A 57,671-nucleotide genomic window follows, 5' to 3' on the forward strand; every position below is an offset into this window, starting at 1 on the left:
AAAAGAATTTTATTTGGTTGATGATTATGGTAATGAAACTCAATTTAAAATTCCATTATTTACAGAAATTCTTTCTTGGTGCAAAAATAATAATGTGATTTTAACAATTGATATTAAAAGAAGTGTAAAGCAAGAAAATGTTATTAAAACTATTCGTAACGAAAATGCTCAAGACAATAGTATTATAATTACTTATGATGTGGAGCAAGCAAAAACAGCATATCAGTTAGCACCAGAATTACTGTTATCTGTTTCAGCAAGAAATAATGAAGAATTTAATAGACTTTTAGAAGCAAAAATACCTACAGAAAATATGTTAGCTTTTACCGGAACGCGTTTATCTCACGAATCACTTTTTAAACGTTTGCATGATAATAATATCGTTTGTATGCTTGGTACTTTAGGGAATTTAGATAAAAGTGCACAAACCAAAGGAGACGATTTATATATTAAATGGAAGATAACAGGAGCTGATATTATGGCAACAGATAGGCCTTTTGCCGCTTTTAAAGCCATTAATAATTAAATTCTGAAACAATTTTAAAATAACAATCATCTAATAATCTTAACCAGATGAAATATTCAAGATTAACAAAAGAACAATTTGAAGAATTACACCTAGAATTCATCAATTTTTTAGCTACTCAATCCATTACAGGTGATGAGTGGGAAGATATTAAGAAGAATAAACCCGAAACTGCCGAACAAGAATTAGATGTGTTCAGTGATTTAGTTTGGTTAGGTGTACTACAAAAAGTGGAGTTTTTAGAGCATATTTCTCCAAATCAAATTCATTTATTTCAATGTAATGAAAAAAGCATGCGTTTAATTGCTTTAAGAATTGACAATAAACGAGTAGATTTTACAACCAAAGAAGGTTTTAATTGGTTGCGCGATAATCTATTGTCAGATTCTGTTGAGTTTTTCAATGCTAAAAAAGACTACTCTGACGATAAGTATTTAGATATTTTTAAAATGATTCAGTCTGGTGCTAATATCACAAAAGGTGAGTTGTTTAATTACTTTGCTAATTTGGTGAAAGGATAAATTCCTGTGTAGGCAGGAATCTCGTGTTAAATGTGAATTTATTTGTTTTTTAGAACGCTCTATCTATATTGGTTCTTTTCTCCAACGATTTTGAATTATTAAAGTCTAGTAAATTGGAGTATTTTAAGATTCCTGCCTTCGCAGGAATTTTACTCATAACGCAAACTCTCAATAGGGTCTAGTCTTGCCGCTTTAGTTGCAGGATATAAACCAGAAACAATAGCGACTATAAAAGCAATACTAGTAGCCCAAATCATGGCAACCCAAGGTGTGGAGAATTCTAAATCAAAAGCATGAGCTACAGCCAAGCCTATTAAAACACCGAGTATAATTCCTAAAATACCACCAAGTTGACCAATGATTATGGTTTCCATAAAAAATTGAAATGCAATTGTTTTACTTTTTGCTCCAAGTGCTTTTCTAACACCAATTTCTCTAGTACGTTCACTAACAGAAACGAGCATTATATTCATTAATGCTATGGTAGATCCAAAAATGGTAATGATGCTAATAATCCAGGCAGCAAAATAAAGTGCAGCAGTATTTTCTGCAACTCGGTTTAATAAATCATCGCTACGTTCAATGCCAAAATCATTTTCTTCAACTGGGTTAAGACCTCTAATATTTCTGAAAGTTAAAATAGCATCTTCTTGTGCAGCATCTAGCATATCAGTCTTTTCAACTTTTACACTTAAGCTATAATTAATATTAGCATTGGTAAATATAGAACGTGCTTTTTGAATAGGCATTATCACTCTTAAATCTTGATTATTGCCAAACGTAGAACCTTTTTCTTTTAAAACGCCTATAACTTTAAACTTAGATCCTCTAATGCTTATGGTTTTATTAATTGGGTTTGTTTCAGGAAATAAGGCTTTTTGTAAATCACTTCCAATAACACAAACCGCATTACTATTTTCTACATCAAAAACATTGAGTGAACGACCATTTTCTATTTCTAATCCCGAATTTTCAATGTAAAATTCGTTAGCACCTAAAACAGCCACTTCAGGATCTGTTTTTTCGTTATCATATTTAACCTCTGCGGTATTTGTACCAAAAAAAGAAACACCAACTTTAGTGAATGGAAAGTTGTAATTATCTTCAAAATCCTTTACGTTTCTATAATTGATAACCGGATTTATTTTTTGTCGTTCTCTACTACTTTGGCGTTGGTTAGTGAATTCGTAACGCTGAAAATTAAACGTATTAGAACCCATTGAAGTAAAATTACTTGTAATTGTATTTTCTAATGCAGATACTCCACTTAAAATTCCAACTAAAGCCATAATACCAATTGCGATAATTAAAACCGTTAAAATAGTACGTAATAACTGCCCTTTAATAGAGTCGAAGGCAATTCTAATATTCTCTCTAGCTAATGAAAACATAGTTTTTTGTCGCGTTAGTTGGGTTGTTTTAAGTATAAGACTACTTAATCCGTATAAAGTTACTATAAAATCCAATTATCTTAGTCAGACCTCTGAAAAATATAATATTTTTGTGACGAATCTAGAGTTTAAAATAAGTTTCACTAAAAGAGATTCCTGTTTTTGCAGGACAGATTATGGCACAAAAACCAAGCATCCCAAAAGGTACAAGAGATTTTAATGCAGCAGAAGTTGCAAAACGTTCTTATATAATGGAAACTATAAAAGAACAGTTTCAAATTTTTGGATTTCAACCTATTGAAACCCCAAGTTTTGAAAACTCAGAAACCTTAATGGGAAAATATGGAGATGAAGGTGATCGCTTGATTTTTAAGATTTTAAATAGTGGTGAATATTTGAAGAAGATTTCTGACGAAGATTATAATGCTAAGTCTGAGAGTACAATAACGCCTAAGATTTCAGAAAAAGCACTACGTTACGATCTTACAGTCCCTTTTGCACGTTACGTAGTACAACATCAAAACGAAATAGAATTTCCTTTCAAAAGATATCAAATTCAACCAGTTTGGCGTGCAGACCGTCCACAAAAAGGACGTTTTAGAGAATTCTATCAATGTGATGCAGATGTGGTAGGTTCTAAATCTTTGTTTCAAGAAGTAGAATTTGTGCAGCTATATGATGCGGTTTTTTCAGCTTTAAAATTAGAAGGTGTTACCATAAAAATAAATAACCGAAAAATCTTATCTGGTATTGCAGAAGTGATTGGTGCACAAGATAAACTCATCGATTTTACAGTGGCTTTAGATAAGTTAGATAAAATAGGAGAGGAGAAAGTAAAAGAAGAAATGCGAGGTAAAGGTATTTCTGAAGATGGTATTACTAAGCTTCAGCCGTTATTTACATTAAAAGGTGATTTTGGCAATCAAATAGAAAGTTTAAAGTCAATTTTAAGTACTTCGGAAATTGGATTAAAAGGGATTGAAGAATTAGAGTTTATAAACACGGCAATTTCAAACTTAAAACTAAAAACAGCTCAACTTCAATTGGATGTTACTTTAGCGAGAGGACTAAATTATTATACAGGTGCTATTTTTGAAGTGTCCGCACCAGAAGGTGTAAAAATGGGATCCATTGGTGGTGGAGGTCGTTACGATGACCTTACGGGAATTTTTGGGCTTAAGGATATGAGTGGTGTTGGTATAAGCTTTGGTTTAGACCGTATTTATTTAGTGTTGGAAGAATTAAACTTATTTCCAGATACCATTACAGATGCCACTAAAGTATTATTTATCAATTTTGGTGATAAAGAAGCGATGTACAGTTTAGGTGCTGTAACCAAGTTAAGAGCAGAAGGTATAAAAGCAGAGTTGTTTCCAGATGCTGCAATATCGGGCAAGCAAAAGAAAAAGCAAATGAACTATGCTAATCGTCGTAATATTCCTTATGTAGTTTTAGTTGGTGATCAAGAATTAAATTCTGAGGTGTTTACATTTAAAAATATGACTACTGGTGAGCAACATGAAGTAAGTTTTGAAGCCTTATTAAAGTTATTAAAATAAAAAAAGCCTCAATCGTATTAAGATTGAGACTTTCTTATTACTAACTAAAAACAATTAACTATTTATTAATATTTTTTTGGTTACCACGACTCCTGTTTCTGTTTGGAGCTTAATAATATAGGTACCTAAACTTAAATTCTTTATTTCATATTCTGAGTATGCATGTTGTGTAATTTTATCAGTACTATAAACCGATTGTCCTAACATATTGTACAAAGTTATTGACTTTATAGATGTGTTATTAGGGTTTACAATGACGATTTTTTCTAAAGTATTAGAATATAATACATCTAGATGAGTGGCAATTTGGTCATCAACACCTAAGGCATCTGTTGTGGTACCAAAGGTGATTTCAAAGCGGTTTAAATATTCGCCAGCATTTATAAAGATTTCGTAAGCACTAGTTCTTAAGTCATGGTAAATATCTAAATCAATATCATGTAAATACACATTAAAACTGTCAGCTACATGTTCTAAAGCGTCAATACTTATAGTGTTTATGCCATCGGTACTGGTTTTAATACCTAAAGGATATGTAGTAGAAATTGCTGCTTCATTACTTCCTTGTATAATGTAAGCTTGATTATTAATTATCCAATACATATCATCTATTTGGTCTTCGTTGAGTAGACCATCATAAGCCCAATCAGCACCAATTGTTGCATTATCATCAATGGTTAATAATAACTGACGTTTTATAGTGTTTACAGAATTAAAACCTATTCTTATTTTCATTCTAAGGTCTTCTTCTTCAATTTCACCATCTGTTTCGTTAGTACTTGTTGAAGTATTAGAAAATGTACTTCTCATAAATACGGAAGCATCACTTTCCTTTTTAAATACACGTTGGCTATTTTTAAATTGTATAGTTCCTGAATTTTCACCGAGTACAAAAAAGCCTTGACCTATTGGAATATAGCGTCCTGGTTTTTTAGTAGGCGATTCATCTAAAGTTAAATCTGGATGATTACTTTGTTTGTAAGCCGCTTTAACACCTCCTGAATAGTTATACGTCGCATAACCACCTTGGTATTCTTGAAAAATATGTGAGCCTCCTCCCCAATGTTCCCAGAAATATAGTGTACCATTAATTAATGGTGTAGCATTTGTTGCTAATGGATCGTCATTTTGAACTATTGGGCCATTATCTTTAATAAATTTATTAGCATCTATTGCAGAAGGATATGGGTTACCAACTAGATAATCATTGTCTACGGCTAAAGTAAGGTTAATGTCTCCGTTATTTGGTAAACCTGAAAAAACGTAATTTTGAGGTGTTGAGATAGAACCCGTTCCTGGACCTTTCATGGTGAAACCTTCTCCAGGATAAATTTTACCTGTACGTCTTATGTGTTGCCAAGATGAGTTAGAATTGTTTGTATGGTTGGCGTATTTCCAAATCCAATAATCCGCAATGCTAATAGGGCTTGTAGCTGCACCATCATAGCCTGAGGATAGGAAATTTATAGTTGAAGGATTATTAATATCTGTGCCATCTTGCATAACATCTATAATTCTAAAATTAAGTGATTCTGAATTTTGACGTTTAACAGGTGATGACCAATAATTATAAGTATAAGTGTCTGCAGTCCCTTGTTGGTCGCGTTCAATTTTACCAATACTTTCAGAATCAATTATACTTCCTTCGCCTTGCACAAGTTGAGATTCGCCTTCTAAATCAATAAAACCATCTAATTTTAAATACCATGAAATATTTAATTCTGAATCTTCTGTTACAACATATTTTATGGGATTATTATCAGTATCTGTTTCATTAATAAATAAACCTAAATGTTGTTGTTTATTATTAAAAGTTACATTATTATGAATAACCTTAACTATAGACCAATCGTACAATACAGCATCTTCGCCATTAATACCTTCTGAGGTTTTGTTAAGAGCTGTAACTAGATGCCCACTTTGTTGTGTAATAAATGGCATTGGTGCAGATTGTTGCTTAAATTGTTTAAAGTTGAATAATTCTGCTCCAGAATCAGTATCTATAATAGGTGTTGTTAAATTATCGGTTATACTACCATTGAAATGGTCTAAACGATAATATTTTATGAGATTAGACCAAGAAAGGTCGTCAATATCTAATGGGATTTCTGTACCTCGAATATTGCCGTTGTTCTCAATTTCTTGGTATACCATTTTTTGAATTTCTTTATTAGAAAGTGCTTTGTCAAAAAGTCTTACTTCATCCATTTCACCTTTATAAAACCATTTGTCGGTGCCATCATGTCTTCGTCCAAAATAAAATGGTGTGTCGTCATTTTGCAGTACTCCGTTTACAGTTGTGCTATTTACTTCTTTTCCATTAATAAAAAGTTTTAGACTGTTTTCAGTACTACTGTAGGTGGCTGAGACATGAACCCATTGATTTGTAGGTAAAGAATTTTCTGAAGTTAAGCTGTAATTATTAGCGTTTACATAAAGGTTGTTGCCAGAAAGAACTTTTAAGTAAAATACATTTTGGCCAAAAATAAATCTATTACCAATGCCAGATGAATCAAGTTTAATCCAGCCCATTAAAGTGATATCTGACCATTGATTAATTATAGATTCATCTTGTATATAGTCATTTCTACCATCAAAGTAAAGTTGAAGTTTTCCTTCTAATTTTCTAGGTGAGCCAAATGTAGTATTATCTGTATCAAAATTATCTAAAATACCGTCGCCATCAGAATCATAATCACCATCAATAATTCCGTTATTATCCAAGTCTAAGTGCTTGTATAAAGTGGTATCAATGTTAAAAACTCCTGTAAGATTATTGTAAATATCTATATAATCAGGAATATTGTCATTGTCCAAATCTATTACTAAATTAGTATGGTTTAGTCCTTGATTACTATTCCCATATCCAGACAATATATTTTCGCCATTATAAAAATCATACACATCTAAAATTCCGTCAGCAAAGTATTCTATTATGCCATCAAAATTAGTGTCTTTTTCTCTAGTAGTATCGGAATCTAGTCCGTCGCCAACACCATCACCATCACTATCTCCATCTCCATTTTGAAAATTTGAGTCATTAGAGTTTTGTGCTCCAGATTCATCAACATCAAAGATGCCATCATTATCACTATCTAAATCTATGTAGTTTGGAATACCATCGTTATCAGAATCTAAAGGTATTTGTGTTTCGGTTGCATCTTGCATACCGTTATTATTAGAGTCTATTAGGTTGCTTATAAAACCTTTACCATTAGTATAGGCACCAAAACCAGCTTCAACCGCATCCGGAATGCCATCATTATCACTATCCAAGTCAAAAATATTTGCGACACCATCATTATCTGTGTCGCATAAGGTTTGGATAATTTCTATATCATCTATAGCTAAATCGTTTCCTGTCCCTCCCAATTGATTGTTGTAAAAGAAGACATTAAATTCAGTAACAGAAAAAGTAAGGTTGGCCGTGAAATTGTGCCAGCTAGCAATGGGATTTCCATTAATTGAAGGTGGTATGTCTCCAGTGCTTATTGCTGCCAGTAAGTTATTATTTATATCTCTAAATTCAACTTTAATTTTTGGCCTCAGGCGATTTTCAATGCCAGGCGCAGTGTTTGTGTCTAAATTAAGGGCCCAAAAACTATAGGTTATTGGTATATTTGGTAGTGCACCTTTAATATTTGCAGAATAAAAAATACCAGGTTCTATTGAGGCATTAAACATAGCCATTCTGCCATTAGTGTCATTTGGTGTGTGGTCTTCACCAGTATACCAATAGTCATCAGCCCAAGCAGCTACTTCTTCATGAGGTGTATTGTTAGTGCCATCGCCATTTGCCGCTTTATCATATACGGTATATTTGCCATCTCCAAGGTTAATATTTCCATCACAATTTCCTAATCCATCTTCATAGCAATACGTTGTAATAGCGTTATAAGTTGTGTTAATTTCGGTACGATTGCCTTGTCCAAAGGTTTCGTTTAAATATTTATAATTAGTGGAAACAGAAATATTAGAATTTTTACACAATTGCTCTTCAATAGAATCTTCAATACCATCATTATCATCATCGCTATCAATATGGTCTAAAATGCCATCACCATCGCTATCAAAAAATCCAGATGCTGAAACGTTGTTAGTATCAGAGTTTATAGAGAAAGAGCTCAATTCTGATTGTAAATAGTGAAGTTGAGAATCAATATTTATAGTAGCACGAGTCTCTGTCGTTTGTGCAGAAACGAAAAAACTATAAAATAAAAGCATGCCAATAGAGCTACGCTTCAATATATTGATCACAGTGATCATAAGTTGGTTAAATTTAGTTTGGGACTAATTTCTCGACAAACGTACTATTATTATCTGTGAAATGCAAATAAATTGGATGAAATGTAAGTTATTGTAAATATTTACACGATAATTTTAACATGATGTTCTTTAAATTTGAAATCAATTAAAACAGATAATATTTTACTTTGAATAAAATTTTATTGCGAAATGTGGTTAATAGACTTTTTAGAATGTATTTGGTAGATGATTCATTACACTCGTCGAAGTTTATACTTAATTAATATTGATTTTTAACTTTTTAACTATATTCAATTCTTATTAAGTAATTAGCTATCATATATTTATGGGGAAAATAAAATATAGCTTATTATTGATCACAAGTCTTGTTTTTGGTCTAATAAGCGCAATTAATTTTGCAAAGGAGCTAGATAAAAGCGCTAATCCTTATCATTCAAATCTTACTAATAATTCATTGGTGCCGCCAAATGCCACTATTTCTGGAGGTGGTGTTACAGTTTGCCAAAATGAAGAACCAGTTCCGCAAATTATATTTACAGGTTCATCTGGCGTACAGCCATATACTTTTAGTTATAGAATAAATACAGGGCCAATACAGACTATTACAACAGAAGGGACAGATAATTCAGTAACGATTAATGCAGATATTAGTACAGTAGGTACACTAAATTATACATTGTTAAGTGTTGAGGATGATAGCGAAGATATAACGCCTATCAATGAAAGCGTTCAAATTATTGTTATTCAATCTCCAGATGCTACCTTAGGTGGTACAGGATCTGGTACAACATTTAATGGCTTACCAGTTTTTAGACAATGTATTAATTCTGGTTCTCAGTTTACATTTACAAATCTTTCAACTACATCAGCCCTTAATACAAGTTATACTATTAATTGGGGAGACGGTTCGCCCGATTTTAATGCAACGACTTGGTCAAGTATTACACATAGTTTTAATGTAGGTATTTATAGCTTAACTTATACAATTACAGGAAGTAATGGTTGCGATACGGTTGCCGAATATACTGTTTTTGTTGGCTCTAATCCTGCCGTTTCTCTTGGTAATCCAGGGAATACAGATATTTGTAATGTTAATCCATTAACTTTTCCCATAACTGGTACCGAGAATAATCCTCCTGGCACTATTTATACGGTTACGTTTAATGACGGATCTCCTCCAGAGGTTTTTAATCATCCACCTCCTGCAAGCGTATCGCATACGTTTAGTATGTCGTCTTGTAATACTACGAGTTCAGATGGTACTAATACATACGAAAACTCATTTTCTGCAATTATAGTGGCTTCCAACCCTTGCAGTACATCGTCCGTAGGTGTTGTTCCAATTTATGTGTCAATAGCGCCGGAAGCAAGTTTTAGTAGTGAAGATAACACTTGTGTTAATACGCCAATTTGTTTTCAAAATACATCCATAGGTGATGAAAATAATGGCTTAGGAAATTCTTGTGATACTAGTCCTAATATTATTTGGGAGGTTACACCTGCAACTGGGTTTACAGTTTCTTCTGGTTCATTAGGAAATGATTTTGGTAGTAATGATCCAAGTGTATGGCTAGCAGGTTCTGATAATATATGTCTTAATTTTACTCAAGTTGGATCATTTCAAGTTAGACTAAGAACAGGAAATCGTTGTGGTATGGACGATGTGGTAAGAACTATTTGTGTTGAAGACGATTTAGTTCCTGTATTTGCAACTAATTTGGTGGAAGGCTGTGAAGTATTGCAAATATCCACCTCAAATACAACAGATGAATCCAACAGTTGTGAGACGCCTACGTATTTATGGGAAGTAAATTATACGGCAGAGTTTTGTGGCACAAATTCCGAATGGAGTTTTATTAATGGAACTGATGAAAATTCTGCAAGTCCTTCATTTCAATTTGATACAGCAGGCACTTATGAACTTGTAATGACGGCAACTAACTCTTGTGGTGACTTTGAAACATCTCAATTAATAGAGGTAAAACAGCCGCCAGAGGTAACAATTAGCACTGTTATGGATGCTTGTGGTACAGCATCTATTAGTCCTGTTGCAACAGTCGAGACGTGCACCGATTCTTCTGATAATATTACGTATAGTTGGTCATTTCCTGGTGGTTCACCTTCAACATCAAATCAATTAAATCCAGGAGTCATTGATTATAATGCTACAGGTGATTATACAATTGAATTAAGTGTTATTAATTCTTGTGGAACAACAACAGTAACGGAAGATTTTTCAGTAAATGATTCACCAACAATAACAAACACTGATGTTTCTCAAAGTATTTGTTCTGGAGCCTCAACTACGGAAATTACGCTAACTTCAGATAATACATCAACAACTTATAATTGGGTGTCTAATAATCCTGCTGGATTAACAGGTTTTATTTCCAATGGAAATTCAAATACAATTCCACAACAATTCATTGTTAATTCTACAACAGCACCTGTCGTTTTAGAATATACTGTTACTCCAGAAATTAATGGTTGTACAGGTGAAGCCGTAGTATTTCAAATTACGGTAATTCCTGCACCATTAATTACGCTGCAACCGCAGTCAGACGCTGTCTGTCAAAACGGAATAGTGAATGATTTATCAGTTGCTTTTGAGGGTTCCGGAACTCCAGTTTATCAATGGTATCAAAATACATCTAATAACACAGCAACAGGAACAGCTATAGCTGGAGCAACCTCAGATACATATACACCTTCATCGACAACTGTTGGGACTTTATATTACTATGTTATCATTTCGTTTTCTACTGGTGGTTGTAGTGAGGTGGTTTCAGACATAGCTGAAATTGAAGTTACAAACCTTACTCAAATAGATACACAACCACAGAACACTCAATCTATTTGTGTAGGTGGTATTTCAGAAACACTCCAAATTGTTGTTTCAGGTGGTTCGCAAGCACCAACATTTCAATGGTTTTCTAATACAACAAATAGTAATACAGGAGGAACACCAATTCCTGGCGAGACAAGTGCAACATATACACCTCCTGTTTTTAATACAACAGGCACATTTTATTTTTATGTGGAAGCAAATTACAGCGAAAACGGTTGTGCTAATCTAACGAGTACAGTTTCAGAAATTGTTGTTGTTGATGACCCAGAAATAACATCGCAACCTTTGTCAACACAAAATCTTTGTCAGAATACTATAGCTCAAGATTTAGAGGTAATGGTATCTGATGGATTAGGTACTAGTTCTTATCAATGGTATGTGAATTCAATAAATAATACAACATCTGGTTCGCCAATATCTGGTGCGACTGCAAATGTGTTTACACCACTTACAAATACAGTTGGTACATTCTATTATTACTGTATAGTTACACAAGATGTTTCTGGTTGTGAAGTAACTAGTGCTAGTGCTACAGTAGAGGTAAGCGAAGGTGCTCAATTTACGCTACAGCCGGTTTTAGATGAATTGTGTTTAGGTGAAACTACTGCAGATTTAACAGTGTCATATACAAATGGCGCAGGTATTGCAACTTATCAATGGTACCAAAACGGAGAGGATAATCCTTTAACTGGCACTGCAATTGCAGGAGCAACATCATCAACGTATAGTCCTGATGTCAGCAGTATTGGCTCAACGTACTACTATGTGATTATTAATTTTAGTTCTGGTGGATGTTCAGAAATTGTTTCAGAAACGGCTGAAATTATTGTTAATGAAACACCTTTTATTAATGATTCTACTGCATTAATTTGTAGTGGAAATTCTTTTGAGTTTACTCCAAACACAACAAATACAGGTGATATAATTCCTTTAAATACCTTATATACGTGGACAATGCCTACAGTTAGTCCAGCTGGCAGTATTATTGGCGCTACAGAACAGTCAACTGGGATTTCAACTATTTCTCAAACTTTAGAAAATACAACCACAAATCCATCTACAGTGACTTATACAGTTACACCAGTTTCTGGTAATTGTATAGGCGAAACTTTTGATGTTGTAGTAACCGTGAATCCTTCAATTTCAATTTCTTCAACTGTGATTCAAAACTTATGTTACCAAGCTAATACGGCTTCCATTGAAATAGATATTGCTGGTGGTATTCCTTTTGCAACGGGAAATCCATATTCTATTTCATGGACAGGTCCAGGTGGTTTTGTAAGCTCAAACGAAGATATTTATAATTTAGCCATAGGAACTTATTCATTAAACATTGAAGATGATGGTGGATGTCCGTTTACAGAAACTTTTCAAATTACAGAACCAGACCAATTGGTTTTTAGTGGTGTGAATTTTGATCCAGAAACAATATCTTGTTATAATGCTAATGATGGTGAAATATCTATTGATGTTTCAGGTGGTGTTTTACCTTATGCTTATGCTTGGACATTAAATACAGCGCCTTTTTCGTCCGAAGAAGATTTAATTAATCTTGGGCCTGGTGATTATGTTATTACGGTTACAGATGCTAACAATTGTAGTCCTATTATCTTAAATTTTATAATTGAAGAGCCAGACGAATTAGAGGTTATATTAAATACTAAGACAGATGTACTATGTTTTGGTGATGCTACTGGCAATATTTCTGTTGACGTTATTGGTGGCAGAGTAGATTATACATTTGCTTGGACAGGCCCAAATGGTTTTACAAGCGCTAATGAAGATATTGATAATTTAGCAGCAGGTATTTATAATTTAACGGTGACTGATAATTCGGGTTGTACAGATACCTTAGAGGTTGAAATTCTTCAGAATACAGAAATACAAATAGACCTAACCGTTTCACAAATGCTGTGTTATGGTGATAATGACGCGTCCATAGTAATTAATTCAATTTCTGGAGGAATTTCACCATATGAGGTGGCTTGGAGTAATTTAGGATTAGGAATGAGCCAATATAATTTATCAGGAGGCACATATACAATTACCATTACTGATGCCGAAAATTGTGAGAAAGAATTTCCTGTAATTATCGATCAACCTCCTGTATTCGATATAAATCCTGTGGTAACGCAAATGACATGTGCTGGTGAGAATGATGCTAGTATTGTATTAAATTTTGTTGGAGGTATTGATCCTGTATCACTGGTTTGGGATGATGATCCTGTAGCTGGTACAGAACGAAATAATTTAGCGCCTGGTATTTATACGGTTACTATCATTGATGGTACACCTTGCGAGATACAAGAGAGTTTTACCGTTTTTAATATTGAACCATTAAGTCTTAGTGCTAACGTCACTCATGCTTTAGATTGTAATGACACCAATAGTGGAGGTATTAATTTGCTAATAGAAGGCGGAACACCTCCTTTTGATGTTTTATGGTCTAATAATGAAACTACGGAAGATTTAAATAATGTGCCACCAAACACATATGTTGCCACTGTAACCGATGCTAATGGTTGTAGTATTGAAGGCAGTTGGGATGTTAATAGATTTGAGCCATTAATAGTGGAGGTTATCGACCAAGTTGATGTAGATTGCGAAACAGCAAGTGTTGACCAAACCTTTTTAGCTATAGCCAGTGGAGGCGTTCCTCCGTTTCAATTTAATTGGTCCGATGGAACAGTGAGTGGACCTAATAATGAATTTATGTCTACAACCACTAATGGTTTAGTAGTTTTAGAGGTTATAGATAGTTTAGGCTGTTCTGCAAATTATACTTTTAATGTAGAAATTGCCATTTTGGGACAACCTGGATTCACAACATCTTCTTTTGGTTATTTAAACTATGGCGTTTATGCGATTCAGGATCCTATAGATTTTACAAATACGGCAACAGGAAATTATGAAACTGTTTTGTGGGACTTTGGTGATGGTAGTTTTTCTTCCGAAGAAAATCCAGTGCATACCTACTATACACCAGGTAGTTATGTGGTAACACAAACAGTAACCTATGCTTTTGGTTGTGTGTTTGAGAACGTTTTGACCTTAATTATTGAAGAAGGCTATAAATTGGTTATGCCAGATGCCTTTACTCCAAATGAAGATGGTATTAATGATTTTTTTGCACCTGTATTTATAGGGTTAAGTAATTTAGACCTTAGTGTATATGATACTTGGGGAAGTTTAATTTATAATGAAACGGGTGATTCTATTAGAGGTTGGGACGGAAAAGTAAAAGAAGAAGCGGCAGAAAATGGCAATTATTATTACACTTTTTCTGCTAAGACTTTTTACGGGAATGAAGTTAAAAAACAAGGCGCTTTTGTATTTATCAAATAAAACCGAATGACAATTAAAACAAAAATTACAATTTTATTAGCGGTTTTATGTGGCAGTTTTGGAAACGCCCAAGATCCTATATTCTCACAATCTAATTATATCCAAGAAACATTAAATCCTGGGTTTTCTGGCTTTGAAGATAATGATAGAATAAGTGCAGGTGTGTTAAGCAGAACGCAATGGCCAAATTTAAATCTTAAAGTGAGTACACAATATTTCTTTATCAATAAGTCGTATGAAAGTCGTTATAGTTCCGGACATGCACTTGGTTTTAATGCACTTTGGCAAAATGAATCGGCAACAAATTATAATTTCTACCAAGCCAACGTTAATTATATGCATCGTGTAAATTTAAATGGTGGTTGGTTTTTTAGACCAGCTATTGAGGTCGGTTTTGGATTAAAAGATTTACGTTTTAATAGTTTAACGCTTGCCGATCAAATTAATATTAATAACGGAACTATAAATCCGGTTTCGGTAGATCCATTTAGTGGTAATACCGAGAATGTAGCATTTTTTGATGTCTCTTCAGGATTTGTATTTGAGAAAGCAGGATTAAATAATAATACCTACTGGTTTGGTATTTCTGCCAAGCACTTAAACCGTCCTAATATTTCATTTTTAAGAGATCAAAATGTAGCTTTAGATATTTTTTATTCAATACATGGTAATTACCGCTTTCCATTTCTAAATGATTACAGAATAATGATGACGGCCAATTATATGCAACAAGGCGAATACAATAGGTTAGATATTGGGTCTTTGTTTCAAGTGAATCAGTTTTTAATGGGAATAACAGCAGTAACAAATCCGGCAAGAAATGATGATAATAGCCATTTGTTAACATCCATAAATGGCTTTTTAGGTTTAGAATACACCAATTTTAGGTTTGGATTGTCTTATGATGCTAATATTTCAAAAATTGGCAGAACTAATGGTGTTTACGAGTTTTCTGTGACTTATATGTCTCGTTGTCGCAATTGTCCAACAAATCGAAGACGGAAACGTTAGTTATTTTTATTTTTGAATAACACAAAGAAAGTAATGGATATAAAAGAACTTGAAGGTTGTTATAACATCGAAGGTAGTAACCAAGATGAATCTGGAATATCCTATAAAGGAACTTTAGAATTAACATTAGATATTAATAATAGAGTAAAAGCAAAGTGGCTTATAAACAGCGCACACAAACAATTTGGAACGGGCTTTTTTAAAGATGATATTTTGGTGATTAATTTTAATTATAAAGGCGATAATAGTAATATTTATAAAGGTGTTGTAGTCTACAAATGTCTAACCAAAAATGTACTAGATGGTTTTTGGTCAGAAAAACATGGAAATCCGCTTTATTTAGGGGTAGAACGTTGTTTTAGAATAGGAACACAGAAAAGTGAGATCGTTAATTGATTAAGTTTTTTTGAAGCTTTTCGTTATTTATAAAGAATTAAAGTTATAATGCTAATATATTCGACGTAAGGATTTTAGATTTAAAAATTAGTATTTATATTTGAGTTCCCTTTTAAATTCCCTTTTAACTAAAAAATTTTTAGCTCGCAAAATTGCAGTTTAATTAGTATAATCTATGCTAATGTAGACGTGTTATACGGTGAATAAAGCATTCGTTGGTATAACAATTTATTTTTCAAACATTTTAAGTTCTTAGAAAGATGCTATCAATGTTCTGAATATAAAATAGATTAAGAGATGAAAATAAAAATTTTATTTAGATTAAATATATACACATGCCAGTAAAAAAATTAGTCGAAAAAATCACAACCAAGCCAGAAGTAAAATCATATATTATAGAAGTGCTAGAGGCATTTCAAAATATGAACACCAATAAACTTAATACTTTATTGGATGATGGATTACGTTATGAAAATTTAGAAAAAAAGGAATTTATTTACCAACAGAAAAACATCTTTTCAATATTTAAAAACGCTGGAGATACACGTTTAGAATTATCTACTAATATTTGTACAGGTTGTTTATGCAGTGAGCCTGTTTTTGTTTTAACAGGTAACAAGTCGAATAAAAAATATGCTATTTATATGCAGTTTGCCAAAGGCGAAATAACTGATATTTTTAGATGTGCTGAGCAATCACAAGGCTTGGGTTTAATGCCATTTTAGTATTCATAAAATCCTAGAATTTCCCAGTTATTTAAACCAATTCGCGAGTCATCATTTTATATTCATCTTTTTGAATATGAAGTTGATTATAAGAAATATAAAGTGACTATCAAAAAAACAATCATAGTAGCGTAAAATCTGATTACATTATTGGTCAATCTAACAATGCGAAAAACGGAGTTGTTTTTTGAAGATTTAAAAAGTGAATTAAAAAAAACGATTGCAAAAAAATAATGGCAGATTAAATACCAGTTGGTAACATTGTGAGATACGAACATTCTTTCATAATAGTGCTGCACCTATTCGCTGCGCTTGGGGCTATCTCTAATTTATTTATTAAATTAGATGCTTAACTTCACAACTAACCATAAAGGAAACTTGTAGGTGTAAATATAGTATATCCTAAGGAAATTTTTGAATTAACAAATAATGTTAACCCTTTTTTAGTCAAAGGAATTTTAAAAAACCTTCTTTTAAAATCAAAATGTTGATTAAATCTTTTAGTGGCAAATATATTTATCTATAATATATTTTGTTATTTGTTTCAGAGTTTTACCTGTTTCAGGATGTAAACCTAATGCCGTAAAATATTCTATTTTTTTATTATTATTCTTTCCGTACCAAATTCTAACACTTCCATCTTCGTTAAAGAATGAATAACTGCATGTTGGATTAATTTTTTTAAAGTTATTTATTCTTTCTTCTTTATATACTTTTAGTTGGTGTAAATCGTATTTTTCTGTATCGAAGTTGACTTCAATATAGTGATTTTCATTCCAAATCATCCAACGTTGTGTTGTTGCAGAATTATAAACTAATAGTCCAATAATAAGTAATATAGAAACCATTATTGTAATTCTGTTTTTTCTTAAAAAGAGCTTTAAACTCTTATCTTCTTTTATTTTATAATCTTTATTCTTAGCTACAAATTCATTGTAATCTTTATAGTCTAGATAATGACTTAAAGCTTCTTCAGCATGTTTTTTTAAGCGAATATTTGTAGAAGTGCCGCTTTGTAACGCTTTAAATTTTTCTCTCAAAATTCTTTCCCCATATGGTTCTTTGGTATCATTTATAATAAAATCAGAAAGGTGTTGAGATCTTGGTGAGACATGAAAAGTGTTAATTTCTATTGCGGCTTTTTCGAAAGCATCGTTAAGTAGTTTTTTATGCATTTTATTAGGGTTAATCGTGTTTTAAAGTTACTAATTTGTATTGGAAAAATAATGGAAATTCTTGTCCAAAACCTTTCCGTATTATTTCCATTGTTTCCAAGGTATTCTTCATTCATTTGTTTAAGAATTAAATGTCGTCTTACTCGCAATAAGGCTTGCGAAGTTTAATTTTTTATTGGAACCGTGGTGTAATATCAACTTTATTGGGAAGGTAAATCACATTTACTTCACGGTTCCATACTTCCCAATGAAGAGAACTCTCTTCAAAACTTAATGGGTGTTGCTAAGCAACTAAGCTTCCGAGAAATTCTCGGACAGCAACACTATTGTCAAATTTTTAAATCAGATAAAATGAAGAAAATATCTATAATTTTGTTTACGGTTTTCCTCAATGCTGCATTTGTGTCATGCAATCCAGAGAGTATTACGGATAATAATGTACCACAAGCGTGTTGTGGAGACGGAAGTGAAGTACCTCCACCTCCTCCAAAAGATGAAGGTGGATAATTTAATAATTGTTATTACTTTAGAGGAATGAAATCATTGAAAACTTCATTCCTCTTTTTTGTATTAATTTTTATTAATAAACAGAATCTCTTTGCTCAACAAAGGCTTGATAGTTTAGCTTATTATTCAAACAAAGCACTACATCCCCAAAATTACAATGACCTTATTGATTCATATGATTTTTTTAATAAGGCTTACTCAGAAAGTATAGAAAACCAAAAGCCAAAGAAATCTGTCCATAATTTATACTATATAGCCAGTGTAGAATATAAACTAGGTGACTATAATAAGAGTGAGAAATCAATTGTTAAAGCAATTAGCTTATTAGATAAATTACCTAATTCAGCATTCAAAACTCAAACAAGAAATAGTCTATATATCCTAATGGGATTAATTTATATAGAACAAAGAAATGAGTCAAAAGCAGTAGAATTTTATTCTAAAGCTTTAGAAAAAGCTGAAAACCCATTAGATAGTGCCAAAATATATAATAACATGTCATTAATATATGCTGAAATTAATGACTTCCAAAAAGTAAAACAAGAATTAGAAAATGCATATAATTTATTACCTAGGATAGAAGATGCCTTAACTAAATCAAATATTTTAAACAATTTAGGAGCTGCTGAGAACGAACTGGATAGCACAAAAGGGTTAGATTTATTGCTTAAAGCATTAGATATTAGAGAGTCTGTTGGCGATAACTCCACAATGTATTCCAGTTATGCACATTTATCAGATTACTATTATAAAATCAATAATAAAGTAGAATCTAAAAAATATGCATTAAAAGCTTTTGAGCTAGCTGAGATTATTAATTCACCATCATACAAAGAGAATGCACTTAGCTTATTAATACGATTAAGCGATGATAATTATGCCAAAAAATATAAGATTTTAAATGATAGCCTTAGTAATGCCAAGCAGCAAACTAAAAATAAGTTTGCATTGATGAAATATGACGCTTCTGAAGCTAACAGAAAAGCATTAGTGGCACAATTAGAAAATGCAAGACTTAAAAATACGAGGTTAGTTTTTATCTTATTATTGATATTTCTTGTGTTCGCTGCCTTATTAATATACTTCATTTTAAGAGCAAAGCATAAAAAAGAAAAACTACAGCAAGTTTATATTACAGAAAAACGAATTTCAAAAAAAGTACATGATGAGGTTGCGAACGACGTCTATCACGTTATGACTAAACTTCAAAGTAATGCCAATGATAATGAATCGGTTTTAGATGATTTAGAAGGCATATATAAAAGAACAAGAGATATTTCTAAAGAGAATAGTGCAATAGAGGTCGACAAAAATTTTAATGAGTTAATAAATGATTTATTGTTAAGTTACAAAAGCAATGAAGTTAGCATTATCACTAGAAACAATTCTAAAATTAATTGGGATGGCATTCCAGACATAAAAAAGACTACAATTTATAGAGTACTCCAAGAATTAATGACCAATATGCGCAAACATAGTAAGGCGACTATTGTAGTATTAAATTTTAATCAATTGAATAAAAAAGTTACCATTGATTATTCTGATAATGGCGTCGGTTGTAATAGTATTAAAAGTGGCGGATTGCTCAATGCGGAAAACCGTATAAAATCTATAAATGGAACCCTTACTTTTGAATCACAAATAAATAAAGGCTTTAAAGCACAAATTAAAATTTAAAGTATGTTTTCAAAAGTTTTAATCTCTGATGATTTAGGAAGTGTTAATCAAGGTGTACTCAAAGTTTTAGAGACGCTTAATATTACAAATGTACAGCAAGTACAGTATTGTGATGATGCTTATTTAAAGATTAAGAATGCGGTTTTAAAAGAAGACCCATATCAATTATTAATTACAGATTTATCATTTGTGCCTGATCATAGATCTCAGACGTATACTTCAGGAGAAGCTTTAGTAAAACAGTTAAAACAAGAATATCCAAATCTTAAAATAATTGTGTATTCTGTTGAAGATCGTTTGCAAAAAGTAAGAACCTTAATACAAACCTATAAAGCAGATGCCTACGTTTGCAAAGGGAGGAGAGGACTTATTGATCTCGCCTCGGCTATTTATATTGTTAATGATGGAAAAATATTTTTGTCACCTCAAATAGAACAAGCCCTTAGCCCAAAATCAAATTTAGAAATTGATGATTATGATATAGAATTGTTACAGCAACTATCTAATGGTCTATCTCAAGATGAAATTAGTACCTATCTTAAAAACAATTCAATATCACCAAATAGCTTAAGTACGGTAGAAAAACATCTTAACAAACTCCGTATTCAATTTAAAGCTAATAATGCCATACACTTGGTGGCAATTACAAAAGATTTAGGACTTATATAAAAAGTTTAGAGGCATTACGGAAAACAGTAATAGACATCACAAAGTAGTATTTATTTTTGAATAATTTCTGCGTCTTAGGGAATGTTAGGGCTATTATTTTTGCGCAGAAATTAAATTAATAAGAGGTGTTTTTTATTTGGGCACCTCTTTTTTTGGTTCTTACGGAATACCGTAAGGTAAGAACTACAGATGATTTTAAATTTGATAATCAATTAACAATTAAATCAAATTAAAATGAAAAAATTAATTTTTGTAGGCTTCATAGCTTCACTTATGTTATGCACTAGTTGTGCTTCAATCTTCACTGGGTCTAAAAGACTTGTATTATTTGAATCTAATCCATCAGGCGCCAAAGTCTTTGTTAATGGTTTTGAAAAAGGGACGACGCCAACTCAAATCAAAGTTGCGGCAGATGATCGCATAGATTTTAAAATAGATGGTTACAAAGAACGTGTGGTTATAATGGATAGTAAGTTCAATTTAGTTGCTATTCTTAATGGTTTCTCTATCATTGGTTGGGGTGTAGATGCAATTACAGGTTCACTAAAAAGAGTAGATACTAAATACGTAAAGGTAGATTTAGAGACATCTAAGGACAATGCTTCTATTAAAAAGTATTTGGATGAAGGTACTATAAATAAAGTAGATATTAATACAGTAAATAAAGTTATTGAAACCGTTATTGTATTGAATTAATGGATATTGAATATCTATACAACCTTAAAATTAATACAGGTTTAAGTTAGAGGCTTGTTGTAAATTAATACAAAATGATTGTCTCTTATCAAATTATAAATTAGCTATTAATTAGATTCTATTCAGAGCCTTACGGAAATCCGTAAGGTTTTGTTTTTTAAAGGATTTAAGTTTGAGGAACTAAACTAAAAAAGGAAAGAAATTATGAATAAACATTATTTATTATCACAAATGAAATCATCAGGAACTGCATACTTATGTTGGTTCTTTTTGGGGTGTCATTATGCTTATCTCGGAAAATGGGGATTACAATTTTTATATTGGTTTACAATTGGAGGTTTAGGCATATGGTGTCTTTTTGATTTATTTCATATTCCGACAAAAGTTAGTAATCACAATATGTTAATAAGTAGTCAAATTGCCGAAATTGAAAAAGGTGAGAAAGAAGAAACCCACTCAAGGAATATGGCTATGATTGCAGCATCTAAAAATAATTAATATGATATCAACCGAATTAAAAAGTCATTTTTTAAGACTTTATCAAATGGCTTTCTCAGATGACAATTTTGATGTTTTAGAAATGCAAATGTTATACAGATTTGCCGAAGAACGAGGTGTTACAAAAGATCAGTTAGATAGTATCCTGTTAAATCCATCTCATAATACTAGTGTTCCTGAAGGTTTAGAAGAGAAGATAGAATATTTATATGACCTAGCGCTGATGATCTGGGCAGATAATATTGTTACCGAAGATGAAAGAATTACTTTAAGAAAGTACTGTATAAAATTTGGTTTTCTTGAAGAAAACATCGAAGAATTATCAGAATTTTTATTGTCTCATGCAAAAGAGCAGTTACCTAAGCATAAACTTATAGAACTTTTAAAAGAATAGAAATGAGTCCGTTAAGAAAAATTTTTACTTTAAAAAATAAAGAGTCAAAAAAAGAAAATAGTAAAGTTAATATCGAAGAAGATGTTAAGAGTATTAAGTTAACTTTTTTTGAAAGTGGTTATGGTTCTTCCAAACAAGCGGAAGGAGATTCTCGCATATTTAAAGCATGTTTAGAAAATGTCTACATGGATTATAAAGGAAAATGCAGAGAGAATGAAAATTTACAAAAGGAACTTAAGGCTCCTTACATTAATGAGAAAGGACGAGTTGAAACGGAATTAAAAAAGCGTAAAACTGCACTAGGGTTATTAGAAGAATCAATTATTAATGTTGAACAAAAAATAATATCACTTAGAAACGATATGGTAGAGGTAAGACGAGTACCAGAAAAATTTGGTTTGGACGTTGATAAAAAACCTAAAGCGCAATTTTACCTTGGCTTAGCTGTACTTATTCCAATTACATTTTATCTTCTGGTATTTTATATGTCAGCTTCCTTTTCTGCTTTTTTTAAAAATTTTGATACCGATGAATTATCTGCTGCAATATTTGATGGAAATGCCCTTACAAAAGCTATTCGAGATGGCTGGCTAGAAGGTGTTTTTGTTGCTACCATTCCATTTGCATTTATGGGCTTGGGCTATTTAGTTCATATGTTTCTAAAACATAAGAGTTGGCTTTCCTATGTGAAAGTAACATTGTTATTTGCGATTACCTTTATTTTCGATGCTATATTGGCTTATCAAATTGAAAATAAAATCTACGAAATTCAAAAAACACCAGATTCTCCAGCATTTGATTTATATATAGCATTTTCATCTGTAGAATTTTGGGGAATAATATTTGCTGGATTTGTAGTATATATTATTTGGGGATTAGTATTTGATTTTATTATGAAGGAATACGAAAATTTTGACAAAATAAAAACTTTTATTAGTGGAAAGCGTGACGATATAAAAAATAGTGAATTAAACATTTCTAAATTAATTCAAAAAATAAACCCAATTAAAGAAGAAATAGTTGGTCTAGAAGGAAAAATTGTCGATTTGCAACGTACAATAGATGGATTCGTTTTTTCAAACAAACATTATTTAACATACCATGCAGAATATGTGAAAGGTTGGTTTTTGGCTATAGCAGATAATTTTGATAGCTTAAAACGTAGAGAAGAATTGTTATCTAGCTGTCAAGAAGAAGAGTTGAAGCATTTAAAAGAACATGATATTGATAATGAGGATTATGAAGGTAGATTGTATAAAGTAGTAAATTAAGTAAAGATGAAAATTAAAACAATAGTATTTATAATTTTAGTAACTGTATTATCGTGTAAAAATGATAAGGAAGAGTCCAATGTCGAGTTGTCTATTGAAAACAATGAACCAACAACTAAACTTTCACCAAACAGACCTAATTTAAATATTAGTATACTTTTAGATTTATCTGATAGAATTGATCCTGTTAAATACCCTAATCCTGCCATGGAATTTTATGAAAGAGATTTAGGTTATATTCACTCTGTTGTGGAAAGTTTTGAATGGCATTTACGAAACAAAAGAAGTATTAAAATTAAGGATCATATTCAATTATTTATAGAGCCAGAGCCTGCGGATGGAGCGCTGAATAGTAAAATTCAATCTTTAAATATGTCTTTTACAAAAGACAATGCAAAAAAAGAATACATTATGCAAACTTCTGGTGTATATGATAGTATTGTTAAGCAGATTTATCAATCAGCGATAGAAGATAATAATTATGTTGGCTCAGATGTTTGGGGTTTTTTTAAAAACAATGTGCAAGATTTTTGTGTAGAAGAAGATTTTAGAAACATATTAGTGGTTTTAACAGATGGTTATTTGTATCATAAGGATGTAAAAATTAAAGAGAAAAATTTAACATCATATTTAAGACCTCAAGATATTCGTGAATTTAAGTTGAACAAGGCGAATTGGAAGGAGAGAATGGAAACTGAGAATTTTGGTTTTATACCTATGCAAGATGATTTGAAAAATATAGAAGTATTGGTATTAGGGATAAATCCAGATAAAAAAAATGATTACGAGCAAGATGTTATTTTTAAATACTGGAAAGATTGGCTGACGCAAATGAATGTGAAACAATTTGAGATAAAATTAGCTAACCTACCTGCTAATATGGATAAAGTTATTAAAGACTATATTTTTCAAGAATAAGTAAAAAGTTAGATTTAAAATTCTTAAATAAAAGTATGACCAAACCCATTTTACTAGTACTACTTTTTATCGTTTTTAGTGCAGAAGTTACTCAAGTTACATTAAAGAAAGAAACAATAAAAGGCAAAGTTACAGCAATCACAGATGGTGACACGTTCAAACTATTAAAAGCAGATTCTACATTAATTAGAGTGCGTTTAGCTAATATAGATTGTCCAGAGCGAAAACAACCCTTTTCCAAAAGAGCAAAGCAATTTGCATCTGATGCTATTTTTGGTAAAAATGTTGAGGTGAAAGTTTTAAAGAAAGATCGTTACGGTAGATTTATAGCTAATGTCATCTATGATGATGATAAAAACTTAAGTAGAGAATTATTAAAAGCAGGTTATGCATGGCATTATGTAAAGTATTCTAACGATTCTACATTACAAAAATTAGAAGATAAAGCTAAGAAAGATAAAACAGGACTCTGGCAAGATTCAAACGCTATTGCGCCTTGGGCATGGCGAAGCCATAAAAAGAAGAAAATTAAGCCATGAAACAGTTTAGGCTTTTATTGTTCTTACTCATTATAGCAACTACTTCTGTTAGTCTATCACAAACCGTCTATACAACCAAAACAGGTGAGAAGTATCACAAGGCTTCTTGTGCATATCTTAAATATTCTAAAAAACCAATTACGCTAGATAAGGCAAAAGCTTTAGGCTATGTAGCTTGTAAAGTATGTAAACCAACTAAAGCAAAAACAAGTAATAAATCTAACGAGCCAAATTCATTATCTGCCACGACAAAGAAAAAGGAAACTTCAAAAAAGACTACGGCAACGCAATGCATTGGTAAAACGCAAGCAGGTAAACGTTGTAAAAGGAAAACAAAAAACGCTAATGGTCGCTGTTATCAACATTAAGTAGTGTTTTACGGATTCCCGTATAGAGAGTTAATTCAATAGTTATAAATTAGTGCTCGGGTTAATGTGTTGAATTTACTGAGCTAAAACTTAATTTAATGAAAAAGCTAACTATATCATTCTGTTTCTTATTGATATCTTCATTTTGTTTCGGACAATTAAAAATTTCTACTGATTCAAGGACAGATTATTCGTGGGACAATAATAGTGAAGATTGGGTCTTTGAAAGCGAAGATTCAGAGTCTCTCACTTTCTTTGAGTTTAACGAAAGTTTTACAATGGTAAAACACACTACAGAATCTGGAACTTCTGGCTACCTTATAAAATCTCAAGAACATGATGAAGAGAATGGTAATAACCAATATTTAATGTCAATATTAAGTGATGCAGGAAACAAGTATATTATGATTTTTGATGTTAAAAATAGAAGCATAAGATTCATTACAGAAGACACTTCTACAATGATTAAATTTAAAATTAAAAATATATGGAAAGATGAATGAATTTTTATCATTTCTAGATTAACTACTATAATAATATATGGATTTAATAACTCATTTTAGCGTAATAAAAGGGGAAAGTATTGATAATGCAAATAAGCTTTTTGGTGATTTTTTTTTAATGAAGAATCAATATTAAAAGCCTATACACATACAAGAGATAAAGTTGTTTTTACAACACATCGCATAATTTGTTATGATGTTCAGGGTTTAACGGGTTCAAAAAAAGAAATTAGATTCTTTCCCTATTCAAAAAGGACTTCCTTTTCTGTTGAAACGGCAGGTTTCTTTGATGGTGATAGTGATTTCAAAATTTGGGATTCAGGAGTTGGATGTTTTGGAATTAAATTTGGTAGGTCTATCGATATAAGAAAAATTGGATTTTTTCTAGCAAAAACAGTAGTTTAAATTCTAATAACTTTTTTAACCATTCAAAATTGATAAGCTAAACTTGAATTTTGATTCATTGTATTTTAAAAACTTAAACTAATAACTATGACAATTAACGAGCTAGGAGCAGCATTAGGAAATTTCTATCACAATGCACCAAATGGAGAAGCTGTTGCGATGATTCATCTTTTTGGCATCAAATATGCCAAAGAAATTAAAGAAGGTAGATATAATAAAAAAGAAATAGCTAAAGCAGCTAAAATTCCAGAATCTTATGGTACAGAAATAAGTAAAGGTGTTAAATTAGCACAATACGTTACTGTAAAAGAAAAGATAAGATAAATGGCCAAAAAAGCAACAACCAAAAAAACAAAATCCATAGAAGAAACCCTTTGGGATTCGGCAAATAAACTTCGCGGAACCGTAGAAAGCTCAGAATACAAACACGTTGTTCTAGGTTTAATATTCCTAAAATTCGCTAGCGATAAATTCCAGAAACGTCGGCAAGAACTCATAGACGATGGTAAGGAGAAGTTTCTAGATATGGTAGAATTTTATGCGCAAGACAATGTATTTTATTTAACCGAAGAATCGCGTTGGAGCTACATTATAGCCAACGCCAAACAAGACGATATTGCACTAAAAATAGATACCGCTTTATACACCGTAGAAAAAAACAATCCATCGCTTAAAGGTGCGTTGCCAGACAATTACTTTTCGCGTCTAAATATGGATGTGAGTAAACTAGCCGCTTTACTAGATACCATAAACAATATAGACACCTTAAAAGACCAACAACAAGATATTGTTGGGCGTGTGTACGAGTATTTTTTAAGCAAATTTGCTATTGCAGAAGGTAAAGGTAAAGGCGAATTCTACACACCAAAAAGCATTGTTAACCTTATAGCAGAGTTAATAGAGCCTTACAAAGGTAAAATTTACGATCCTGCCTGTGGTTCTGGTGGTATGTTTGTGCAGTCTATGAAATTTATAGACAGCCACAATGGTAACAAAAAAGACGTCTCTATTTACGGGCAAGAATACACAGCGACAACTTATAAGTTAGCAAAAATGAACCTTGCCATACGTGGTATATCTGCCAATTTAGGCGATGTACCAGCAGATACCTTTGGTAAAGACCAACACCCAGATTTAAAGGCAGATTACATTATGGCAAATCCTCCATTTAACCAAAAAGATTGGAGAGCCACAGACGAGTTACTAGACGATCCACGTTGGCGAGGGTACGAGGTACCACAAACAGGAAACGCCAATTACGGTTGGATACTAAACATGGTCTCTAAACTCTCAGACAATGGAGTGGCTGGGTTTATATTAGCCAATGGTGCATTATCTGGTGGCGGAACCGAATACGAGATACGTAAAAAACTGATTGAAAATAAATTGGTAGAAGCTATTTTAGTGTTACCTCAAAAGATGTTTTATACTACTGATATTTCTGTAACCCTTTGGATTTTAAATAATAATAAAAAAGAAAGGACAGTTACTATTAACGGAGTTGAAAAACAATATCGTAATCGAGAAGATGAAACGCTGTTTATTGATTTACGAAAAGTAGGTGTGCCTTTTGAAAAGAAATACATTCAATTTTCTGGTGATGAAATAAATAAAATATCTTCAACATATCATAATTGGCAACAAACATCTTTTGAAAATGATTATGAAAACATAGGAGAATTTTGTCAGTCTGCAACCATTGAAGAAATACGCAAAAAAGATTACTCTTTAGTACCAAGTAAATACATTGAGTTTGTAAACAGAGACGAAAATATCAATTTTGATGAAAAGATGTCAGCCTTACAAACCGATTTTACAGACTTGTTAAAAGCTGAAGCAAAATCTAAAACCGAATTGTTAAATGTATTTAAAGAGTTAGGCTATGAAATCGAATTATAAGCCACTTGGTAATTACATAAAGCAGATTAAAAAGAAAAATACAGATGGTTCAGTTTCTGTATTAAAAGGGATTCGTATAAATAAAGAATTTATGGAATCTGTAGCCAATATACAAGGAACAGATTTATCGCGATATAGAGTTGTAGAAAAATACCAGTTTGCTTACAATCCAATGCACGTTGGACGTGACGAAATTTTACCAATTAGTTTATTGTTAGAAGAAGAACCAATAATAGTTTCGCCAGCTTATGTAGTTTTTGAAATTTTAGACCATAACGAATTGGACCCAGAATATTTAATGATGTGGTGCAGACGTTCAGAGTTTGATAGAAACGTTTGGTTTACAACAGACAGTAGTGTTCGTGGTGGTTTTAGTTGGGAATCTTTATGTGATTTAGAACTACCCATCCCATCCATAGAAAAACAACGCGAAATAGTAGCAGAATACAACACCATCGTCAACCGTATAAAACTCAACGAAACCCTAAACCAAAAACTAGAAGAGACAGCGCAAGCCTTGTATAAACATTGGTTTGTGGATGAAAGTGAAAAAGAATGGAAGACTTATAGGTTGAGTGATTTACTAGAAATATCAGGAGGTTATTCTTATAAGAGCGAGAAGATGGGACTAGGAACGACTTATTTATTAGGAATGGGTTGCGTTTCTTTTATAGATAGATTCCTAGAAAAAGGAATGCGATTATATTCCGATGATGTTCCAGAAAAACATTTAATAGGTCCTGGCGATATAGTAATTGCTACTAGGCAACAAACAGATAATTATCCAATATTAGGAGCACCTAGTATTATTCCTAAATCATTTAAAAATTATAGGTTACTTGTTGCTTCTAATCTTTACAGAGTAAATAATAAATCAATATTTAGTAATAATTTTATATTTCAATTACTGAGAAGTAATGAATACAAAGAGCATATCAAACTTAACGCTAAAGGAACAACCGTAGGAATGATTACAAAATCAGATATAGAAGACTTTACTTTCAAACTACCAGAAGAGAAAAACGTTTTAGAATTTGAAAATAAACTTAATGTAATTGTTGATAGAATTGAACAATGCACTTTGGAAGTGAAAATGCTTAAAACATTCCAAAATTTAGTTTTGTCAAAAATGTCAAAAACAGCATAAAAACCTATGTCAGAAATAAGAATCAATGCCATATCAGTTGAAAATTATCGTTCATTTAAGGATAGACAAGAATTTGTATTTCCCGAAGCTAGTTATAAAAAACCAGTTGCTATTGTTGGTTACAATAATTGTGGTAAAACCAACCTTTTAAATGCTATTTTGTATGGATTGCAAGTTAACTTTGTTTCTAAAGACACATTTTCACAAGACGATTTCCATAATAGAAATATGGATAATATTCCTTTTATACAGTTACATGCAACCAGTACTAGAGAAAGAAAATTTGATGGTGATAAGTATGCTTGTTTAACTGGTTACCATCGGTTAAGTATGTTTATTGATGGAGAGGAAATTGAAGGTAGTAAAATTGAATCTTTAAATGGGTTGGCACAAATTCAAGGTTGGGATGGAGCACCTAAAGACGATATAAATTATGAAGCATTTGGAGCAACTAGATATTTCAACATATTTTATATCAATTTCCATAAAATTAAAGAAGAAATAAATACTAATAAAACAAGTTGGGGAAATCTTAGGTCTTTTTTAGCAAAACACATCAAAAAAATTGTGGATTCTGATGTCCCAATGAATGACAAAAAAGCTGTATTTGAAGAAGAAGTACAAGCAAGTACAGATAAGGTTTTAGAAGATTCAGAGTTAAATAGGTTTATAAGTCTTATTAAGAAAAATTATTCAAGCAATCTTCGTAATGATGATTGTTCAGTAAGTTTTGGTCTACCTAATTATCACGATATTTTCTTAAAAATGTTGTTTAAGGTCGGTTTAAATGGAGATGTAGAAAATCAAGTGCCTATTAGTCATTTCGGAGATGGTTATATTTCTATGTTTGTAATGGCTGTGGTTCAGTCTATTTCGGAGTTTAATGACAATGATAAGTGTTTGTTTTTATTTGAAGAACCTGAAAGTTTTCTGCATGAAAATCATCAAGAATATTTTTATAAAACCGTTTTATGTGGTTTAGCAGAGAATGACCATCAAGTCATTTACACAACACATTCTGATAAAATGATTGACCCTTTCGATACTAAAGGGTTAATTAGATTAGAAATTAATGAGAACAATCAAACGGTTAAAAAATACAATAGTCTAGACGACTTTGATGTAATTTCTGAAGATGAAGTGACAGGTGAACCTATTAATTACTCAAAGTACAATGAGTTCATTAAAACCATTGAACCTAATTTAAACAAGATTTTATTTAGTAAAAAAGTCATTTTAGTTGAAGGACCAAATGATGTTTTAGTGTATAAGTATGCTATAAAACAAAAGGTTTTAGAGTTTATAGCTATTGATGATACAATAGGAAATAAAGAAAGGTATGCAGATACTTTTATGAATTTTGAGAATATTGCAATTGTTTGTCATCATGGAAAGGCAACTGCTAATTATTTAATAGAACTATGCAAACATTTTCAAGTCGATTATTTTGTAATTAACGATTGGGATTTTGAAGCAGACGAATTATCTATTGATGCCATTTCAGGTTTTTTAACACTAGACTTATTAAAAGAAGATGCTATCTATACAGAGAGCGATAAAAAAGCAATGATTACTACTAATTATAATCTAATAAAAAATGCAGGTTTAGATAAGATTCATTTTAATATTAAGAAATTAGAAAGTGTCATTGGTTATGATTCTAATGATAAAAGTAGTCTTGCTATTTGGGAGCTACTAAATACAAATGGATTTAGTTTTGATGAAAATTTATTTCCAAAAAGCCTTGAAATATTTTTAGGTTTAAAAGATGATACTCAAGAAGAAGTAGTGGTAGATAATAATGATTTACCTTTTTAAAGTAATTATAAATAAATTAATTAAATGTCTAAATACTCAGTACACCAACAACCAGTAGAAACCTTATTAAGCTGGATAAAATCTGGCGAAATCGCCATACCAGAAATACAACGTCCGTTTGTTTGGAAAAGCGCAAAGGTTAGAGATTTAATAGACTCGTTATACCAAGGCTATCCTGTGGGTTATATTATTACATGGCGAAATCCAGATGTAAAGCTTAAAAATGGGGAACTCTCTGCGGGTAAAAAAGTATTAATAGATGGGCAACAGCGTATCACGGCATTAACGGCTGCTGTAGTTGGGCAACGTGTGTTAAACAAAAACTATAAAGAAATTAATATACGTATTGCGTTTAACCCAATTACCGAAAAGTTTGAGGTGTTAAATAAGGCTTTTGAGAAAAGCCCAGAATGGATTAATAATATCAACCCAATTATTAACGATGAGGTTTCTATAACCAAAGCCATTAGAGCCTATTTAAAATTAAACCCAGAAGCAGACGAAGATTTAATAGAAGATCGTATAGAAAATCTAAAACGTATAAAAACCAAACAAGTGGGTATTATAGAGCTAGATCATTCGTTAGATATAGATACAGTTACAGATATTTTTATTCGCATTAACCAAAAAGGTGTAGTGCTAAGTAATGCAGATTTTGTTATGTCTAAAATAGCATCAGATGAGGTACATGAAGGTAACAAAATGCGTAAACTAGTCGATTACTTTTGCAGGTTATTAGTGGATAAAGACTTTAATAAACACATTATAGATAATGATAAAGAATTTGCGAAGCATGATTATTACAAGGCTTTAAAATGGATGGCAACTGGTAATGACGATTTGTATATACCAGATTATATAGATGTGTTACGTGTAGCTTTTACCTACAAATTTAGTCGAGGTAAGTTTAGCGATTTAGTAGCTTTATTGTCTGGTCGTAATTTTGAAGCTAGAACCTACGAAAATGACATAGCAGAGCGTAGTTACAAAATGCTATCTAATGGTTTAACAGATTTTGTTAATCAAACCAGTTATCAACGTTTTATTATGTTGGTAAAATCTGCAGGATTAATTAATCAAAAATTAATCTCTTCAAAAAACAGTTTAAATTTTTCGTATGCTTTATACTTAAAATTACGTCATCAAGGAATGCCTGAGTCCGAGATTCAACATAACGTAAAACGTTGGTTAATTATGTCATTATTGATTGGCCGTTATTCAGGTTCTTCAGAATCTATGATTGATGAAGATATCAAGCAAATCAATGAAAAAGGAATTGAAGTCTATTTGCATCAAATGGAACAAAATAACTTAGGTAAAAACTTTTGGGAATTTACTTTGGTTAGTCAATTAGAATCTTCTAGCGTTAATAATAATGCTTATAACGTGTATTTAGCTGCGCAATGTTATGGTAATGCACCTGCGTTTTTATCTAAAAGCATGAAAATTAGCAGTCTTATTGAGCAACGAGGTGATGTACATCATATGTTTCCAAAAAAGTATTTGGCGCAAAATGGCTACACACCAAAACAATACAACCAAGTAGCTAATTTTGTGTATACAGAACAAGCTACAAATATTAAGGTTGGTATGCAGACACCTAAAGACTATTTAGCAAAAGTAATAGAGCAGATTCAAGATGGAGTATTTGATGTGAGCACATTAGATGCCAAAGAAGGGTTAAAAGAAAATCTAAAGTTAAATGATGTGCCAGATACTTTGTATATATCAACTCATATAGATTATAATAATTTTCTAGAGGAAAGGCGTAAATTAATGGCGGCTAAAATTAAAAACTATTACGAGCAATTGTAAACTTAATACTATAACTAAATAAAAAAATGAAACAAATTTACCTACTATTATTACTTGCTTTTACAACCCAAATAAAAGCGGAAACAAGCCCAATAAACGTTGCTGACTTAAATTTTAAGATAGCTGCGATGTCTAACCACCATTTGGCTTATGGTTTTGCAGAAGGAGATAAAATACGTATCAGCTACTCTGAAGAGCGTGGTAAAAAACTTAAAAATTTTGAAATAATACAGTATAAGGCATCTAAAATATACTCTGATTTTAATGTTGTAGCTATCAATGAAAAAATAGTAACTATTAAGAAAACGGGTATTTATATTTTTAAATTTGAAAACACTTCTTTGGCAAGACGTATTTGTAATTTTAAAATAGACAGAATACCTGCCTCAGAAGATTTGGTTTCTTTTAATACAACTGTAAAAGAGCGTACGCTTACTGATACAACCTATACAGTTAGGCAAGAGCAGTTTGTTATAAGGGAATCTTTTAAAGTTAAAGATATACATACAAATCAGCATTTTTTTGTAAATAGTGGTTCTAATGCTATGTTTAAAGGTGGTAAATCTAGAGTGTCTTTAGCTTTTAATCTACCAAAAAATACAGTAAAATGGTATTATTCAGTATCTTCCTTTAGAGATAACAGTTTAGTAGAAAGTACTAAGAGTCAGATTGATTTAGTTTCAGACCTAAGTAAGCTAGTAGATAGTACAGGGAGTCTTGGTTTTGCGATAGACCAATTGGCTAATCCGCCTGGTGCAGATTATTGTGATGTGTATTTGTTAGATCAAACTAATATGGCTGCTTTTTTAAAAAAGGCTGCATTCAGACATTTTTCTATTGGCACAAGAGAAAATATTATAGGCGCAAACGTCGAGGTTGGCAGTAAATTTAACGAGCAAATGTATCTAGGTATTAAAAACCCAGATAGTATGCATGGTATTAATGTTTTAATAAGTGTTGCTGCTATTGTTTTAGAACAAGAAATAGGATATAGAAAAGTAAGAGAACCTCATGTTAAATATACCAAAGAATTGTATTTAGAAGATTAAATATTTGTAAATTAATAAGATGCAAAAATTCAACGAAGCAGAATTAGAAAACGTTTTTATAGAGTTATTGGGTAATGAAGGTATTCCACATGTTTTAGGCAATACCATTGCACGCCAACCAGAGGAAGTGCTTATTAAAGCAGATATTAAAAGCTATTTACAAAGTCAATATAAAAGTGAGAACATTACAGATGCCGAAATTAATTCGGTAATCCGTAAACTAAAAGTGTTTAGTGCTTCAGATTTGTACGAGTCTAATAAGCAAATCATAAAACTGGTGTGTAATGGCTTTCAACTAGAGCGCGAAGACCGTTCTAAAAAAGACTTATACATTCATTTAATAAATTATTCAGAACTAGATAATAATACCTATAAAATTGTAAATCAATTAGAAATTTATGGGTACGAAAAACGTATTCCAGATGGTGTTTTATACATCAATGGCTTGCCTTTAGTAGTGTTTGAGTTTAAAACAGCTATTCGTGAAAACACAACCATTCATGATGCTTATGTGCAATTAACAACACGTTATAGACGCGACATTCCAGAACTCTTTAAATACAACGCCTTTTGTATTATAAGCGATGGAGTGAATAGTAAAATGGGATCGTTCTTTTCTAATTACGAGTTTTACTACGCATGGCGAAAAGTAATAGGCATAGATAAAGAAGTAGATGGTATTAATAGCATGTACACTATGATACAAGGTTTGTTTAATAAAAATAGACTGCGTGAGGTGATTCATAATTTTATATACTTTCCAGATAGCAACAAACACGAACTTAAAATAGTATGTCGTTATCCGCAATATTATGCAGCAACTAAGCTTCTTAAAAATATAAAACAACATCAAAAACCAGAAGGAGACGGAAAAGGAGGAACCTACTTTGGAGCAACAGGTTGTGGTAAAAGTTATACCATGTTGTTTTTGTCTCGTTTGTTAATGCGTAGTCCGCATTTTAAAAGTCCAACACTTATTATCATTACAGACCGCACCGATTTAGACGACCAATTGTCTGGGCAGTTCACTAATGCAAAGCAATATATTGGAGATAATAATATAATAAGTGTAGAAAGCAGAAAAGAGCTAAAAAACTTACTAAAAGGTAGAAAGAGTGGCGGAGTATTTTTAACAACCATACACAAATTTACGGAAGACTTAGAGTTGTTAACAGAGCGTACCAATGTAATTTGTATTTCAGACGAAGCACATCGCAGCCAAATAAACCTCGACCAAAAAGTAACAGTTACAGAAGATGGTGTAAAAAAGACCTATGGTTTTGCAAAGTATTTACACGATTCTTTACCAAATGCAACTTATGTTGGGTTTACGGGCACACCAATTGATGCCACTTTAAATGTGTTTGGAGATATTATAGACTCCTATACCATGACAGAGTCTGAAAAAGATGAAATTACAGTGCGTATTGTCTATGAAGGTCGTGCAGCTAAAGTAGTCTTAGAGAACTCCAAATTAGAAGAAATAGAAGCCTATTATAACCAATGTGCAGAAGAAGGAGCCAACGATTATCAAATAGAAGAAAGTAAAAAGGCATCTGCCAATATGAATGCCATTATTGGCGATCCAGACCGATTAAAAGCAGTGGCAGAAGATTTTGTAAAACATTATGAAACTAGAATAGAGGAAGGGGCAACCATAAAAGGGAAAGCTTTATTTGTGTGTAGTTCTAGACCTATTGCGTTTAATCTGTATCAAGAAATTATAGCCTTACGTCCAGAATGGACAGAGGTAAAAGCTTTTGAAGAAGGCTCAACACTTACAGAAAAGGAGAAAAAGGAAATCAAACCTATGGAGCGCATTAAAATGATAATGACGCGTGGTAAAGATGATCCTAAAGCAATGTATGACCTTTTAGGTACAAAAGACGATAGAAAAGAGTTAGACCGACAGTTTAAAAATGAAAAATCGAACTTTAAAATCGCTATTGTGGTCGATATGTGGTTAACAGGTTTTGATGTGCCTTTTCTAGATACCATGTATATAGATAAACCCATTCAGCAACACAACTTAATACAAACCATTTCTAGAGTTAATAGAAAATACAAGTCTAAAGAAAAAGGTTTGGTAGTAGATTATATTGGCTTTAAAAAGCAAATGAATTTAGCGTTAAAACAGTATTCTGCTGTTGATGGTCAGAATTTTGAAGATATTGAAACCTCCATTGTAGTAGTTAAAGACCAATTAGATTTGTTGGCTAGATTATTTCATAAATTTGATGCCTCAGAGTATTTTTCTGGTGAAGGTATTAAGCAATTAGAATGTTTAAATCTAGGAGCAGAGTTTGTACAACGTACAAAAAATATAGAAACACGTTTTATGAATATTGTAAAACGTTTAAAAATGGCTTACGATATTTGTTGTGGTGCTAATGCTTTTACAGAGGAGCAAAAAGACCATATTCACTTTTATTTAGCCATTCGTTCGATCGTTTTTAAACTTACAAAAGGAAATGCACCAGATACCGCACAAATGAATGCAAGAGTGCGCGAAATGATTAAAGAAGCGTTAATAAGTGATGGCGTAGAAGAGATATTTAAACTAGGGGAAGAACAACAAACCGAAATAGATATTTTTGATGAAGCCTATTTAGCAAAAATTGAAAAAATAAAATTACCTAATACTAAGATTAAACTATTGCAGCAGCTACTGTTGAAAGCTATTGATGAGTTAAAGAAAACGAATAAAATGCAAGGGATTGATTTCTCTAAAAAATTCAAGAGTATAGTAGATAAATATAACGAGCGTAGTGAACAAGATATTCTACAAAGCAACGTACTAGAAGATTTTACAGATGAAATCATTGATTTGTATCATGAACTTAGAAAGGAAAAAGAATCGTTTCAAGACATGGGCATCGATTTTGAAGAGAAAGCATTCTATGATATTCTAAAAGCAATTGCGCATAAATACGATTTTGATTATCCCGAAAATAAATTAATACACCTAGCTAAAGAAGTAAAAAAAGTCGTAGATGATAAAGCAAAATATACGGACTGGAACCAACGAGACGATATTAAAGCAGAGTTAAAAGTGGACTTAATAATTCTTTTAGCAGAAAATGATTATCCACCTATTACAAAGGATGAGGTTTTTAAAGAAATCTTTGAACAGGCTGAGAATTTTAAGAAAAACAATCATTAAAGAGCTATTCAACTAACAAAAAAACAAACAATTCACTCGCAAATTCCAACACAATCTAAAAACCCGACTTCAAATTATTTAGTATAAAACATGCAGTGAAGCTAAGTAAGAGTAACTGCAAAGCATATCATGAGTTCTTAAAACAATAAGCACAGACAAATCAATAAAGGAACACACATGAGGAGCAAAAAAGAAAGCCACTAACCAAAATCAAGGAAATCAAGGAAATCAAGGAAATCAAAAATAATCACACCTAATTCCGACACAGTCGGAAGCAACGATTTTCAGAAATAGTGAGCAAGACCTATTGTTAATATATCATATCAAGGATTGGAACACAAATTTTATAAAGTCTTTAAAATAACAATGTATCAGCGAGTGGCGCTTTAGCGATTTCCTAATAAATCGTTTTGACTTTTTGGTTCGTTTTGTGTCAAGACAAAATGAACATATATATATAATGATATAATAAATCGTTTTGAAAATAAAGATTCACAAAAAGAGAATTATTATCAAACCCTAACATCCAATAAACGAACCCCAACCATAGCATTCAACCCATAAACCTCATCATCAATAACCTCATAAAAACGTAAACCAAGTACAGCAATACCAACAAAATCAGTAGCCATAACCGTATCCATGGCAATCTCAAAAGAAGAAGCTGCAGAAGACACCTCTAAAAAATAAGTAGGAGCAACCTTTAAAGAAGATTCTAAAGTATCAAAGTTAAAGTCCAAAATACCTAATGTTAAACTCACATGCGTAGCCGCTTTAGGATACGGATATAATTTAGCACTAAATTCCGTAATACTAAGAACTTGCAAAGGCCAATTAAAATTAGAGTGACAAAGTACTGCATTCAGCATCTTATGTTGAGGTGTAAACTCAAAAGTATGTAACAACTGTCTGCCTTTAGCAGTTTGTAAACCCTCACCAACTCTACGAGAGCCACGTTCAGAAGTCGTATCTAAAGCCTTTATACTCGTAAATAAAGTCATCATACGTGCATGCAACTTAGAATGTTTATAGCCAAGTAAAAAAGGCATCAAGGCCAATCTAAAAGCTTTTTTTACTTTACTACAATGTCCAAATTCACTCGCATTTTCACGTACACGTTGCATATTAGGTTGGTGTCTTATAGCATCACCATTAAAACCGCCTCCAGCATTACGCGCAAACCCAACACCGTTTACAACATAAAAATTAATACCACCAATGGTCCCAGTAAGTTTTAATAGTCCTTTTTGTCGTGCCATAATAATGCTAATATAATGATTTTGAGCAATATAACAAATAGGTATAGCGTGTGTATAGCGTATATGCCTTAGGTGTAATTCGGGTATATCTCGTGTCAACCGCAGAGGTAAAGCGTATCAGAACCAAAGAGATAAGCAGAAAATCAAACAAACCACCTAAATGAAATAGTGTAAAAAAATAAAGAAGTAACCCTTCCTAAGGTATAGTTATAAAAAAACCCAGAACTTCTGTTCTGGGTTTTACTGTTGTAGCGAGAACGAGATTTGAACTCGTGACCTCTGGGTTATGAATCCAACGCTCTAACCAACTGAGCTACCTCGCCATTTTCAATTACTAAGCTTTATTATTTTAGTATAAACCAATGCGTAATTGCGGCTGCAAATATAAAAACAAATTCTTCTATAGCAAACAATAAAAACTAAAAAAAATAATTTTAATTTAATCTTCAATTCTCAGCTATAAAATGTATATATTGAGCAAATAATATTAGTATTTATGGACGATAAAGAAAAATTTGAAATGGAGTTTGTGATACAAGCATCACCAGCCCTACTATACACCTATATATCAACGCCTTCTGGTTTGTCAGAATGGTTTGCGGATAATGTAAACTCAAGAGGCGAAATGTTCACTTTTATTTGGGATGGATCAGAAGAACAAGCCAAATTAATAAATAAAAAAACTGGCGAGCGCGTTAAGTTTAGATGGTTAAGCGATGACGAAGATGGTGCATCGTACTATTTTGAAATCCGTATTCAAGTAGATGAAATCACTAAAGATGTTTCTTTAATGATTACCGATTTTGCGGAAGATGATGAAATTGAAGAAGGAAAAATGCTTTGGACTAATCAGATTTCTAGTCTTAAACAAGTTTTAGGTTCAAGATAGCTCTTAAATAGTTATTCTAATATATCTTTGTCTCGATTTAATTTTAAAACTAAATCGAGATTTTTTTATGGTAAATTATAACGGTTCACTGCTTTCTGAAGCAGATTCTAAACTTACAGTAAATAATAGAGGTTATAAATATGGTGATGCCCTTTTTGAAACCCTAAAAGTAGTTAATAGCAAAATATTTTTTTGGGAAGACCATTACTTTAGATTAATGTCTTCTATGCGAATTCTTAGAATGGATATACCTATGAATTTCACCATGGAATTCTTAGAATCCGAAATATTGAAAACTTTAGATGCTAACAATTTACTACAAGCTTCAGCGCGTGTTAGACTTAATATAGATAGAGGTGAAGGTGGTAAATATTTACCATCAAATGATGCCAAGGTTAATTATAATATTAGTGTTGAGCCGCATGATAATCCTTTTTATACTATTGATTTAGGCGCTAAATATCTTGTGGATTTATATAAAGACTATTTTGTTGCACCAGGATTATTATCTGGTTTAAAAACAAACAATAAAGCCATACAAATTATAGGCAGTATATATGCTAAAGAAAATGACTTTGAAAACTGCTTGGTATTAAATACAAATAAAAGTGTAATAGAAGCTCTAAACGGTAATTTGTTTATTGTTAAAAATAATAAAATTAAAACACCACCATTAGAAGATGGTTGCTTAAAAGGTGTAATGCGAAAACAAATTTTAGAGTTATTATCTAAAGATGTTAACGTTTCCATAGAAGAAGCTTCCATTAGTCCGTTTGAACTTCAAAAAGCAGATGAGTTATTTGTAACCAATGTTATACAAGGCATTGTGCCAATTACAAAGTACCGTAAAAAAGAATTTAGAAACGATTTTGCTCAAGAACTTCTAAAAAAGCTAAATGCAAAGTTGAGGTTGGTTTAAATACTATATTAGTTTAATCTTTCGATTAAAAAATTAATTGTAACTAGGATTCTCAGGTGCATTAGACCAAATACTATAATCACCACCTAGTTCTAGCATTTTATCACGCCAGAAAGAATTACATGGTTTGGAAATTATCTCGTTATTATAAATGTTTTCAGAAACTAGCCAAGCATTAGATTTAAGTTCGTTATCTAATTGCTGTTCGTCCCATCCAGAATAGCCTAAAAAGAATCGAATATCACTATTGTCAATTTCACCTTCGTTTATTAAATTAATAACAACAGAAAAATCACCACCCCAAAAAATGCCATGAGATATTTCTATACTATTTGGTATTAGATCCGGAGATTTATGAATAAAATAAAGATTATCCTGTTCTACAGGACCACCATTATAAATAGGAAATTCAGATTCAGTTCCCTCAATAAGGTCTTTAAGATTAAAGTCTAAAGGTTTGTTTAAAATAAAGCCAACGGAACCCAATGCGTTGTGATCCGCTAATAATATCACAGCACGATTAAATGAAATATCTCCGATAATAGATGGTTCAGCAATGAGTAGATTGCCTTTTTCGGGCTTGTTCATTTTATTATTTCTTTTTTAAAGATTATTAAATCTATGTTTTTTTTGTTAAAAATCCAACTTATTCTTGTTTATTCTAAAATTTAGATTTTAAACCAATTACGCGATACTCTATTTTTTGTGTTGCTATTATTTAAAGATTTAAAATGTTAGAATTCTGGTTTTCTATAATTTATTAAGCCTAGATAAGTGTAATTAGAGTCTTGTTTTTATTTAAATAAGAGTAAAAAAAAGCCTGCTCAACGAGCAGGCTTTTTGTATTTTTTAATAAAAACTGTCTTAGTTTACAGCGCTACTTAAGTCAGAACCTGCCTTAAATTTCACTACATTTTTAGCTTTAATTTTTATAGTTTTACCAGTCTGTGGGTTTCTTCCATCTCTTGCCGCTCTTTTAGAAACTGACCAAGATCCAAATCCTACTAAAGATACTCTGTTACCTTTTTGTAAAGATCCTTCGATATCAACTAATAATGAATCTAATGCTTTTTTTGCTGCTGCTTTAGTAATTCCAGCATTTTCTGCCATTCCGTTGATTAAATCTGTTTTGTTCATAAATATTAATTTTAAATTGTTAAAAATTTGATTCTAATAATAGTGTTGTTAAAATCTGTACACAAAATTATTAGGAATATTAAGCTACGCAAGGAATAGCAAGGGAAAAACGTGTTTTTGTTAATAACTTAGCGCATTTGTTAATAAAGACGATGTGTTTTATCGAATTTTTTGTAAAACCAATGATAATAAGGGTTTACAAGAGTTTTGCTGATTCAGAAAAATTAAAACCATTTAAAAGTGATTTCACTTCCATTTTACGCTTTCCAGGTAACTGAATTTCTAATATATTTATGTAACCGCCTTTGCATGCGACTTTTAACGCATTTTTAGTCACTATTAGTTTTCCTGCTTCAATATTATGTGGTTCTTTAATTTTTTCCACACCATAAATTTTTACTGATAATGGATTTTTTTCGTTGTTTTCTAAAAAACACCACGCTGTTGGAAAAGGGTTTAAACCTCTTATCTTATTATATATAGTGTTAATTGGCATTGACCAATCTATTTTACAATTCTCTCTATTAAGTTTATAGGCTGTTTTTAAATCTTCGGTTTTTGGTTGTATTGTAGTTTCTACAGCATCAGTTTCAATTAGTTTTACAGTTTCTATAACCAATTCGCTTCCTATACGCATTAGGTCATCATGCAAGTCACCAACGGTTGTTTGTTTTCCTATAGTAGTAACTTTACTTTTAATTATCGCTCCAGTATCTATTTTTTCGTCAATAAAAAACGTTGTCACTCCAGTTTTGGTTTCACCATTAATAATAGCCCAATGGATTGGAGCAGCTCCTCTATATTGTGGCAATAAAGATGCATGTAGATTAAATGTACCAAATTCTGGCATTTGCCAAACCACTTTTGGTAACATTCTAAATGCTACAATAATTTGCAAATTAGCATTTAGGGCTTTTAATTCTTCTAGAAATGATTCTGCTTTTAGGTTAGTTGGTTGCAGAATATTCAACTTATGCTCTAAAGCAAATGCTTTTACGGCAGAAGCTCTTAGTTTTTGTCCTCGTCCTGCAGGTCTGTCTGGTGCAGTGATAACGCCAACCACATTATAATTATGTTCAATAAGAGCTCTAAGAGTGGCAACAGCAAAATCTGGTGTGCCCATAAAAACAATCCGTAAATCGTGTTTTTCTGTCATATAAGTGTGTAAGAATTATTTGGTGTTAGTTTTATTTTTTTAAGTTCTATTAATTCTGAAAGACTATCTATCAGTACTTTCTCAGAACATTTAATTTGAAGTAATAATTGTCGCGAAGATAATGGTTCAGCTTTTAATTTATTTAAAATTTGAAGTGAAATCACTTCATTTGATGTTTTATCTAAACTCGAAGCTTTGGCCACACAAACTGAGCATATACCACAAGTTTTGTTAGATTTTTCTCCAAAATAGAGTAGGAGTTGTTGACTTCTGCAAACCGAATTATTCTTAATATAACCTAAGACAGATTCAATTTGTTGATGTTTCAAGGTGTGTTGTTGTTCTATGTTTTTAGCAATTGGATTAATTGTAATATCATCTTCTCGTGGCTTTAAAAATGTGATTTCAGAATCTGTATTTGCAATTTGTAAACTAATTACTTCGTCCTTTTCTAAACGTTGTAACTGAGTAATAACTTGTTTTTCAGATAAATTAGATTTTTTTATTACTAAATTGAGATTCACCTTTGTTTCATAATCAAAAATGCCACCATAGGTTCGTAATAATACTTTAACCAATAAGTTTAAATCGAGATGGGTTTCTAAATATTTAAATAGAACAGCATTTGTTGTGGTAAATTGAATTTTAGTCCTAAAATTAAAATGTTGTGTGAGTGTAATAATAGCATTTCGGTCTAATAATAATAATGCGTTGTAAGTTATACTAGGACTTAATTTATATTGATTACAAAAGGATTTAAAATCGAATTGATGTAACGTATTTTCTCCCTCACCATACGATATCTGGAAATAATTAACCAGTTTATGATATACCGTTTTTACAAATGCAACGGATGGTAAGTTATTTAAAAACTGACTACGCAAATGGTTTTCGTCTATATGCTGTTTTAAAATAATAGCGTGTGCTAATTTGCCATCTCTGCCAGCTCTACCTGCTTCTTGGTAATAACTCTCTAAACTTTCTGGTAGATTAATATGAATAACTGTTTTTACATTAGCTTTATCAATTCCCATTCCAAAAGCGGTAGTGGCTACCATAATATCTATTTGGCCATTTGTCCATTGATACAAACGGTCTTGTTTTTCTTTATTGGTAATACCTCCATGGTAAAAAGTTGAAGAAAATCCTTTAGCTTTTAGATAATTATGAATGTCTATAGTTGCACGTCTGTTTCTAACATAAATTATAGAAGAGCCTTGATATTTGTTTAGTAAGTGTTCTAATTGAAATAATTTATCCTCTGTATGTATAACATCGTAAGCAATATTTGGTCTTGCAAAAGAGGCTTTAAACACTTTAGGATTTATAAAATCTAAATTTTCTAAAATATCATCAATGACGTTATATTTTGCAGTGGCAGTTAAAGCAATACAATTAACGTGCGGATGTAATTGTCGTAAAATTGAAATATTTTTATAAGCTGGTCTAAAATCATTTCCCCATTGACTAATACAATGCGCCTCATCAATAGCAATTAAATTAACTTTCATTTGCTGTATGCGCTCTTGCACTAAAGTTTGTTGTAAGCGTTCTGGAGATAGGTAAAGGAACTTGTAGTTACCGTAAATACAATTGTCTAATTGTGTATCTAAATCTTTATAAGATAAACCAGAAGTGAGAGCTATAGCTTTTATACCTTTTTCTTTTAAGGTATTTACTTGGTCTTTCATTAAAGCAATTAATGGCGAAACCACAATGCATATACCATCTTGAATTAAAGCAGGAATTTGAAAACAAACCGATTTTCCACCTCCAGTTGGCAGTAAGGCAAAGGTGTCTTCTTGGTTTAAAACCGAAGTAATAATCTCTTCTTGTAACGGTCTAAAAGAGGTATGTTGCCAATACCGTTCTAAAACTTCTATAGGATGCATTACTGCAAATTTAAGGACTCTAGAATAAAGTTAGCTCTAGTTTCTACATTTCCGAACGGTACATCAATTAAATGGTAGCCAAAACGTTTGTAAGTATTTAGTAAATGCTGATGTATTTCAATAGCTTCTTCAAAATTTTCGTATCGTTCAGCGTCGCTAGTAAAAATTTCTTGCCATGGTTGTAATATAAAAATAGAATCGTACTGGTGATTTTTACATGCTTCTACAAAATTATTAGGATAAGTATCACCAATAAAATCCATATAGGCTATAACATCAGGTATTCCTCTATCTATAAAAACCACTTCGTTAGTTTCTTTAGTCGCTTCATTAAATTGCTGTATTCTTCCTTCTAAAAGTTTTTCACTAAACAATAAGGGCTCTGTTAAAAAAAGTTGCTCAATACCATCTTTACGTGCTTGTAAGGTTATCTGTCTCGAAATTTCATCGTAGCAAATAAAATTACGCTTTTTTAATTCATTAATAATGGTAGTTTTTCCGGTTCCTGGACCACCTGCGATGACGATTTTTTTTGGATTCAAATTATATTCTAATTTTGAAATAATATAGAGGCTAAAAATAAGGGAATAAATATAGAATATAAAAATACCAACGGCATTTTGACTATAAACTAATTCTGAATTTAATATTTAATTAGTTTTCACCTTAATTTTAAGTTAAAAAAATAATGGAAGACAAAATCTACCTCACATTTTTAAGTTTTAAACGTATCTTTGCAACTGAAAAATTTTATAATGGATAATTCTAATAAAACAGACGAATTTTACAAAAAACTAAAATCGCAATTATACGATACAGCCCTTTGGCCATCAGAATATTTATATAAATTCATTGTGCTTACCAAAGGTACCGGAATTAACCATATTGAAGCACTTTTTGATAATTTAGGAGCTGTAATTACAACTACAGAATCTAAGAATGGAAAATACACCAGTGTTTCTATTAACGTACGAATGAAAAATCCTGAAGCCGTAATTGCTAAGTATAAGGAAGTCGCCAAAAATGTAGAAGGCGTAATTTCTTTATAATTTTTTATTAAGCTTCATATTTTTTTGTACTTTGCAACAAAACCTAGATACTTCAGGTTTTACAACAATTTACTACACACTTTACAATTTTGATTGACGATTTAGAATACAACACAGAGCGCGAGCATTTAATTATACCAGAATATGGACGTCATCTACAGAAGATGATCAATTACGCTAAGTCTCGCGAAACAAAAGAAGAACGTAACAAGTTAGCTAATGCTATAATTTCTGTAATGGGAAATCTGCAGCCTCATTTAAGGGATGTGCCAGATTTTAAGCACAAATTATGGGATCAGTTATTTATAATGGCAGATTTTGATATTGACGTAGATTCGCCCTATGGAGAACCATCAAAAGAAGAAATACAGGCACGTCCTGAGCCACTAAAATATCCGCAAAATCATCCAAAATATCGTTTTTATGGTAATAACATTAAAACTATGATTGATGTTGCTGTAAATTGGGAAGAAGGTGAGCTAAAAGAGGCTTTAACCTATACTATTGCTAACCACATGAAAAAATGTTTCCTTAATTGGAATAAAGACACGGTTGAAGATGATGTAATTTACAGTCATTTATATGAACTTTCTGGTGGTAAAATAAACTTAAAGAATAGTGATGAAGAATTAAGAGATTCTACAAGTTTAATGCGTACCAAATCTAAATATGGTTCAAAAAACAATTCCAATAAAAAGAATAATTCTAAGAAGAAATATTCTAATAACAGAAAACGTTACTAAAAACGGATGAGTACATTTATTATTGAAGGCGGTCACCAATTAAAAGGTAAAATTCAGCCACAAGGAGCAAAAAACGAAGCTTTACAAATCTTATGTGCAGTACTTTTAACTGCTGAAGAAATTCAGATAGACAACATACCAGATATTATTGATGTTAATAAGCTCATTGCTTTATTAAAAAAGTTGGGTGTAAAAATTAATAAATTAGGAAAAGGGTCTTATACCTTTAAAGCCGATGATGTTAATTTAGATTACTTAGAATCGGCTCAATTTAAGGAAGACGGAAAAGGATTAAGAGGTTCTATAATGATTGTTGGTCCATTGTTAGGACGTTTTGGTAGAGGTTATATACCAAAGCCAGGAGGTGATAAAATTGGTCGTCGTCGCTTAGATACCCATTTTCAGGGGTTTATAGATTTAGGAGCTAAATTTCGTTATAACAAAGAAGACTTGTTTTATGGAGTTGAAGCTAAAAAGCTAAAAGGGACATACATGCTTTTAGATGAAGCATCTGTGACTGGTACAGCAAATATTGTTATGGCTGCAGTTTTAGCAGAAGGTACAACAACCATATATAATGCAGCTTGTGAACCTTATTTACAGCAGCTATGTAAGATGTTGAATCGTATGGGAGCTAAAATCTCAGGAGTTGGCTCTAATATGTTAATTATTGAAGGTGTTGAGTCTTTAGGAGGTACAATTCACAGAATGTTACCAGACATGATTGAAATTGGTAGCTGGATTGGTTTGGCTGCAATGACTAAAAGTGAATTAACCATAACAAACGTTAGTTGGGATGATTTAGGGCAAATGCCAAGTGTATTTAGAAAAATCGGAATTACTATTGAGCGTCAAGGCGATAATATTCATATACCTGCTCATGTTGATGGTTACGAGGTTCAAAATTATATTGACGGTTCTATATTAACCGTTTCAGATGCACCTTGGCCAGGATTTACACCAGATTTGTTAAGTATTATTCTAACCGTTTTAACACAGGCTAGAGGAGAGGCTATAGTACATCAAAAAATGTTTGAAAGTCGCTTATTCTTTGTCGATAAGTTAATTGATATGGGAGCAAAAATTATTCTTTGTGATCCTCATAGAGCAACAGTAATTGGTCACGATTTTAAGTCCACATTAAAAGCAACAACCATGACGTCGCCAGATATAAGGGCAGGAGTTTCACTTTTAATTGCAGCATTATCTGCAAAAGGAACCTCTGTGATTCATAATATTGAACAAATAGATCGTGGTTACGAAAACATTGATGAACGTTTAAGAGCTATAGGTGCTAAGATTGAACGAGTAGAAGGAAATTAAAAATTATTATCCATAAATTAGACAATAGGCTTCATTTTTTAATGAGGTCTTTTTTTTTTTACATAAACTCAAAATTATAAGTTTTATGATACTCAGTTATTTTGGTGAAAAACCATTTTTAAATGTTGTTATTTTTGTAATTATGCAATCTGTCGGCTAAATTGTTAATTATAACCTAGTATTTTAAGGTAAAATATCAATTAATCGTATCTTACTAAACAATACTTTGAAAAGTAAATAATGTATTCTAATTTCCCTCAAAAATATTACAGTCTATTTTGTCTTATTTTGTTGTGTCAATTTGTTAATGCGCAATTGAGTGATTTTAGTTTTTCTGTAACTACAACAGATGAATCTTGTGCAGGTAATGGCTCTATTTCTATGGAGGTTTCTGGTATTACAACAGGTGCAGATATTACCTATACGCTATTTTTATATCCAGATATTATTACACCAATAGCTCAGACATCGGCAAATTCCTTTAATAATTTAGAGAATGGTGATTACTTGGTTCAGGCTTTACAAACATTAGATGATTTACAAAACTCGCAAAGTGCTGATGCTATAATAAATGATGAAATTTCTGTTTTAGATTTTGAAATTGAACAGGGTTTTTCTGGAGCATGTGGAGACGCAATTTTAATAGTTGATATATTGTCAGGTAATGCTGAATTTTTCGAAATTATATCGGGTCCTGTAACAGTTCCATTACAAATGGAAAATACATTTAATAGCCTCACTGAAGGTACTTATATTATACGTGTTTTTGATGTATGTGGTAATGCCTTAACCAAGACTTACACGTTTTTATTTAGTGATGTTACGTTTACAATTGTTAATGAAGATCAACCTAATGTTCTTAATAGTTGTGAGGAAACTACGATAAATCAAATTATTTCAGCAGGATCTGGGAGTGTTCTTTCTTATCCAATAACTGTTAATTATACAATAAGTCTTATAGATGGTAGTGATTCTACAAGTTTTAGTCAGACCTATGAAACTGGCTCTGAACAAGAACTGGAAATATCAGAAACAATTACCAATTATGATAATGATCAAGCTTTTATTATAGAAACTGTAGTGCAAGATGGATGTGGTGATATTGTTAGTAGTTCAGAAATCATCGATCCTAATCCTCAAGTAACTATGACACCTGTGGCAAATGTTTGTGGAAGTGATTTAATTATTGTTACTTCTAATATGGTTGCCCCATATACGCTTCAATTTATTGATGCTCCAGATGAATTCGATCCTTCAGATTATAATGATAATGATGGCGTTTATACAGATTCTGTTATCGTTTTTGAACAAGAAGATTTGGGCTTACCATATGGTATTTATAGTGTTAGTGTTATTGATGCCTGCAATAGAGTTGGCTTAGCTGAAATTGAACTAATTGAAGAGCCAGTAGAACTAAATATAACTGCTACAAATGGTGGTTGCGATGCGCTTACTGGTCAGTTATCTGTAAGTGTCCCTAATAGAGAAATAGAGTACGCTATATTTAATGAGGCTCCAGAAGCTTATACAAATGCAATACCAGATGATGTCTCTGATTTTATTTCAACTAGTGGTACTTTAGAAATAGATGAGTTACCTAAAGGAACTTATATTTTAGAAATAATAGACAATTGTGGTTCTGTTTATATAGAAGAAATTGAGATTCCGGACCTCGAGGAGTTCGATCTTAATGTTTCAACTTCAGTTAGTTGTAGTTCTGATGTAGGTAGCCTAAGAATAGCAGGCTCTTATGGAACGGTTACGTCAGTTTTTGTTATTGAAGCACCAACTGCGTTTTCTCAATCCTTGCCTTTTGATTATAGTTCAGCAATTGAACCTGCAGGATTTTTCTTTGTTGATGATTTACCGGCTGGTGACTATACTATTGAATTTACAGATAGTTGCGGTAATGAATTTATGTTTAATCAAACTATAGAAAGTTATGCCTATGGTGTAAACGATTCAATTTATAATTTACAAAGAAATTGTGGGTCTTTTGATCTAGGTATAATGGATACAGATGATTCCGTTGCCAACCAAACATATTGGTTTCAAAAGTATTATCCCGAAAGTGATAGTTGGGGACATCCAGAAACAGGTGTTTTGTATAACGAAGGCGATTTACCCAATACTTCAAATGCTATAGAGTTTGAAAATGGAGAAAGTCTCATTAATATTTTCTTTGTTGGAACGTTTAGACTTATTAAAGCTTTTCAATCTATTAATACGCCAAACCTTGAGGAATATTGTTTAGACATCTTTGGTGAATTTGAAGTTGGTTCAGATTTAATAATAAATGATGTGTTTAACCTTAATTGTGAAGGCGGATTAGGACCTTCAGATATTTTAGTCGATGTCATTGGTGTACCTCCTTATAATTTTTCCATAGTATCACCCATTAATATTGATAACGGTAATGATAATATTTTTTCGGATTTAAGTCCAGGTGTTTATGAAATACAAGTAGAAGATTCTTGCGGAAGTATTGAGGTTATTACTGTTAACTCATTAGATTTACTTCCGGTAGTAAATCTTGGAATTCCTTCGGATTTGGTAATTTGTAATGAAGAGTATACAAACCAAGGTATTTTTGATTTATCTCAGCAAAATTCACAGTTGTTAGGTAACCAAAATCCCGAAAATTTTACGATTACATATCATTTAAGTCAGATTGATGCAGATTCTGGTAACAATCCTATTTCAGAAACCTATGAGAATGTTATCAACCCTCAAACCATATACGTTAGAATGATTCATAATACATTAGATGTTTGTTATGAAACAGACACGTTTCAAATTATAGTTGGCACTGCACCTCAATTAGGACCCGATGAATCGGTTACTATTTGTGAAGGCGCTCCTTTATTGCTTTCAGCAGATTCTGGATATAATCATTATTTATGGTCATCTGGAGAAACAACAAGAAACATACTAGCACAGACGGCTGGTACTTATTCTGTAACCGTCTCAAATGAGTATAACGGTACATTTTGTGATGCAACAAAAAACTATACGGTTAATGTTTCTAGTCTGGCAAATATAGATGTTATTATAACCGAAGACTTTAGCTCAAATGGCAATTCTATTGATGTCGATGTGATTGGTCTAGGAGATTATGAATATTCTTTAGATGGCTTAAGTTATCAATCAGAAAGTTATTTTTTAGATTTACCTTCTGGAGATTATACAGTTTTTGTAAGAGATAGAAATGGTTGTGGTGTAAATACAAAAAATATATCTCTACTAAATTATAAAAAGTTTTTTACACCAAATGGAGATACCTATAATGAGTATTGGCATATTTCTGGAGCTCAGTTTGAACCCGATTTACAAGTCTATATTTACAACAGATATGGCAAATTATTAACCAGTTTTTCTGGAAACCAAATCGGCTGGGATGGAAGTTATAATGGTAAGTTAATGCCTACTAGCGATTATTGGTTTGTTGTAGAACGTACTAATGGATTAATTCACACAGGCCATTTTACATTAAAACGATAAGTAGAATGTGTTATTTGTAAAAAAAACTTCAAGTTGAATTTGAAGTTTTTTTATTAAAAATTGGAAAAGAATTATTTTATTCCAATGAATATAAGAATTGTTCTGAAGTAATTTTTCCATTTGTAACTTCAAACACAGCAATTTCTTCCATCTGTTGTCTGCCTCTATCTTTAAAGGTTAAATCAAAGTGCATTTTAGAAGAAAAATGATTTCCTGCAACTAAAGGATCGCTAATTGAGCTGAAATGAAATTGCTCTACATTGTCTAGCCATTCTTTATTTTTATTCCATACATTTTGTTTTCCTTTAATACTTTCTCCAGGCATACCAGGCATTTCTTTACTAATTACATTATCTGCATAAAGCTCGTTAATGCAATCTAGATTTTTACCTTTTTCGCACATTTCTTTCCATTTTTTTGCAACGCCCCAAGTATTCATAGTTTTCTAAATTTAAATTTGTGCTTTAAAGTTAGTAAAAAGTTTTTCTAAATTATATAATTGATATCAATGATTTTAACTTTTAAATTAAAATAATGATTACACTGGCTTAAAATTAATAGCAATATTGTAATAAACGAATTTTGTGTAAATTATTGAATTCTAATTTAATGCAGCTTTATAGCTTTCTAAGCAACGTTCCCTCGCCATTTTATGTTCTACAATTGGTTTTGGATAGGTCAATTCTTGAAAATCTGGAACCCATTCTTTTATGTATTCTAAATTTTTATCAAATTTTTGAATCTGTGTTGTCGGATTAAAAATTCTGAAATAAGGCGAAGCATCTACACCAGAACCTGCAACCCATTGCCAATTGCCCACATTACTAGACATATCGTAATCGTGAAGTTTCTCAGCAAAATAAGCTTCTCCTAATCGCCAATCCATCAATAAATGTTTGCACAGAAAACTGCCAACCAACATTCTTACTCTATTGTGCATAAAACCTGTAGCATTGAGTTGTCGCATACCTGCATCTACTAACGGATAACCGGTTTTACCTTCGCACCATGCTTTAAATTCTTCTTCATTGTAACGCCATTCAATTCTGTCGTATTTGGGCTTAAAGGCTTTATCTTTTGTATGTGGGAAATGCCAAAGAATCTGCATAAAGAATTCACGCCAAATTAACTCTTGCCAAAATATTTCATTGTCTTCAGCAATGGCTTTTTTAACCATTTTACGAATACTAACCGTTCCGAATCTTAAATGTGGACCTAAACGCGATGTTGCATCTTGAGCCGGAAAATTACGAGTAGCTTCGTAGGTTTGAATCAATGTTGGTGTAACATCGTAAGCTGCTATTTCTTGACTCGATTTTTCAAAACCAATATCAGCTAATGATAAGTTTGGTAATCTACTGTGCTCAATAAGATTGTTTAGATAAGAGTTGGTATAGAAAATTTCTAAATCGAGAGTTCTAAATTTTTCTTTCCACTTTCGCATGTAAGGTGTGTAAACCATGTATGGTTTTCCGTCGTTTTTTACAATTTCACTTTTTTCAAAAATAACCTGGTCTTTATAAGTTTTGAATTCAATATCATGTTTTTCTAAAAGCGTTTTAATCGACGTATCACGTGTTGTAGCATAAGGCTCGTAATCGTGATTTGTAAACACTGTTTCAATATCATATTCTGAAATTAATTGTTTGTAGATAGCTTCGGGCTCTCCTTTGTATATGGCAATGCTACTGCTATGCTCATTTTGTAAAGTTTGCCTTAACTCTTGAAGTGTTTCAAAAATAAAAGTAACACGTGCATCATTTTTGGGTAGTTTTTCTAAAATCGTTGTATCGAATATAAAAATAGGAAGTACAGGATGTTCCGATTTTAAAGCTTCATAAAAACCAAGATTATCGTCTAATCTTAAATCTCTTCTAAACCAGAAAATGTTTACTTTTTTAGTCATGTGTTTTTTTAGTTAGTGGAAATTTGAATTGTTGAAATGTTGAAATGTTGAAAAGTTTAAAGTGTAAAGTAAAAGGTTTAGGTTATTATATTCTGCCTTTGAAACTTTGAAACTTTGAAACTTTGAATCTCTGAATCTCTGAATCTTTGCGACTTTTCAACTTACTGACCATATTTCCCAAATAATTCCTCCAACTTTGTCGTTCTGTAATTAAAGATTTCCTCCAATTTTGGTTTTACAATTATTGGATGGATTAGTTGTCCTAGAATTCCCATTGGTACTTTATAATCTATAATATCTTCCATTTCTACACCACCTTCAATTTCTTTAATAAAATGCTTATGATGCCAAAGTGCATATGGCCCAAATCGCTGTTCGTCTACGAAATATTCATTATCTTTTACATGTGTAATTTCCGTAACCCATTTGGTTTTAATGCCTAAAACAGGTGTAACAATATATTGAATTATTTGTCCCGGAAACATTGGTCTATCGGCACCAGAGAGAATATCAAAACTCATATAATCTGGTGTTATGGTTTTTAAATTAGCAGGACTAGATAAAAATGCCCAAGCTTCTTCTACTGATATTGGTAAATTTTGCTTTTTGTGTAATGTATATATTTTCATCTGTTGGTTTTATGAAATCTTATTGATGTATTGGTTGATAGTTTCTATTAATTATTAAATACGATATAGCCATTGAGCGATGTAGCAATACAAAGCCAAATGATATATGGTAACAATAGATATTTAATGTGTCTTAGTTTATCGTCGCCAAACGTTATAAAGAAATAAGTAATGAGTATAGTAAGCAAAATGATATTAACGAAGCCTAAACTTGCAAATTGTTGGTTAAAAAACACATAATTCCAACTAATATTTAGAATTACAGCAATGCCGTAAAGTGTTTTAACAAAATTTGAATTACGAAATGTAAATAAATAACTGAGATATACGGAAAAACATATCATAATAAATGTCCAAGCAACTCCAAAAACCCAACCTGGTGGTGTCCATGGTGCTTTATTTAAATTGGTGTACCATTCGTCAGTAACTGCGTTTCCCATAAACCAACTTCCCAGTGCTAAACCACCGAAATTGATAACAAGAAATAGAATAATGAGGTATATCTTTTTCAATTTACGCTTGTTTTAATTGTTCTATTTTGTCCATTATTAATTGTGCTTCGGCATATTTTTTATCACTTTCGCCTCTGTTAGTAGCTGAGAGTTTATGCCAATCTGCCATCAATTTTTTATATTGCTTTTGAAGCTTTTCTAATTCTGTAGTTTTTTTAAAGAGTCCAAACATAATGTTCTATTTTAAGTGTTTTGTGATTCTTGTGCTCATAGGTTTAGTGATGGAAAAATAATAATCGAGAAAACCACCGTTCTCATCCACCAAGTATTTCTGAAAATTCCAACGCACATTAGAGTTTTGCTTTCCATTTAAAGATTTATTGGTAAGCCAAGCATAAAGCGGATGTTGCGCGCTTCCTTTAACATCAATCTTTTCTGTAATTATAAACGAAACACCATAGTTAATTTCGCAAAACTCTTGTATGGTATTTGCGTTACCAGGTTCTTGATTTCCAAATTGATTACAAGGCACACCAATAACCACTAAATTATTTTTATAAGTATCTTGAAGCTCTTGCAATGCTCTATATTGAGGTGTAAAACCACATTTTGAAGCCACATTAACAAAGAGTATCTTTTTACCTTTAAATTGTTGAAAATCTATAGGTTGACCTTGAAGAGTTTTAATCTTTATATCGTACACGGATTGCGTAGCAGTTGCTATCATGATGTTTTAGTATTAAGTAATTATATGGTATTTACAATTTGAAACTTACGATGCCACAATCCATTTCAAATATTTGTCCTGACATAGAAGCCGCTTTTTCTGATAATAAAAAGCCTGCCATATCTGCAACTTCTTTAGGTTGAAGATATTTTTTTAAGGGATGACGTTCGTTCATATTCTCAATCATCCGTTCATTACGCAATAATTTTGAAGCCAACTCTGTATCTGTAACCGTTGGTGCAATAGCATTGATGCGTATGTTTGGTGCTAATTCTGCACCTAAAGATTTTGTTAAGCCTTCAATTGCAGATTTTGAAGCTGCTACACTAGCATGAAAAGGCATGCCTAACTTTGCGGCAACTGTACTAAAAAGTACAACTGATGGTTTATTACCATTTTTTAAAGCTGGTAAATACTTTTGAATAGCCTTTACAGCACCAATAACATTAATGTCAAAATCATTTTTAAAATCATCTACACTAAGTCTGTTTATTGGTTTAAGATTAATACTTCCAGGACAATACACTAACCCGTCGGCTTCGTCTAAGTCTGGTAATTCATCAGTTAAAATATCACAATTGTAATGTTTTAAATTAGGATGTGAATCTTCTGGCGATGTACGACTGATATTTACAATCTCATCATAAGAAGAAAGCAAAGATGAGATAATTGCATTACCAATACCTTTGCTTCCTCCAATAATAATTAATCTTTTCATTGCTAAACTTAAGATGTTGCTGTTAATGGTCTACCTTTTAAGCGCTTTTCAATCTTTTGCTTAATCACTGTAAGACGCTTCATTAAGTCCATTAATTTGGTATCTTTCTCTTTCTTATATAATTCGTTGACTTCTAATATTAAATCTTTAGCCTCTCTTGCTGCTAAAATTCTGTCACTTGTTGTTTTAAATGAAAACTTTCTGTTTTCAAATTCTAAAGCTTTTTCTACTGTACTCATAGCTTACTTGTTTAAATAGTTTTGTAATTCTAAAATTTTTGAAGCGTTATTAAATTCGCCTCCATAAAATGTTGTTATCGTTGTAGAAGTATCGTCTTGTACACCTCTAGAGGATACACACAAATGCTTGGCATCTATGATTACTGCCACGTCTTCAGTTTCTAGAACTGATTTTAATTCATTAGCAATTTGGTTTGTTAATCGCTCTTGAACTTGAGGACGTTTAGCATAGTATTGAACAATTCTGTTTAATTTAGAAAGTCCAATAACTTTTCCAGATGATTTGTATGCAATATGTGCTTTTCCTATAATAGGTACAAAATGATGCTCACAATTAGAGTAGAAGGTAATATTTTTTTCTACTAACATCTGATTATATTGATATTTATTTTCAAAAAGAGCCATTTTAGGTTTGTTTTTAGGGTCTAAACCAGAAAATATCTCTTCAATATACATTTTTGCAACACGGTCTGGTGTGCCTTGAAGTGAATCGTCTGTTAAATCTAAACCCATAACATCCATTATTTCTGAAAATAAAATAGATATGCGTTTTTTCTTTTCTTCGTTAGACATATCAAAAGCATTGGCTTTCATTGGTGTGTCTAAACTTGTAAATAAATGGTCGTCGCCTATAGCTTCATTTGTAAAACCATTAAGCTGTCCATTGTCTTTGGAAGTCGTTTCTGTATTCATAGAATCTTTTTAATGTGCTGTCTTTAAGTACTCCAAACTTAAATCAAAGCACGTGTTAACGTTTTGAAATAGAGTTATTTGATATTGTTCTTTGCCTCGAGCATTTAAATCTGCCTTTGTCAAACGTTCTTTTTTTACTGTGTTTAGTAGCTCTGCCTTGCACTCGCGCTCTCCATAATCTGAAGCTACTTGGTTTTAATTCGCGTCTCATCAAATTAATAACCTCTTGTTCTTTTAAATTGAATTGAAACGTAATAGCATCAAAAGGTGTTCTGTCTTCCCATGCCATTTCAATAATTCGGTCAATGTCTTTTAGTTCTGAATTCATAGTCCATGAGGCATTGCATGTTGTAAATCGTACTTTACTTTTTCATCCATTAATTTGTCAAAAAACTTCTTATTTTCTTTAAAAGTTTTATTGGCCCTAAAGTGCACAAATTTTCCTTGTGCATGTATGCTAGACCCATTGATTTTATATATAACGAGATGGTAATAAGGTATTATCCACGTAAAATTCTTTAAGCCTTTATTAATTCTAATTAAAATACCTTTTGGTCTCAATTCAATATTTCCATAATTAATATCAGATACCAAATTCATCATCGATTGCATATTTGGACTCACTTCGTCAATTATCATGCGTTTAGAACCTATACCATTCATTTTCAATTTCTGTACCAAACTAAACGGACTGCCAACTAAATCGGCAATGATTTGCTTGTGTTCAGGATTGTTGTGTGTGGTAATTAATATCATATATCATCAAATATATAAAATGTTTAATCATTTGAGTTAAAGTTTAAACAAAAATTAACAGATAATTATGACTATGGAATTTATTGTGTAATGGAATAAAAATCAATCACTTTTCAACATACGTTTTCTATCTTGTAAAGTATGTCGTTTTAAGATTCTATAACTTTCACGCAACACTTCTGGGTCTTTCTTCATATTCCATAAAATTTCACTTGCGCGTTTTCGGTTTTCCTTTACATCTACTATAGGTATTGGGTAATCTTCGCCTAGTTTAAAATTGTAAAAGGTTTGCTCCATTTCAGTCATTAAATAAGGCTCATGGATAAAAGGTGTATCTAAGTGCGCCAATTCCGGAACCCATTTTTTAATAAAAACAGCATCAGGATCGTGCTTTAAACCATTAAGCGTAGGATTGTAAATTCTAAGATTATTGATGCCAGTTTCGCCTGCTTGCATCTGTAACTGTGGAAAATGGATGCCAGGTTCGAAATCTAAAAATTGTTGTGATAAATGCGTGGTTGCAGACTGCCAAGGTTGCCATAATATATGTGTAAAAAAAGATGCCAACATGGCACGCATTCTAA

General features: G+C 31.8%; 53 protein-coding genes and 1 tRNA gene (2 of these 54 only partly in view). 32 read left to right on the top strand and 22 right to left on the bottom strand.

The features are described 5' to 3' along the window. Positions 1-526 carry the 3' portion of a glycerophosphodiester phosphodiesterase family protein gene (locus HNV10_RS12515; RefSeq protein WP_173301724.1) on the top strand. Its footprint begins 341 nt before the window's first position, so the window shows 526 of its 867 coding nt (coding positions 342-867); its start codon lies off the left edge, out of view; the stop codon is at positions 524-526. A 47-nt stretch (positions 527-573) separates the two neighbouring features. Beyond that, the gene (locus tag HNV10_RS12520; RefSeq protein ID WP_173301725.1) at positions 574-1,047 is read left to right on the top strand and encodes a DUF6495 family protein; all 474 of its coding nucleotides are present in this window, start codon (positions 574-576) and stop codon (positions 1,045-1,047) included. Between the two features lie 149 nt (positions 1,048-1,196). On the opposite strand, the gene HNV10_RS12525 is transcribed toward HNV10_RS12520, so the two are convergent. Beyond that, entirely contained in the window at positions 1,197-2,438 is a 1,242-nt protein-coding gene (locus HNV10_RS12525; protein WP_173301726.1) for an ABC transporter permease, read from the bottom strand. 176 nt (positions 2,439-2,614) lie between these two features. Between HNV10_RS12525 and hisS the strand changes: the two genes are divergently transcribed. After that, positions 2,615-3,997 carry a histidine--tRNA ligase gene (gene hisS, locus HNV10_RS12530; protein ID WP_173301727.1) on the top strand — a complete coding sequence of 461 codons (1,383 nt, stop codon included), beginning with the start codon at positions 2,615-2,617 and terminating at the stop codon, positions 3,995-3,997. Between the two features lie 54 nt (positions 3,998-4,051). Here the strand turns inward: hisS and HNV10_RS12535 are convergent, their stop codons facing one another. Further along, on the bottom strand, positions 4,052-8,263 hold the full coding sequence (locus tag HNV10_RS12535; RefSeq protein WP_173301728.1) for a LamG-like jellyroll fold domain-containing protein: 4,212 nt from the start codon (positions 8,261-8,263) through the stop codon (positions 4,052-4,054). Between the two features lie 325 nt (positions 8,264-8,588). On the opposite strand from HNV10_RS12535, the gene HNV10_RS12540 reads away from it, so the two are divergent. From HNV10_RS12540 to HNV10_RS12555, 4 genes are all read left to right on the top strand, one after another. Beyond that, positions 8,589-14,456 (top strand): PKD domain-containing protein, encoded by a 5,868-nt coding sequence (locus HNV10_RS12540; RefSeq protein ID WP_173301729.1) that lies wholly within the window; start codon positions 8,589-8,591, stop codon positions 14,454-14,456. Between the two features lie 6 nt (positions 14,457-14,462). Then, positions 14,463-15,467 carry a PorP/SprF family type IX secretion system membrane protein gene (locus tag HNV10_RS12545; RefSeq protein ID WP_173301730.1) on the top strand — a complete coding sequence of 335 codons (1,005 nt, stop codon included), beginning with the start codon at positions 14,463-14,465 and terminating at the stop codon, positions 15,465-15,467. A 33-nt stretch (positions 15,468-15,500) separates the two neighbouring features. Next, entirely contained in the window at positions 15,501-15,863 is a 363-nt protein-coding gene (locus HNV10_RS12550; RefSeq protein WP_173301731.1) for a hypothetical protein, read from the top strand. A gap of 335 nt (positions 15,864-16,198) precedes the next feature. After that, positions 16,199-16,588, top strand: coding sequence for a hypothetical protein (locus HNV10_RS12555; RefSeq protein ID WP_173301732.1), 390 nt, complete (start codon positions 16,199-16,201; stop codon positions 16,586-16,588). 500 nt (positions 16,589-17,088) lie between these two features. Here the strand turns inward: HNV10_RS12555 and HNV10_RS12560 are convergent, their stop codons facing one another. Further along, positions 17,089-17,763, bottom strand: a complete 675-nt coding sequence (locus HNV10_RS12560) for a hypothetical protein (protein ID WP_173301733.1) — start codon at positions 17,761-17,763, stop codon at positions 17,089-17,091. A gap of 351 nt (positions 17,764-18,114) precedes the next feature. Between HNV10_RS12560 and HNV10_RS12565 the strand changes: the two genes are divergently transcribed. From HNV10_RS12565 to HNV10_RS12655, 19 genes are all read left to right on the top strand, one after another. Then, positions 18,115-18,270 carry a hypothetical protein gene (locus HNV10_RS12565; RefSeq protein WP_173301535.1) on the top strand — a complete coding sequence of 52 codons (156 nt, stop codon included), beginning with the start codon at positions 18,115-18,117 and terminating at the stop codon, positions 18,268-18,270. A gap of 27 nt (positions 18,271-18,297) precedes the next feature. Beyond that, positions 18,298-19,947 carry a tetratricopeptide repeat-containing sensor histidine kinase gene (locus HNV10_RS12570; protein ID WP_173301734.1) on the top strand — a complete coding sequence of 550 codons (1,650 nt, stop codon included), beginning with the start codon at positions 18,298-18,300 and terminating at the stop codon, positions 19,945-19,947. Positions 19,948-19,950: 3 nt separating this feature from the next. After that, positions 19,951-20,616, top strand: coding sequence for a DNA-binding response regulator (locus tag HNV10_RS12575; protein WP_173301735.1), 666 nt, complete (start codon positions 19,951-19,953; stop codon positions 20,614-20,616). Between the two features lie 234 nt (positions 20,617-20,850). Then, a complete protein-coding gene (locus tag HNV10_RS12580; protein WP_173301736.1) occupies positions 20,851-21,312 on the top strand; it encodes a PEGA domain-containing protein in 462 nt (153 codons plus the stop codon). Positions 21,313-21,516: 204 nt separating this feature from the next. Further along, positions 21,517-21,810, top strand: coding sequence for a TM2 domain-containing protein (locus tag HNV10_RS12585; protein ID WP_173301737.1), 294 nt, complete (start codon positions 21,517-21,519; stop codon positions 21,808-21,810). 46 nt (positions 21,811-21,856) lie between these two features. After that, on the top strand, positions 21,857-22,204 hold the full coding sequence (locus HNV10_RS12590; RefSeq protein ID WP_241695507.1) for a hypothetical protein: 348 nt from the start codon (positions 21,857-21,859) through the stop codon (positions 22,202-22,204). A gap of 2 nt (positions 22,205-22,206) precedes the next feature. Then, a complete protein-coding gene (locus HNV10_RS12595) occupies positions 22,207-23,475 on the top strand; it encodes an ABC transporter permease (RefSeq protein WP_173301739.1) in 1,269 nt (422 codons plus the stop codon). Positions 23,476-23,481: 6 nt separating this feature from the next. Further along, positions 23,482-24,393, top strand: a complete 912-nt coding sequence (locus HNV10_RS12600; RefSeq protein ID WP_173301740.1) for a hypothetical protein — start codon at positions 23,482-23,484, stop codon at positions 24,391-24,393. 35 nt (positions 24,394-24,428) lie between these two features. Then, positions 24,429-24,932: a thermonuclease family protein gene (locus tag HNV10_RS12605; protein ID WP_173301741.1), complete on the top strand. Its 504-nt coding sequence runs from the start codon at positions 24,429-24,431 to the stop codon at positions 24,930-24,932. Continuing rightward, positions 24,929-25,300 carry a hypothetical protein gene (locus HNV10_RS12610; RefSeq protein ID WP_173301742.1) on the top strand — a complete coding sequence of 124 codons (372 nt, stop codon included), beginning with the start codon at positions 24,929-24,931 and terminating at the stop codon, positions 25,298-25,300. The genes HNV10_RS12605 and HNV10_RS12610 overlap by 4 nt, the downstream gene beginning before the upstream one ends. Before the next feature lie 98 nt (positions 25,301-25,398). Continuing rightward, positions 25,399-25,803: a hypothetical protein gene (locus tag HNV10_RS12615; protein WP_173301743.1), complete on the top strand. Its 405-nt coding sequence runs from the start codon at positions 25,399-25,401 to the stop codon at positions 25,801-25,803. 129 nt (positions 25,804-25,932) lie between these two features. After that, positions 25,933-26,208, top strand: coding sequence for a PH domain-containing protein (locus HNV10_RS17380; RefSeq protein ID WP_173301904.1), 276 nt, complete (start codon positions 25,933-25,935; stop codon positions 26,206-26,208). Between the two features lie 87 nt (positions 26,209-26,295). Further along, positions 26,296-26,532, top strand: a complete 237-nt coding sequence (locus tag HNV10_RS12625) for an HTH-like domain-containing protein (RefSeq protein ID WP_173301744.1) — start codon at positions 26,296-26,298, stop codon at positions 26,530-26,532. Further along, positions 26,533-28,107, top strand: a complete 1,575-nt coding sequence (locus tag HNV10_RS12630) for a type I restriction-modification system subunit M (RefSeq protein ID WP_173301745.1) — start codon at positions 26,533-26,535, stop codon at positions 28,105-28,107. It begins immediately after the preceding gene. Beyond that, complete coding sequence (locus HNV10_RS12635) at positions 28,091-29,254, top strand: restriction endonuclease subunit S (protein ID WP_173301746.1); 1,164 nt, start codon at positions 28,091-28,093, stop codon at positions 29,252-29,254. The genes HNV10_RS12630 and HNV10_RS12635 overlap by 17 nt, the downstream gene beginning before the upstream one ends. 6 nt (positions 29,255-29,260) lie before the next feature. Continuing rightward, a complete protein-coding gene (locus tag HNV10_RS12640) occupies positions 29,261-31,072 on the top strand; it encodes an ATP-dependent nuclease (RefSeq protein WP_173301747.1) in 1,812 nt (603 codons plus the stop codon). 24 nt (positions 31,073-31,096) lie between these two features. Beyond that, complete coding sequence (locus HNV10_RS12645) at positions 31,097-32,887, top strand: GmrSD restriction endonuclease domain-containing protein (RefSeq protein ID WP_173301748.1); 1,791 nt, start codon at positions 31,097-31,099, stop codon at positions 32,885-32,887. 26 nt (positions 32,888-32,913) lie between these two features. Then, on the top strand, positions 32,914-33,936 hold the full coding sequence (locus HNV10_RS12650; RefSeq protein ID WP_173301749.1) for a hypothetical protein: 1,023 nt from the start codon (positions 32,914-32,916) through the stop codon (positions 33,934-33,936). A gap of 19 nt (positions 33,937-33,955) precedes the next feature. Beyond that, entirely contained in the window at positions 33,956-37,099 is a 3,144-nt protein-coding gene (locus tag HNV10_RS12655; protein ID WP_173301750.1) for a type I restriction endonuclease subunit R, read from the top strand. 512 nt (positions 37,100-37,611) lie between these two features. On the opposite strand, the gene HNV10_RS12660 is transcribed toward HNV10_RS12655, so the two are convergent. Next, positions 37,612-38,358, bottom strand: a complete 747-nt coding sequence (locus HNV10_RS12660; RefSeq protein WP_173301751.1) for a hypothetical protein — start codon at positions 38,356-38,358, stop codon at positions 37,612-37,614. 249 nt (positions 38,359-38,607) lie between these two features. Then, positions 38,608-38,681, bottom strand: a tRNA-Met gene (locus tag HNV10_RS12665). Positions 38,682-38,854: 173 nt separating this feature from the next. Between HNV10_RS12665 and HNV10_RS12670 the strand changes: the two genes are divergently transcribed. Together HNV10_RS12670 and HNV10_RS12675 are read left to right on the top strand one after the other, a co-directional pair. Then, a complete protein-coding gene (locus HNV10_RS12670) occupies positions 38,855-39,247 on the top strand; it encodes an START-like domain-containing protein (protein WP_173301752.1) in 393 nt (130 codons plus the stop codon). Between the two features lie 67 nt (positions 39,248-39,314). Then, positions 39,315-40,166 carry an aminotransferase class IV gene (locus tag HNV10_RS12675; protein ID WP_173301753.1) on the top strand — a complete coding sequence of 284 codons (852 nt, stop codon included), beginning with the start codon at positions 39,315-39,317 and terminating at the stop codon, positions 40,164-40,166. 33 nt (positions 40,167-40,199) lie between these two features. On the opposite strand, the gene HNV10_RS12680 is transcribed toward HNV10_RS12675, so the two are convergent. The 5 genes from HNV10_RS12680 to HNV10_RS12700 all read right to left on the bottom strand — a co-directional run bounded on the left by HNV10_RS12680 (position 40,200) and on the right by HNV10_RS12700 (position 44,893). Next, the gene (locus HNV10_RS12680) at positions 40,200-40,754 is read right to left on the bottom strand and encodes a YqgE/AlgH family protein (RefSeq protein WP_173301754.1); all 555 of its coding nucleotides are present in this window, start codon (positions 40,752-40,754) and stop codon (positions 40,200-40,202) included. A 276-nt stretch (positions 40,755-41,030) separates the two neighbouring features. After that, positions 41,031-41,303 (bottom strand): HU family DNA-binding protein, encoded by a 273-nt coding sequence (locus tag HNV10_RS12685; protein ID WP_020894395.1) that lies wholly within the window; start codon positions 41,301-41,303, stop codon positions 41,031-41,033. Positions 41,304-41,499: 196 nt separating this feature from the next. Beyond that, on the bottom strand, positions 41,500-42,459 hold the full coding sequence (gene fmt / locus HNV10_RS12690) for a methionyl-tRNA formyltransferase (RefSeq protein WP_173301755.1): 960 nt from the start codon (positions 42,457-42,459) through the stop codon (positions 41,500-41,502). Next, a complete protein-coding gene (locus HNV10_RS12695) occupies positions 42,456-44,351 on the bottom strand; it encodes a RecQ family ATP-dependent DNA helicase (RefSeq protein WP_173301756.1) in 1,896 nt (631 codons plus the stop codon). Before HNV10_RS12695 ends, fmt begins: the two co-directional genes overlap by 4 nt. Next, positions 44,351-44,893 (bottom strand): AAA family ATPase, encoded by a 543-nt coding sequence (locus HNV10_RS12700; protein WP_173301757.1) that lies wholly within the window; start codon positions 44,891-44,893, stop codon positions 44,351-44,353. Before HNV10_RS12700 ends, HNV10_RS12695 begins: the two co-directional genes overlap by 1 nt. A gap of 213 nt (positions 44,894-45,106) precedes the next feature. Here HNV10_RS12700 and HNV10_RS12705 point away from each other — a divergent pair, with 213 nt between their 5' ends. From HNV10_RS12705 to HNV10_RS12720, 4 genes are all read left to right on the top strand, one after another. Then, positions 45,107-45,400: a DUF493 family protein gene (locus HNV10_RS12705; RefSeq protein WP_173301758.1), complete on the top strand. Its 294-nt coding sequence runs from the start codon at positions 45,107-45,109 to the stop codon at positions 45,398-45,400. An 89-nt stretch (positions 45,401-45,489) separates the two neighbouring features. Continuing rightward, a complete protein-coding gene (locus HNV10_RS12710; RefSeq protein WP_173301759.1) occupies positions 45,490-46,143 on the top strand; it encodes a DUF4290 domain-containing protein in 654 nt (217 codons plus the stop codon). Positions 46,144-46,149: 6 nt separating this feature from the next. Continuing rightward, the gene (gene murA, locus HNV10_RS12715; RefSeq protein WP_173301760.1) at positions 46,150-47,466 is read left to right on the top strand and encodes a UDP-N-acetylglucosamine 1-carboxyvinyltransferase; all 1,317 of its coding nucleotides are present in this window, start codon (positions 46,150-46,152) and stop codon (positions 47,464-47,466) included. A gap of 240 nt (positions 47,467-47,706) precedes the next feature. Then, positions 47,707-50,967 (top strand): T9SS type B sorting domain-containing protein, encoded by a 3,261-nt coding sequence (locus HNV10_RS12720; RefSeq protein ID WP_173301761.1) that lies wholly within the window; start codon positions 47,707-47,709, stop codon positions 50,965-50,967. Between the two features lie 76 nt (positions 50,968-51,043). Here the strand turns inward: HNV10_RS12720 and HNV10_RS12725 are convergent, their stop codons facing one another. The 12 genes from HNV10_RS12725 to HNV10_RS12780 form a co-directional block, all read right to left on the bottom strand. Continuing rightward, a complete protein-coding gene (locus HNV10_RS12725) occupies positions 51,044-51,406 on the bottom strand; it encodes a nuclear transport factor 2 family protein (protein WP_173301762.1) in 363 nt (120 codons plus the stop codon). A 162-nt stretch (positions 51,407-51,568) separates the two neighbouring features. Next, on the bottom strand, positions 51,569-52,873 hold the full coding sequence (locus HNV10_RS12730) for a cryptochrome/photolyase family protein (RefSeq protein WP_173301763.1): 1,305 nt from the start codon (positions 52,871-52,873) through the stop codon (positions 51,569-51,571). A gap of 161 nt (positions 52,874-53,034) precedes the next feature. Continuing rightward, entirely contained in the window at positions 53,035-53,502 is a 468-nt protein-coding gene (locus HNV10_RS12735; RefSeq protein ID WP_173301764.1) for an SRPBCC family protein, read from the bottom strand. Positions 53,503-53,549: 47 nt separating this feature from the next. Continuing rightward, on the bottom strand, positions 53,550-54,014 hold the full coding sequence (locus HNV10_RS12740) for a TspO/MBR family protein (protein WP_173301765.1): 465 nt from the start codon (positions 54,012-54,014) through the stop codon (positions 53,550-53,552). A 1-nt stretch (position 54,015) separates the two neighbouring features. Further along, a complete protein-coding gene (locus HNV10_RS12745; protein ID WP_173301766.1) occupies positions 54,016-54,186 on the bottom strand; it encodes a Lacal_2735 family protein in 171 nt (56 codons plus the stop codon). Between the two features lie 6 nt (positions 54,187-54,192). Then, on the bottom strand, positions 54,193-54,681 hold the full coding sequence (locus tag HNV10_RS12750; RefSeq protein WP_173301767.1) for a glutathione peroxidase: 489 nt from the start codon (positions 54,679-54,681) through the stop codon (positions 54,193-54,195). A 31-nt stretch (positions 54,682-54,712) separates the two neighbouring features. Further along, positions 54,713-55,399 (bottom strand): SDR family NAD(P)-dependent oxidoreductase, encoded by a 687-nt coding sequence (locus tag HNV10_RS12755; protein ID WP_173301768.1) that lies wholly within the window; start codon positions 55,397-55,399, stop codon positions 54,713-54,715. Positions 55,400-55,407: 8 nt separating this feature from the next. Further along, positions 55,408-55,638: a hypothetical protein gene (locus HNV10_RS12760; RefSeq protein ID WP_173301769.1), complete on the bottom strand. Its 231-nt coding sequence runs from the start codon at positions 55,636-55,638 to the stop codon at positions 55,408-55,410. Positions 55,639-55,641: 3 nt separating this feature from the next. Next, the gene (gene folE / locus HNV10_RS12765; protein ID WP_173301770.1) at positions 55,642-56,331 is read right to left on the bottom strand and encodes a GTP cyclohydrolase I FolE; all 690 of its coding nucleotides are present in this window, start codon (positions 56,329-56,331) and stop codon (positions 55,642-55,644) included. A gap of 55 nt (positions 56,332-56,386) precedes the next feature. Further along, complete coding sequence (locus HNV10_RS12770; RefSeq protein WP_173301771.1) at positions 56,387-56,659, bottom strand: TIGR03643 family protein; 273 nt, start codon at positions 56,657-56,659, stop codon at positions 56,387-56,389. Further along, a complete protein-coding gene (locus HNV10_RS12775; RefSeq protein ID WP_173301772.1) occupies positions 56,656-57,087 on the bottom strand; it encodes a hypothetical protein in 432 nt (143 codons plus the stop codon). Before HNV10_RS12775 ends, HNV10_RS12770 begins: the two co-directional genes overlap by 4 nt. Before the next feature lie 102 nt (positions 57,088-57,189). Then, positions 57,190-57,671 carry the 3' end of a cryptochrome/deoxyribodipyrimidine photo-lyase family protein gene (locus HNV10_RS12780; RefSeq protein WP_173301773.1) on the bottom strand. It continues 1,009 nt past the right edge of the window, so 482 of the gene's 1,491 nt are visible here — the last part of the coding sequence; its start codon lies beyond the right edge, outside the window; its stop codon occupies positions 57,190-57,192.

This window comes from Winogradskyella litoriviva (assembly GCF_013249065.1).
Lineage (GTDB): Bacteria > Bacteroidota > Bacteroidia > Flavobacteriales > Flavobacteriaceae > Winogradskyella > Winogradskyella litoriviva.

Excerpts from the sequence above, each read along its gene's own strand:
- HNV10_RS12775 (WP_173301772.1), bottom strand. The coding sequence starts at position 57,087 with ATGATATTAATTACCACACACAACAATCCTGAACACAAGCAAATCATT.
- HNV10_RS12550 (WP_173301731.1), top strand. The coding sequence starts at position 15,501 with ATGGATATAAAAGAACTTGAAGGTTGTTATAACATCGAAGGTAGTAAC.
- HNV10_RS12520 (WP_173301725.1), top strand. The coding sequence starts at position 574 with ATGAAATATTCAAGATTAACAAAAGAACAATTTGAAGAATTACACCTA.
- HNV10_RS12615 (WP_173301743.1), top strand. The coding sequence starts at position 25,399 with ATGAAAAAGCTAACTATATCATTCTGTTTCTTATTGATATCTTCATTT.
- HNV10_RS12660 (WP_173301751.1), bottom strand. The coding sequence starts at position 38,358 with ATGGCACGACAAAAAGGACTATTAAAACTTACTGGGACCATTGGTGGT.
- HNV10_RS12575 (WP_173301735.1), top strand. The coding sequence starts at position 19,951 with ATGTTTTCAAAAGTTTTAATCTCTGATGATTTAGGAAGTGTTAATCAA.
- HNV10_RS12635 (WP_173301746.1), top strand. The coding sequence starts at position 28,091 with ATGAAATCGAATTATAAGCCACTTGGTAATTACATAAAGCAGATTAAA.
- murA (WP_173301760.1), top strand. The coding sequence starts at position 46,150 with ATGAGTACATTTATTATTGAAGGCGGTCACCAATTAAAAGGTAAAATT.
- HNV10_RS12565 (WP_173301535.1), top strand. The coding sequence starts at position 18,115 with ATGAAGAAAATATCTATAATTTTGTTTACGGTTTTCCTCAATGCTGCA.
- HNV10_RS12630 (WP_173301745.1), top strand. The coding sequence starts at position 26,533 with ATGGCCAAAAAAGCAACAACCAAAAAAACAAAATCCATAGAAGAAACC.
- HNV10_RS12720 (WP_173301761.1), top strand. The coding sequence starts at position 47,707 with ATGTATTCTAATTTCCCTCAAAAATATTACAGTCTATTTTGTCTTATT.
- HNV10_RS12745 (WP_173301766.1), bottom strand. The coding sequence starts at position 54,186 with ATGTTTGGACTCTTTAAAAAAACTACAGAATTAGAAAAGCTTCAAAAG.
- HNV10_RS12705 (WP_173301758.1), top strand. The coding sequence starts at position 45,107 with ATGGATAATTCTAATAAAACAGACGAATTTTACAAAAAACTAAAATCG.
- HNV10_RS12725 (WP_173301762.1), bottom strand. The coding sequence starts at position 51,406 with ATGAATACTTGGGGCGTTGCAAAAAAATGGAAAGAAATGTGCGAAAAA.
- HNV10_RS12525 (WP_173301726.1), bottom strand. The coding sequence starts at position 2,438 with ATGTTTTCATTAGCTAGAGAGAATATTAGAATTGCCTTCGACTCTATT.
- HNV10_RS12590 (WP_241695507.1), top strand. The coding sequence starts at position 21,857 with ATGGCTTTCTCAGATGACAATTTTGATGTTTTAGAAATGCAAATGTTA.
- HNV10_RS12595 (WP_173301739.1), top strand. The coding sequence starts at position 22,207 with ATGAGTCCGTTAAGAAAAATTTTTACTTTAAAAAATAAAGAGTCAAAA.
- HNV10_RS12570 (WP_173301734.1), top strand. The coding sequence starts at position 18,298 with ATGAAATCATTGAAAACTTCATTCCTCTTTTTTGTATTAATTTTTATT.
- HNV10_RS12625 (WP_173301744.1), top strand. The coding sequence starts at position 26,296 with ATGACAATTAACGAGCTAGGAGCAGCATTAGGAAATTTCTATCACAAT.
- HNV10_RS12645 (WP_173301748.1), top strand. The coding sequence starts at position 31,097 with ATGTCTAAATACTCAGTACACCAACAACCAGTAGAAACCTTATTAAGC.
- HNV10_RS12750 (WP_173301767.1), bottom strand. The coding sequence starts at position 54,681 with ATGATAGCAACTGCTACGCAATCCGTGTACGATATAAAGATTAAAACT.
- HNV10_RS12605 (WP_173301741.1), top strand. The coding sequence starts at position 24,429 with ATGACCAAACCCATTTTACTAGTACTACTTTTTATCGTTTTTAGTGCA.
- HNV10_RS12610 (WP_173301742.1), top strand. The coding sequence starts at position 24,929 with ATGAAACAGTTTAGGCTTTTATTGTTCTTACTCATTATAGCAACTACT.
- HNV10_RS12650 (WP_173301749.1), top strand. The coding sequence starts at position 32,914 with ATGAAACAAATTTACCTACTATTATTACTTGCTTTTACAACCCAAATA.
- fmt (WP_173301755.1), bottom strand. The coding sequence starts at position 42,459 with ATGACAGAAAAACACGATTTACGGATTGTTTTTATGGGCACACCAGAT.
- HNV10_RS12670 (WP_173301752.1), top strand. The coding sequence starts at position 38,855 with ATGGACGATAAAGAAAAATTTGAAATGGAGTTTGTGATACAAGCATCA.
- HNV10_RS12680 (WP_173301754.1), bottom strand. The coding sequence starts at position 40,754 with ATGAACAAGCCCGAAAAAGGCAATCTACTCATTGCTGAACCATCTATT.
- HNV10_RS12760 (WP_173301769.1), bottom strand. The coding sequence starts at position 55,638 with ATGAGTACAGTAGAAAAAGCTTTAGAATTTGAAAACAGAAAGTTTTCA.
- HNV10_RS12675 (WP_173301753.1), top strand. The coding sequence starts at position 39,315 with ATGGTAAATTATAACGGTTCACTGCTTTCTGAAGCAGATTCTAAACTT.
- folE (WP_173301770.1), bottom strand. The coding sequence starts at position 56,331 with ATGAATACAGAAACGACTTCCAAAGACAATGGACAGCTTAATGGTTTT.
- hisS (WP_173301727.1), top strand. The coding sequence starts at position 2,615 with ATGGCACAAAAACCAAGCATCCCAAAAGGTACAAGAGATTTTAATGCA.
- HNV10_RS12770 (WP_173301771.1), bottom strand. The coding sequence starts at position 56,659 with ATGAATTCAGAACTAAAAGACATTGACCGAATTATTGAAATGGCATGG.
- HNV10_RS12580 (WP_173301736.1), top strand. The coding sequence starts at position 20,851 with ATGAAAAAATTAATTTTTGTAGGCTTCATAGCTTCACTTATGTTATGC.
- HNV10_RS12545 (WP_173301730.1), top strand. The coding sequence starts at position 14,463 with ATGACAATTAAAACAAAAATTACAATTTTATTAGCGGTTTTATGTGGC.
- HNV10_RS12585 (WP_173301737.1), top strand. The coding sequence starts at position 21,517 with ATGAATAAACATTATTTATTATCACAAATGAAATCATCAGGAACTGCA.
- HNV10_RS12540 (WP_173301729.1), top strand. The coding sequence starts at position 8,589 with ATGGGGAAAATAAAATATAGCTTATTATTGATCACAAGTCTTGTTTTT.
- HNV10_RS12730 (WP_173301763.1), bottom strand. The coding sequence starts at position 52,873 with ATGACTAAAAAAGTAAACATTTTCTGGTTTAGAAGAGATTTAAGATTA.
- HNV10_RS12600 (WP_173301740.1), top strand. The coding sequence starts at position 23,482 with ATGAAAATTAAAACAATAGTATTTATAATTTTAGTAACTGTATTATCG.
- HNV10_RS12535 (WP_173301728.1), bottom strand. The coding sequence starts at position 8,263 with ATGATCACTGTGATCAATATATTGAAGCGTAGCTCTATTGGCATGCTT.
- HNV10_RS12655 (WP_173301750.1), top strand. The coding sequence starts at position 33,956 with ATGCAAAAATTCAACGAAGCAGAATTAGAAAACGTTTTTATAGAGTTA.
- HNV10_RS12685 (WP_020894395.1), bottom strand. The coding sequence starts at position 41,303 with ATGAACAAAACAGATTTAATCAACGGAATGGCAGAAAATGCTGGAATT.
- HNV10_RS12640 (WP_173301747.1), top strand. The coding sequence starts at position 29,261 with ATGTCAGAAATAAGAATCAATGCCATATCAGTTGAAAATTATCGTTCA.
- HNV10_RS12555 (WP_173301732.1), top strand. The coding sequence starts at position 16,199 with ATGCCAGTAAAAAAATTAGTCGAAAAAATCACAACCAAGCCAGAAGTA.
- HNV10_RS12735 (WP_173301764.1), bottom strand. The coding sequence starts at position 53,502 with ATGAAAATATATACATTACACAAAAAGCAAAATTTACCAATATCAGTA.
- HNV10_RS12560 (WP_173301733.1), bottom strand. The coding sequence starts at position 17,763 with ATGCATAAAAAACTACTTAACGATGCTTTCGAAAAAGCCGCAATAGAA.
- HNV10_RS12755 (WP_173301768.1), bottom strand. The coding sequence starts at position 55,399 with ATGAAAAGATTAATTATTATTGGAGGAAGCAAAGGTATTGGTAATGCA.
- HNV10_RS12695 (WP_173301756.1), bottom strand. The coding sequence starts at position 44,351 with ATGCATCCTATAGAAGTTTTAGAACGGTATTGGCAACATACCTCTTTT.